The sequence below is a fragment of the Bacillus sp. PPSBB_2 genome, assembly GCF_045291115.1.
GTDB lineage: Bacteria > Bacillota > Bacilli > Bacillales > Bacillaceae_G > Bacillus_A > Bacillus_A cereus.
Map to the genome: position 1 here is coordinate 4,463,944 of NZ_CP147983.1, position 57,274 is coordinate 4,521,217.

Here is a 57,274-nt window from a genome sequence, read left to right on the forward strand (position 1 = left end):
CGATAGCCTTGAAGAAATTCGTGTTCTTGAAATGATGAAAATGAAACAATTTGATGGGATGATTATTTGCTCCCGAACGAGCTCTTGGGAACAAATCGAACCTTTCGCAAAATTTGCCCCTATTATTTCATGTGAAAAAATGAAGCATCCCCTCATTTCATCCATCTACGTAGATCATTATGAAGGTTTCCGTCTTGGTACTGCCTATTTACTAAGTAGAGGCCATGAAAAAATCGGAATTTGTTTAGCAAGAAAAACAAGTGTAAATTCCATGGAGCGCGAAAAAGCGTTCGCCGATACACTTCGTAACGAAGGCAAAACGTTGCATCCTGAATGGATTTTCCACCAATGCTATACAATGCAGGACGGAGCACAAATACTCCATCGTATTTTAAATATGAAAAATCGTCCAACTGCTATTTTCACAGCGAACGATCAAGTTGCAGCTGGTTTATTAACAGAGGCTCGAAAACATGGTATTCGAGTACCTGAAGACCTTGCTATCCTTGGATTTGATAATCATGAAATTTCAAAGGCATTAGAAATTTCCACAATTGAACATCCCGGTCTCGCAATGGGCTCACATGCTTTTTCTTTATTCCATAAGCAGATCCAAAGCGAGCAAATTGTCGGCAGTGCAAAAGAACTTTCATTCCATTTAATTGAGCGAGAGACTGTCTAAAAAGAGCGTTACTTATAACGCTCTTTCTCAGCTCTTCACCTATTGACTTTATATTTCCCATCTCATATAATGAACCTAACGAACGGTAGGTAGGGGATGAAAATGACAGCAAACCGCATTAAAGCTGTAGCACTTTCTCATTTCGCACGCTACGGCTATGAAGGAACTTCATTGGCAAATATTGCTCAAGAAGTTGGGATTAAAAAACCATCGATTTACGCACACTTTAAAGGAAAAGAAGAGCTATATTTCATATGCTTAGAATCTGCTCTTCAAAAAGATTTGCAGAGCTTCACAGGCGATATCGAAAGCTTTTCCAATTCGTCCACTGAAGAATTGCTTTTAAAATTATTAAAAGGGTATGCAAAACGATTTGGTGAAAGTGAAGAATCAATGTTTTGGTTACGAACTTCTTATTTTCCGCCTGATGCATTTCGCGAACAAATTATTAATAAAGCAAATGTACACATTGAAAACGTCGGAAAACTTTTATTCCCTGTATTTAAAAGAGCAAGCGAACAAGATGAGCTGCATAACATTGAAGTAAAAGACGCCTTAGAGGCTTTTCTATGCTTACTCGACGGTCTTATGGTTGAACTACTATACGCAGGTTTAAATCGTTTTGAGACACGTTTAGACGCTTCTTGGAAAGTATTTTGGCGCGGACTTTCAAACTGACGGATTGCTCCTTTGCAATGCGTCGTTTTTAAGCCCTTTACCTAACGACTGGTAGGAAGGAGAAATGACATATGGCATGGATTTATGTAATCATCGCTGGTATTATTGAAATCTTTTGGGTGATTGGACTAAAAAAAGCAGAGGCACCACTTGAATGGGCTGGTGTTGCTCTATTAATTACAATTAGTTTCGTCTTATTATTTAGAGCTTATAAAGATTTACCTGTCGGCACTGTATACGCAGTCTTTACAGGAATTGGAGCTGGTGGAATTGTTCTTACAGAGATTTTCATCTTCGGAGAACCTTTCTCTATCGTAAAAGTTTTATTAATCGGTTTAATCTTCTTCGGAGTAATTGGTTTAAAACGAGTAACAGAAGAAAAAGAAGCGAAGGAGGCCGCATAAAATGGCTTGGGTATTTTTAATTCTAGCTGGTATTTGTGAAATTATTGGTGTACTCTTTATGAAAGTAGCCACTGAAAAGAAAGGCTGGGCACCAAAAGTTATTTTAATCGCTAACTTCGGCGTAAGCTTCTTCTTCTTATCTCTTGCGATGAACACATTACCGATGGGAACTGCTTACGCAATTTGGACTGGAATCGGAACTGCTGGAAGTGCACTTCTAGGCATTCTCATTTTCCGAGAATCAGCGGATTGGCGTCGTCTTGCTTTCTTAAGCTGTATTCTATGCGGCGCTGTTGGCTTAAAACTATTAAGCTAACGTGAGGTGAATGTCATGTGGAAAGAAAAAGGAAAGAAAATATTAGCATGGATCACACTTGGTATCCTCATTCTATTACAAATAAGTTTTCATATAATAGAATCATTGTTTCATAAAGTATTATCCATTCTCACATTCCTTCCTAACATGACACTTGAAATTATATCGATTGTTTGGTCCATTATCGCCTCCATTGCAATCGTCATTATATGGAGTATCGCCAAACTATGGAATAAGTTATTTAAAAAGGACAGTATTTCTGAAAAAGAATAACTGTCCTTTTTTATATTCATTCAGACTTTCTGTAGAAGTTACATGTGATAAGACAAAACAGACCAATTATGGCAATACTTATACCAACCCCTTTATGTAAACTTGGAAATAACAGTGGTATATCCGAGTAAACATTTGCTAATATGAGGCCGATTGAAAATAAAAATATTCCTATTCTATATAACCATTTTCTTTTGTTCATCATTCTCCCCTCCTAACATTTTTCATATACTCCTTTCTTTTGGACATACTACCTAAAAAAGGAGTGGATAATATGCAAAATTCTATACATAAGCAAATTCTATTTTTATTTTTCCTATTTCTTATTCTCGTTATCGTTTTCAGCTTTATATTACATACTCCAAAAGATGTTGTACCGAGTAACCTCTCTGTTTATAAACTTTTACTTTCCTATTGTCGTTATTGAAGAAGGTGCCTTTTATAGGGCACCTTTTAAAATTCTCTCTTCTCATACAATTTCACTGAAACGAAGATAGATATTATAAACATGCATATTGAACTAATGAATAACACGCTGTTATATAGTTGAATTTGTTCTAGGTTGATTCCAAAGAAAATAGAAGAAACGGCCATAGGTGCTATTAGTATAAAAATCGCAATAAAAATAGTTTTTTTATAGGCCAACCAAAACGATATCGGTAAAACAAAGCTTAAATACACTAAAATAAAGCTAATACTAGCAACCATTGTCGTTTCAATAAATTCAAATAGGTTAACCCCATTCTTCATTCCCATCGTAAAACAACCGACCATTACACTTATAAAAAGAATAATAATTGCTACTATATATTTTGCAAATACAATATGTTTTTTCAATATTGGTAAACTATTTACTATAACTTCACTCTCATTTTTACTATCTGCTTCAAATGTTTTTACTGTTGCCCCAACTGTAATAATTACTGACATAATTATGAACAGATTTTCCGTATCTGTTAAGGCCATATAAAAGAAAACAGGATACAGTATGTACCAAATTAAAAATTTCCATTGAATAATGAAATCTTTTAAAATTAGTTGCTTGATCATGTATTACCCCTCCTAATATGAAAATGCTCCTTCTATAACTCTGCCTCCTGAAACATTTTCATTGAGAGAAACATTGATATGACTATACTTACTAACACTCCAATACTAAGAACACCCATTGCTAGTGTAGCCTCTTGAGAGTGAAGTACTTTTAACATAATTGTTTTATCACCAAAAATATTGCACATAAGACCAATCATACCCATTAAAGGAAAAAGCATAATCAAATTCAAGACAGTAATAACTTTATATCCCCCAATGTAATTAGTCGGTATCGTTACTGCACAATAAATCAAAGTTGCTACTATCGCTGAAAACACTGCATATCCAGGCATGACTATATCCCTGTCCAATAAAATATTTCCTAATATTACGACTATAAAAGTTACACTTAAACCAGCCATAATAAATAATGTGCTTGAAATATATTTAGCTATAATTATCTCTTTTCTCGTTATAGGTAAACTCACTAATACTTTTTCCGCTTTACTTTTCTCGTCATAATAAAAAGAAATATATATAATCGTACTACATGTTATAAATATTCCTATTGCAATCCCCATTGGTTCGACGGAATTCTTAAAAATAGATAAAATAGGGATTAAAAAATAGAAAGGAAACATCTTCTTCTGTAAAAAAAACTCCTTCAAAATCAACTGTTGCATATGAATTCTCCTCTCTATAAATCACGCGTTTCATAAATTTTAATTGTAAGAAACATAGAAGCGATATAGGCACTAGCTAATATCATTCCTCCAACCGTAAATACACCAATATGTACTGGATTCATAATCCACTCACTGAATGAAGATGTTGTTTCATTCAGCCCATCACTAATAAATATCCAAAGAAGTACACCAATCCCCATTGCTGCCGCTGATACTATACTTCTCATGCCTTTTGATTTTGTACCATAATAACTAGGAAAAAATGTCGCCACAAATACTACAGAATAAATCACTCCACTTACCACTACATACCATGAAATTTCAATATAAAAATTAGGATGGTATACACCAATATCATCAATAACAGCAATACCTCTTAAAAGGAATACAATTATCATAGTTGAAACCATGGCACCGACAATAAATATTGCACAGGAAATATATCTAGCAATAATGATATCCTTCCGACTTACTGGTAAACTATTTATAATAATGTCACTTTTATTTCTTTCATCCATAAAGGTTAACGTCATAACGGAGGAGAGGGTTATAAATAGACAACTCATCGGAAATAAAAATTCACCACTTGGCTCTAACATAAAAAACAAAAGAGGCATAACAAAATTCACTAACCACATTACCCGAAAAAAGAACAAATCTTTATATACAAGCTGACGCATAAGCACCTCTTCCTTTCGCGGTGTAAACGATAATATCATCTAATGTAGGCTTTTCTAGTACAACCTCATTTCCAAACCAATCTATGATTGCTTGTTTATCATTCGCTAAACCTTCAAAACCAAACTTATTTTTTCGTAATCCAACAAATAGTTCTTTTCCTTCTCAGTCTAATAAATCATTACTTCCTTTTACGATTACGTAGTTCTCCATTAAGTCTTCTTTTTCACCAGTAAATATAATTTCTCCATCATTGATGAACGTAACATAATCTGCAATGCGCTCTAAATCTGTTGTAATGTGCGTTGAGAATAATACGGATACTTCATCTTCCATTACAATTTCTTGCAGCATATCAAGTAATTCACTTCGAACAACTGGATCTAACCCTGCTGTCGGTTCGTCCATAATAATAAACTCTGCGTGGTGCGAAAGTGCGATGGCAATCGCAAATTTCATTTTCATTCCTTTTGATAATTCTTTAATTTTTTTATACTTCGGAACTTGCAATCTATGCATATACGATTGATACTGCTCTTCGTCCCACTTTTTATATAACGGTGCAATAATACGCTTCATTTGTTCACACGTTAAATCTTCGTAATAATGATTTTCATCATATACAAAGCCGATATTTTGTTTTATTTCCTTTTCAGCTTTCTTATTGTCCTTGCCAAAAATTTTTATATCTCCGTTATCTTTTTTAATTAAATTCATAATCATTTTGATTGTCGTACTTTTCCCGGCCCCATTCGGTCCGACAAACCCCATAATATATCCGCGTGGTAACGTAAAACTTATATTTTTCACTGCGAAACCTTCATAACTTTTACAAACATTTTTTAACTCTAACATCTCTCTCATTCCCCCTTATATAAAAACGCAATCATCTGCTGTAAATCTTCAAGTGAAAGCTGCAACGCTTTACTTTCATTCACAATCTCTTCCGCTTTACTTTCCAATAGGCGAAGCCGCTGTTCTTTTAATAGTTCATTATTTTTACGTGAAACATAAGTCCCCTTCCCAGCAACAGTTTCTATATATCCTTCTTTTTCAAGCTCCTCGTATGCACGCTTCGTTGTAATGACACTAATTTGTAATTCCTTCGCTAAGCTACGAATAGACGGTAATTGATCTCCACCCTTTAAACCGCCATTTAAAATAAGCTGGCTTAATTGTTTTCTTATTTGCACATAAATAGGGTCTTGGGAAGAATTCGAAATAATAATATTCATGTTTTCCTCCAGTGTGTGTATATACTGTGTATACCTTATATATACAGTATATACACAACATCCTATTTTTGGCAAGAAAAAAAGACCAACATTTTCCTGTTGGTCTTTCGTATATGTATCACTTTTCAAAGCGATCTAACATCTCGTCTCTCATTCCGAAACTTACTACTGCAATTCCTATATACATAAACAGAAGGAATGCCGGATGAACTGTATTGTACCAGCTGCTGTCAACAATTAAGTAAATCGTTAATGCCACAACAAGAACAAACGCTAAGATAAACATATAAAAGTGTCTTGTACTACCCATGATAAACTCCTCTCTTCTCACTTCACCATTCAACAGTTTATTTTATCGAATAATTCGATATGACTCAAGGTTAACTTTCTGTTATGTAATCAAGTTCTACCTTTACAATGTCCTCACATGCTATTGAAATGATTGTTCCTTGTTTATCAATCGCCGTCACTTCTCTATTATCCATTACACGATTTGCTACTCTTTCTAATACTTTCCCTTGGTCTCGATAGCAAAATTCTTTTACATCTTTAATTGTTTCTCCATTTTCTAAATGGTATACCATTCTATAACATCGATATCCCACACTTTCACCCCCGTCTTGTTCGTTTTTTCACATATACATAAAAATGAGTAATCTTTGCCTCATCACATCTTCTTAATTTCAATAAAATTCTAACAAAAATAAATACTTTTATCAAACCGACTTTTTCAACAAAACTACCTATAAAACTACACCTTTACACCATTAGGAAACAAAAAACATATTTTTTTAACATTTTCTTCACTATTTCTGCATAAAGTGAAACTTTATGCAGTGGGGATTTTTGTTCATCCCCACTGATTATTAGTTGAACCAATCGGGCATTTACGGACAGTTTATCTCCCACCTGGCTTCTTTGCACCAGCTAAGTTTTGAGTTGGGAGTTTACTGTCCGTTAATGCGGGACAAATTATCCATACAAAAAAAGAACCCGCCTCAGCGAGTTCTTCCTTTGTTATTTTAATCAAACTTGTACAGGAGCTGGCTTCGCATAACGTAAAACTGGTTTACGTGCAGCCATCGTTTCGTCTAAACGTTTAATGACTGTCGTATGCGGTGCTTCTTGTACAACTTCTGGATTTTCTTCTACTTCTTTAGCGATTTGAATCATCTTATCAATGAAACCATCTAATGTTTCTTTTGATTCTGTTTCTGTCGGCTCAATCATAATACATTCTTCCACATTTAATGGGAAGTAAATTGTTGGTGGATGGTAACCGAAATCAAGCAGGCGTTTTGCGATATCTAATGTACGTACACCAAGTTTCTTTTGACGACGACCTGATAATACAAATTCATGCTTACAATGTCTATCGAATGGAAGATCGTAGAATGGCGCTAATCTTCTCATCATATAGTTCGCATTTAATACAGCATACTCCGTTACTGCACGCAAGCCATCTGGACCCATAGAGCGAATATACGTGTATGCACGAACGTTAATTCCGAAGTTACCATAGAATGGTTTCACACGACCAATTGCTTCTGGACGGTCGTAGTTGAAGTGATAACCATTTTCCGTTTTCTCTAAAATCGGTTTTGGTAAGTACGGAATTAAATCAGCTTTCACACCTACTGGACCAGAACCTGGGCCACCACCGCCGTGAGGACCTGTAAATGTTTTATGAAGGTTTAAATGCACAACGTCAAATCCCATATCTCCTGGGCGTGCTTGGCTTAATACCGCATTTAAGTTTGCACCATCATAGTATAATTTACCGCCTGCATTATGGACGATTTCTGCCATTTCTAAAATATTTTCTTCGAATAGCCCTAATGTATTAGGATTTGTTAACATAAGTGCTGCTGTTTCTTCGTTTACAACACGTTTTAAGTCTTCTAAGTCAACAAGGCCATTTTCATTTGATTTTACTGTAATTGTTTCAAAACCAGCTACAGTTGCAGATGCTGGGTTCGTTCCGTGAGCAGAGTCAGGCACAATTACTTTCGTACGGTTAAAGTCACCATTCGCTTCATGGTATGCACGAATTAACATTAAACCTGTCCATTCTCCATGTGCACCAGCTGCTGGTTGTAAAGTAACAGTATCCATACCTGTAATTTCAATTAAATGCTCTTGTAAGTCGTACATTAATTCCATTGCACCTTGTACTGTCTTTTCATCTTGCAGTGGATGAATATTTGCAAATCCTGCGAAACGAGCTACACTCTCATTAATTTTCGGATTATATTTCATCGTACAAGATCCAAGTGGATAGAATCCAGAATCAACACCGTGGTTACGGTTTGAAAGTGCTGTATAGTGGCGCATAATATCAAGTTCAGATACTTCTGGTAGCTCTGCATCTTCTACTCGAATATAATCGCTCTCAAACACATCTTCTAGTTTCACTTCTTCTACATCTAATTTGGGTAAGCTATATCCTATGCGTCCTTCTTTACTCACTTCAAAGATAAGTGCTTGGTCTTGGTTCTTCATTGGATAGCCCCCATTTCGTTTACAAGTGTGTCAATTTCCTCTTTTGTACGAAGCTCAGTTACTGCTACAAGCATATGGTTTTCATGCTCTTTATAATCACGGCCTAGATCATAACCACCGATAATATTCTTTTGTAATAATGCATCGTTTACTTCTTTCACTGGACGTTTGCAATCTACAACAAACTCATTGAAGAATGGTCCAGCAAATGTTACTGTGAAGCCTTTCGCTTCAAATTGACGTTTTGCATACTGTGCTTTAGAAATGTTTTGACGTGCCATTTCTTTCACACCTTGTTTGCCAAGTGCCGTCATTGCAACAGAAGCTGCTAATGCATTTAACGCTTGGTTTGAACAAATGTTAGATGTCGCTTTATCACGACGAATATGCTGTTCACGTGCTTGTAACGTTAATACAAATCCACGTTTACCATCTGAATCTACAGTTTGTCCAACAAGACGTCCTGGAATTTTACGCATAAATGCTTTCGTTGTTGCAAAGTAACCACAGTGCGGTCCACCAAACTGCGTTGGAATACCGAATGGTTGTGCATCACCGATTACAATATCAGCACCAAATTTCCCTGGTGGTGTTAATGCGCCTAATGATAATGGATTTGAAGAAACGATAAATAATGATTTTTGTTGATGAACGATTTTTTCAATATCAGCTAATTTTTCAACTTGTCCGAAGAAGTTTGGATATTGAACGATTACACAAGCAACTGTATCATCTACTTCACTTTGTAATACGTCTAAATCTGTTACACCATCTTTATGATTAATTTCAACAACTTCAAGATTTTGACCTTTTGCATACGTTTCAAGTACTGCTCTTGATTCTGGATGAACCGCGCTAGATACAAGAATTTTCTTTTTGCGAGTATGGCCAGCTGCTAACATTGCCGCTTCAGCTAAAGCTGTACCCCCGTCATACATAGAAGAGTTTGCTACATCCATTCCTGTTAATTCACAAATCATTGTTTGGAATTCAAAGATTGCTTGTAATTCCCCTTGTGAAATTTCCGGTTGGTATGGTGTATAAGCTGTATAAAATTCTGAGCGAGAAATAACATGATCTACAATTACTGGAGCATAATGATCGTATACGCCTGCTCCTAAGAAAGAAGCGTATTCTTTTAAGTTAGCATTTTTACTAGCCATTTGAGATAGCTCTTTTAAAAGCTCTGGCTCTGATTTTGCTTCTTTAATTTTTAAATCCCCTTTAAAACGAACACTCTCTGGAATATCAGAGAATAATTCATCGATCGTTTGAACGCCGATCGTTTGTAACATTTCTTTTTTGTCTTCTTCTGTCATTGGAAGATAACGATGCAACATGAAATCTACCCCTCTCCCCGTTACTTTGAACGTTTGTAAAATGGTGTTGGAACAACTACTGCTTTGACGCGTTTATTACGAATTTCAATTTCTACTTCTGTATCAACTGCTGCGTATTTTACATCAATTAGTGCTAAACCAATGCTTTTCTTTAACGTTGGAGATTGTGTACCACTCGTTACTTCCCCAATTTTTTCTTCACCAATAAATACAGGGTAATGCGTACGAGGAATTCCACGTTCGATTACTTCGATGCCGACTAATTTACGAGGCGCACCGTTTTCTTTTTGCTCTTTTAACGTTGCTTTTCCAAAGAAGTCTGCTTCTTTATTTGTTTTTACCGCAAAGCCAATTCCAGCCTCAATCGGTGTAATATCTTTTGATAATTCTTGTCCATAAAGTGGTAATGTTGCTTCGAATCGAAGTGTATCACGAGCACCTAAACCACATGCTTTTAAGCCCTCTTCTGCTCCAACTTCAAGAAGTTTCTCCCAAAGTTTTGCAGCATCTTCACTCTTACAGTAAATTTCGAATCCATCTTCACCTGTGTAACCTGTACGAGATACAAGTGCTGGAATTCCGTCTACAAGAATATCGTTTTTAAATTTAAAGAACTTAATTTCTTTCAAATCTTCTGACACAACTTTTTGTAAAATGCCTTCTGCTTTTGGTCCTTGAATTGCAAGCTGTGCAACTTCACTAGAAACATTGACTACTGTCGTATCGCCAATTACATGACTTGCTAACCATTCGTAATCTTTCTCGATATTTGATGCATTGATTACTAATAAATAGTCTTCTTCACCACGTTTGTAGATTAATAAATCATCTACTGTACCACCATTTTCATAGCACATAGCTGTATATTGTGCGCCCCCTACCTTTAAGGTAGATACGTCATTTGTAACAACACGTTGTAAAAATGCTAAACTATCTACACCTTTTACTTCAACTTCTCCCATATGAGACACATCGAACAAACCTGCAGCTGTACGTACAGCTTCGTGTTCTTCTTTAATGCTTGAAAATTGAACTGGTAATTCCCAACCACCGAAGTCGATTGTTTTCCCACCATACTTCGCGTATACATCAAATAACGGTGTACGTTGTAATGTAATCATGCTCTCTCCCCCTTATGCTTTGACAAATCAATAAAAGTTGCTTCCCTTTTCTAAACATTTTCATTCTGAAAAGATAGGATATACGGAATCTCATTATATTTTTTTATGAAAGCGTAAATAAAAAATCACTTTCTTGGATAAAATACGAAAGATTCCACACATTTCACACCATTATCCTAACATCATTCGCTATATTTCATCAATATTCTAGCATAAAAAATAATTTAGAATTTTTTATGTTAAAACACAATAAATACAGCTTTTGAGATTTAATACTTTATTATTGTCTATCATATAGCCTTTAATAACGATAATTATGCCTTCTTTTAAGGCAAATCATCATACATTAAAAAATAATTACTTTAGTTTATAAAAGGTGGGAGAGTTGTAATGAATGTCGATATTTCCGTAGATCGGACATGGCAAAACAATTTTTTAAATAGAATTGACGAAGATGGTCCTTGGACAAACTGGGATTTATATCACTTAGCTTATGAAACAGAAAAATCGTTACTTGTTCCTACTTTTGATGGACTACAAGCACCGAAACATTTATCCCATTTCACACCGCTTCCGCATCAATTAGAAGTCGCTCAAAATGTGATTGAACAAATGAACGGTAAAGCGATTCTAGCAGATGAAGTAGGCCTTGGAAAAACAATCGAAGCTGGACTTATTTTGAAAGAATACATGGTCCGCGGGCTCGTGAAAAAGGTACTTATACTTGTCCCAGCTTCTCTCGTATCACAATGGGCATACGAACTGAATACAAAGTTTTTCATTCCAGCTGTAGCCCAAAAGAAAAGCTATTCATGGGAACAAGCCGATGTGATTGTCTCCTCAATTGATACTGCAAAACGTTCACCGCATCGTGATATCGTTTTGAACTTAGAATATGACCTTATTATTATCGATGAAGCACATAAACTTAAAAATAATAAAACAAAAAACTATGAATTTGCACAGCGATTAAAAAAGAAATTTTGTTTATTACTAACCGCTACTCCTGTTCAAAATAAGATTGATGAAATTTTTAACCTTGTTTCTTTATTAAAACCAGGACATTTAGGCAATCAATCCAACTTTGAAGAATATTACGCTTCCAAAAATCGCTCAGCCGAATCAGATGAAGACTTAAAAGCTCTCATTAATAAAGTAATGGTGCGAAATAGACGACATAATACCGGTATCGATTGGCCGAAGAGACATGTACGTACAATTTTTGTTGAGTTTAATGAACAAGAACAAGCTCTATATAATGATATCGAAAATTGGCGAGGACAAGACGCCTTCACATCTGCTTTCTCATCGTTAACTTTAAAACGGGAAGCATGTAGTAGTCGTGAGGCTGTTTACTATTCATTGAAAAAGCATGTAGAAAAAAGACAGAAAGAAAACGAACATTATATAAAAGATCCACATATCGATGTGCTAATGGACAAAATTAATCATATTCCTTTCAACTCAAAAGCAAATAAAGCTCTTGAGCTTATAAAAGAAATTGACGATAAAGTCGTTATCTTCACAGAATATCGAGCGTCACAAATGTACTTACAATGGTTTTTACAACAACACGGTATTTCTTCCGTTCCATTCCGCGGCGGGTTTAAACGCGGGAAGAAAGATTGGATGAAGGAGCTTTTCCAAAACCACGCACAAGTATTAATTGCAACTGAAGCTGGTGGTGAAGGGATTAACTTACAGTTTTGTAGCCATATGATCAATTATGATTTGCCATGGAATCCAATGCGTCTTGAACAAAGAATCGGGCGTATTCACCGTCTCGGTCAAAAGAATGATGTTCATATTTATAACTTAGCTACAAAGCATACTGTTGAAGAACATATTCTGAAACTGTTATATGAAAAAATCAACTTATTCGAGCGTGTTATCGGTGAACTCGATGAAATTTTAACGAGAATTAATATGAAAAACATCGACGCGCACATTCAAGAAATTTTCGCGCAATCAAAAAGCGAAGGTGAAATTAGAATTAAGATGGAAAACTTAACATCTATTATCGACTTTGCGAAACGAAATGAAGCTGAGGTGCAGGGCTATGCAGCAACATGAAATTCATAATTACTTATACAATTTCTTTGAGGCGAATAACTGTGAAATTTTAGAACGTTCTCCTCATTTATTAGATGTACAGTTAACAATTGAGATGGATAAATTATTAATGAATCGCCCTTTTTATTGGCACTATCTTGAGAAAACAGGAGGCGTACCGAATCCGATGCGCCTTACTCTTATTACAAATCCAGAAAATGAAGAAAATGATGGTGAGCTTATTCACTACGGTTCACCACGTCTACATCAAATTTTCCAAACGACAAAAGAATTAGGCTCATACATACGTTTATATGAGGATGTAAGGCATAATGGAGCAACACATACACCGCTCCACCCTTGGCTCGGTATTAATATAAAAGTTTCCTATCAATGTGATCGAAAAAAAGACATCCTTCACTCGATTGGTATTCATCTCATTTCTGGAACAATGATGGCAAACTTTCATGAAACATTAACAAACATTAAACTTACACCAAAAATACCTGATTTTTGTTTTACGCTCTCGCCCATCATTAAACCTCAAAGTGGTTTACAACGCATAGAAGACGCTTTAAAAAATATAATTGCAGAAGATGACCATACGTGGGCAAAAGAAGCAAGAGTGCGTTGGAATCATGATTTAGACCTTTTAAACCGTTTTTATGAAGAAAGTGACGAACTTCCTGAGAGCTATGAAATTGAAAAACAAGCTCTGCAAGAACAGTATGAACCACGTATTACAGTGCAAATTATTAACGGTGGACTCTTTTATGTTACCGCGAATCATTTTCTATCAAAATAAAGCTCCTTCTGCTTTAGAAGGAGCTTTATTTCGAGTTACTCTCTATCCTCATTACGCTCTTGTTGTTTTTGCTTTGCCATGCGTTTTTGATACGCACGATCCTTCGCGCTCACATGATTTGCATCAGTTGGAAGATTTTCTTTCGAACGTCCAATTCCATTGCTCATCTTTCCCACTCCTTTTTACGTTTTTCAGAATACATGTTTATTTTCAGCTAGAGTGACAATCCTTATACAAAAAAATAAGAGCAGCCATTGGCCACTCTTACTCGCTCACATATTTTTGAAACATATCATGGATGCCTTTATTTACTAGGTTCGAGATCTGCTCGTCAGATTTATTCGGATAACGATCACGCAATCTGATAGATGCCTTCACCATTAAATTTTCTAATACAGAACGGCCACCTTCTCCATAAATAATTTCAGCATATTTAACAAGCCTTCCATCCTCTACTGTTGCTGGATTATGATTGAAGAAAAATTTACTCATTGTCTCCACCTCTCTCTTTTGATAACGTTTACATTTATATAGATTATTTATGTTATTTATTTCACAATATTGTATGCATGTATATTTAATTAGTTTCATTATAAAGCAACATATCGATAGTAAATATGTGATTTTCCGTCCATTTTGTGAACAAATTAAAAATGAAAGCGTTTCCTTTATTATATACTAAAAAAACTTACTACGCTAGGGGCAATTTTTTTCAATCTACTAACCCCTCGAAAATTGATATATTTTTTCTTTTCCCATTAAACCCTTATACAATTTTCAGAAATTATATTATAAAATATATGTATGACTTAAGGAGGCTTTGTATGAATCAAAATAAAAAAGCTATATTAGATTTTGTCTTTTATCTCGTAATCCCATTCCTCATTTGGAAATTTGCAAAACCTTATATCGATCCTTATTACGCGATGTTACTTTCCTCTGTTCCGGGGATTATTTATACACTGTATACCTTTAAAAAAGAAAAACAGTTTAACGTGACAGGGTTCTTTATTTTAATTACACTCATTTCTAATACAACGGTAGATTTATTATCTGGGTCAGCTGAACGAATGTTGTGGAATGATGCATATTATCACATCGTACTCGGTATTATCGTCATCTGTACAATTTTCATAAAAAAACCACTCATGTTATATTTCGCTGCGGATATTGCAGCGCTGCAAGGGCATGACCGTGATAAAAGTCGTGAACTGTATCGTGATAGTCGTATCTATCCAGCATTGCAATATTTAACGCTCTTTTTTGGTCTACAATTCATATTAAAAAGCTTCTTAAAAATTTATTTCATCTCTGTTTTTGGTGTAGATGGCTATGGTGAAATGAGAGCGATTATGACCGCTGTAGGCTGGGGCATTTCTATTTGTATCGGAATAGGATTTGTATGGGTGAACAATAAAATACATGCCGTTACGGAAGAACAAGAATCCGTGCAGTAAATAAAAATCCCCTAGTGTAATACGACACTAGAGGATTTTTGGTTTGCTAAACATATGACTAAAATTCAACTTGATTTTTTTCTTTTACTTTTTACATTTCGGTAAAACAAAGCAGCACTCAGCGGCATAACACCAAACCACTTATTCATAAATGGCTCTTTTTCAGCACGGCGTTGTTCTTTCTTTTGTTTTCGATCTTCTTTTGGAGCATCCATATACGACACAAACTGTTGCGTCACAAAGCGAACATAATCATTAGTAGACATATTATCATCACCTCTACTTGATTAGTATGTCCACTTTTTTATACATTAATCTTTTCCTTTAATTCATTCATAATTTGCTTTACAGACTTATTCGTCGTATCAATATGTATATGAGCCTCTTCATAATAAGCTCGGCGTGATTCAAATTTCGTTACAAATGCATCTATATCTTTCTTTTGAAATAGTGGACGTGTCGTATCTTCACGAAGCCTTTCTGCAATTACATGCGGATCGCAATATAAATACACGACAGTTCCGTTCTCTTTCATCCACTTGCGATTTTCCGCTCGTTCAATAATTCCCCCACCAGTTGTAATAATGACATTATGGACTGGTAGCGCACGTAACATTTCACTTTCATATTCCCGAAAAGCCATTTCGCCTTCTTCGGCAAAAATATTTCGAATTGCCTTCTCTTGCTTCTCTTCGATTTTTTGATCAGTATCTACAACATCCATTTGAAGTTCTTTACTTAACGCTTTTCCAATTGTTGTTTTCCCTGCTCCCATGTAGCCGGTTATATATATAGATTTCATTTTCTGTCCTCTCAATCGTCATTTATTAATTGTTATTATAACGAAAGATGCTACTTTGTTTAATAAAAAAACGTTTTGTTCTTATACTATGAAGAACAAAACGTAACACTCGCTTTTACTTATAAGTACCTCTTCTCACCCACTGCGTTGCAATCCATTTCTCACCTTTCGTTACAGGTGCTCCTCCGTGTAACGTAAGCTCATTTAGTGATTGATCTTGATAAAAATACTCAAAGTATACTGCCATTCCCTTTCTAGGGTGTACAGAAAGATTTAATTTCGGGAAGTATGTTTCCCCGCCTTCTTCTACATCATTTAAGTACATTACAAGCGTACTAATACGATTATTAGCAGCTGATCTACTATATTCCGCAAAATAATCATAGTGGGCTTTATATTGTTGATCCACTTCATAATTTAAAATGTGTAATCCTTCACCATGCGACGCAGGAACATTCATGATAGATGAAATTCGTTTTTCAATCTTTGAAGTAAGTTCATTGTCTTCCAAAAATGCACCGCTACTTGTTCGAATATCATTTACATCACGTGATGAACCAACTTTAGAACGCTCCATTTTATTTTTAGACATTTCAATCAATTCACCACACTCTTCATCACTTAGTACATTTGCTAATACGACAATAAGAGGTTCTTCGAATTTTGAAATAATGTGTATTTCTCTATCTTCTGTCATAATCGTATTTCCTTTATGATCAAAAATAGTTTGTTCCTTATTTTCACCTATTTGATTGTTGTTTGTCATTTCCCTATTCTCCCTAAAAATAATGATTGGATAGCATGAATATATCATATTCTTTCTACCTTTCTCTTTTTTGAGAAAATTTAAACTTTTAATCATTATATTTATCCATTTCTTCTAAAAAATCAATTCAATTTACAATAGAAAATCCCGGTTTATCTCCATATATTTCACATATTATCCTTCTATCCAATCCACTATTTTTCCATCCTTTTTTCTATACCGAAAACCCACCGTATAGAAAGCTTCCTGTTTGAGTGTGCACTGCAACGTAACGAGAATTAAATCATTTTCAAAGACATAATTTCCACTCGCTTCTCCCTTTTCATACTGAAAGAAAAATGTACCTTCTTTTTCTTTTTGCTGTAAATCTTTTTTTATATCTGTAATAGATCGGTTAAGTAATTCATCCAATAAAAACTTTTGTTCTATTTCTATATAAAAATTTTTATCTGTAAACAACATATTTGTTTCGTATATAAAAAAAGAAGTTAATAAAATAAGAAAGATAATAGTTCCAGGCATTGTAAATCCATTTTGCTTTCTCATACGTTTATTCCTATTTCGCTATATCGCATAACTACACCTTCATATATTTTCCCACTAGTATCTTTTACATTTATAATGAGTACATGAGGTGTTAGTTTGTAAGAAACTGTTCCAATATTTTGTAAAACAACTTCCCTCCCGCGCCTATTTACCTTTCTTATAAGACGACTATTCTCTTTTTCATACGATACTTCACTCCCATTACGCGATCGGAATCGTAAAATACTTTCTCCATTTTCAAATGCTAGCTGTTCTCCAGATGATACTTCACGAAACTCCAATTGCATTTGCCCTAAATACACATCCCACTCCCAATCATTTAATCCTTTTGACTGTTTATTTCCCATTTCAATGAAATGTAGGCGGGGAAGGAGCAAAAAAAATATTGATAATAGAAACAGACATACAATCATTTCTATTAATGAAAAACCAAATTCTAATTTATTTTTTCTCCTACATAAAAGCATTGTTCCATCATTCTGTCTTTCACATCTCTCCACATGGTACAAACTTCATTGCCTCCCCAATATGTGTAATACACAATTCCATTTATATTCTTTTCTATTATTCGCTTTTCTTCATTTCCATACATATATATAGCTGCTTCTTTTTTTAATAATCCAGATGCCTTATAACGAATTTGTATATTTTTTCTTTCTTGCATAACTAATACTGTTTGCGGTAGTAGTAAAGATACAGCCATCATTAAAACACTTAACGATACAATCATTTCAGCCATTATGGATCCTTTTTGACATTTCACGATACGTAAATCTCCCTCTTCCAAGCTGAAATACAATTTCATATTTATAATTTCTATACGAAATTATAATCGTACCACCTCTATTAATATTTCCACTTGGATTATATGTCATCGGATTTGGAAACGTATGCAAATCAATTTGTATATCTTCTTCATACTCTCGCTTGACGATATAATACTTTGTACCTGACTCTTTTATAGCATACATATTTCTATCTTTATGCCAACGTAATGTATAGTGCTTTTGACGGTTTATCGCTAATTGCTGCATATACAAAATATCATTTGAAAACTGCCTCAAAAATTGTTCAACTTTTTGTCGCTCGTATAAGGAATGCACGCTAAAATACGTAACTATACTTAATACAGAAATAGCAAATAAAACGAATAACATTTCTAAAAAAGTAAACCCCTGTTGTTTCACAATGCCCTAATTGATACTGCGCCATCATCTGAAATATGAATAGATTCGCCATTCGGGCACTTATCAGTTGTAATATACTTTTCATCTGTCAGTTCTTTTAACGATGGAATTTTATTATGTTGTAATTGATATACTTGTATTTGCGCTTCTATAGCTTTCACGTAAGCTGCACACCCTTTTCCTTGGACCGATGAGCGCTGTGTAACTACATTCGGAATAATTAATAGTAATAATATAGTTATGACAACCATCACTAATAGCATCTCTAACAGAGTAAATCCTTCCTCATTCTGCATACAAATGCCCCCTAAATAGAATTCATCATTTGAAACATCGGCATAATCATCGCTAAATACATAAGGACAACGATTCCTCCAATACATGTAAATAAAATAGGCTGAATGATAACTAACATATGTTTAATTTTCCGTTCCATCTTTTCCATAATAAGATCGCTATAGTCACCTAATTCAATCCCTAAATTGCCGTTTGCTTGTCCATGCGTAATAACATAAGAAAGTTCTTTCTCGTAATACCCACTTTTAGCAATGATAGATTGTAACTGTTCTCCTCCAATTAATTGTCTTTCAATCCGGCTCGCTTCATATTTAAAGAACGGATGATATCTTTGCTCCATCATTATTGTTAAAGCTTCACATACTGATAGTCCACCATTTAATAAACCACTCAACTGAGTAGCAAAATAATGTGAATGCTTTAAAATAAGAAATGTTTTGATGAGGGGAATACGAAGCATAATTTTTACCTGTCTAATATGTGGAAGTTTCCTAAAATACAACATGTATAAAATACCTCCAATAATAACAGTTAAAATAGCGACTAAAATAATGTAAGGTAGCAGTTTTATTGCACTTAAAATTTTTTCTGTAAGTAGTGGTGTATTAGAACCGAACGAACTATAAACTATTTCAACCTGAGGTAATAAAATGAGTTTAAAAATAAAGAGCATGATTAGTAGAAAAAACATCAAAAACATAGGATACTGCATTATTTTCATCATGTCTCTCCTATACTTATCTTTCTTATAAAGAAGTGCACTTCCTTGTTGCAAAGCAAAAGAAATATCACCATGTTGCTCGGCATAAAATAAATAACTTAACATGTCCTGATGAAACTTTAACTGATGAAAAGAATCGTGTAGACTTTTCCCATCTTTTAACTCCTCAATCATGCGCTGCAATTGTACTTTCTTTTCTACAGGTAATTGAAACTGTAAAAATTCTAGTGCTTGTAAAAGAGAGTAGCCTTTTTCTAATAATTCTCCTAAACGTTTCAACAATACTACTTGATCACTTAAACTCCAAGTTTTCTTAAACATAAACATCTTCTTCTAAAAAACCTAAAGCATATCCTTTTCGTATTGATGATTCTAAAGTCTCATGTTTGTAAGTAACACATTCTCCATCAGCTTCTTTAAGCGCTTGTTTTAACTCATATCCATATAGTAGCTCATAAATGCTAGCCTGCCTTACTTGCCTCATTGATTTACATAAAGTTGAGCACTTTCCTCTGCAAAACGGACACTTCAATTCGACAAGTCGCTGTGCAGCTACAGCCAATAAAGACTGTTCAATCTCTTGCCTCGTTATACCATAATCTATGAAACGAATGATTGCTCCTTTCGCATCATTCGTATGCAGCGTTGTCATTACTAAATGTCCTGTCAAACTTGCTCTTATAGCTATTTTTGCTGTTTCTTCATCACGGATTTCACCGACTAAAATAATATCTGGATCATGACGTAAAATAGCCTTTAATCCTGTTTCATATGTGAGACCCGCTTTTTCATTTATTTGAATTTGTAATACATCGTCACTTCTTTTTTCAACCGGATCTTCAAGTGTAATGATGCGACGTGTTTTCTTTTTTCTAATTACCTCTAATAATGCATACATTGTCGTCGTCTTCCCAGATCCAGTCGGTCCAGTAAACACAAGTAGCCCCTGTGAATAGCGTAAAAACGAGAGTAGTTTTGCTGCCGTACTTGGAAATAACGAAAGATGTGATAAGGGCTGAACAGATGCTTGTAAATGAAGACGAATAACAAGACTTTCTTGATATACTGTTGGAAGTGTGGAAAGGCGTAAATACACTTCTTGTCCATCAATTTGCAAATACAACGAACCATTCTGTGGCTTCCGTTTCTCGCCTATGTCCATAGATGCTAAAAATTTGAAATGTGAGACAAGTTTTTCTCCAAACTCCTTTTCAATACACTGTATCGTCATTAAATCTTTTCCTATACGTAGTTGCACCGCTACATCCTTCTGCCGGGGCACAATATGTAAATCTGACGCTTGTACCCTACACGCTTCTTTTAAAATTGCATTCGCAAAAATTTCAATCCCATTCATCACTTTTCCCTCCTCACTATGTATATAGCATGAAAACATGCGCAATAAAAATTTGGACTTTTGTATTTTCAATAGAGGAAAAAGGAAAAATATGTTTGTGAAATTATGAACAATTTCCGAATTATTGTCTGAAATTACCTATACTCATGTTTATCTGTATTATAATGTTATTATCTTGGATAAAGTGATAAAGGTGGAGATCCTCATGGAACAAGCTTTAAAAATTACAGGTGTATTATCTGACCCAACTCGTTATTACATTTATAAATATATTTCGCAAAAACATAGTTACGTAACGGTACAAGAAATTGCAGATGAGTTTGACATTCATCCAAACGTAGCGCGTTTACATTTATCTAAATTAGAAGATGTTCATATGCTAAAATCGGAAACGAAGAAAACTGGAAAAGGCGGACGACCGAGCAGATTGTATGTCTTATCTGAAGATGTTATCCAATTACAATTTCCATTCCGTGATTATCAATTGTTAGCAAGAATCGCATTTAATTCTTTACTTAGCCTTGGCGCTGCTGGTGAGAAAGCGCTATACGAAACGGGAAAACAATTCGGAGCTGAATTAATGCAACAACATATGCAACGTTTAAATGTGAGTGAAGATGCTTTAACAGTGGAACAAAAAGTTCAAATTGCAAAAGAAGCTTTCTCAACAGCTGGCTTATCACCTGCATTTGAATTAAGTGCAGATGGAACAAAAATTTTCTATGATGTACACAATTGTCCATTTAAAGAAGTTGCTGTTCATCATCCAACTGAAATTTGTAACATGCACGGAGATATGATGAAAGGAATTTTTGAAATCCTATTCCCTAACATGGAATTAACTCGAAATGATAGTCTATTAGATGGATGTAAATCTTGTAATTATAAACTAACAATTTAATTTTTCATATAAAAAGAAGCCAATAATAATTGGCTTCTTTTTATATGAACGAATATTTACAATAGTAAGAAAAATAAACTATAATGAGGTGAGGTTTACTTTTTTTAGAAAAGGAGGGAGATGGCATGGAGCGCATGTTTCGCGTTCTCGGCTTTTGGACTGGAATTTTCTCGGTCATGTTTTATGTAGGGGATATGCAACCGGCCGCACTACTATTTTTAGGACAAACAGGTTTCTTCGTACTTTTAAGCTATTTAAAATTAACAGAGCGTATGTATATATACGTATTTGGGGCATATTTAACTGTTTTCTTCATAGGATTTACATACTACACGACATTCTTACTTGTGCCTGGGGCTGGACATTAAAAGATGGCATTTTGCCATCTTTTTTTTAATTCCGGAATTTCCTAGTTGACTTATAGGTTTTATTACCTTATATTCTATATAACAGATTGGAATTAGGGGGAATCAACATGAATACACTGCTTGTCGGAATTAACGTTGCAGTCATGCTCATCTTAGTTGGCGTATTATATTATATGCAACGTAAGCATGTATCTTTTAATAAACGTGTATTTACCGCTTTAGGAGTCGGAATTTTATTCGGTCTTATATTACAATTTATTTATGAGCCAACTTCTAAAGTAATTATTGAATCAAATACTTGGTTTGGCTTAATCGGTAACGGTTATGTAAAATTACTTCAAATGATCGTTATGCCACTTATTTTAGTATCTATTATTTCAGCATTTACAAAATTACAGTTAACGAAAAACCTTGGTAAAATTAGTGGCCTTATTATCGGTATTTTAATTCTTACTACAGGAATCGCTGCAGCTGTCGGTATCGCTGCAAGTGCAGGATTTGATGTATCTGCAACCGGCCTACAACAAGGTGATGCAGAATCTGCTCGTCTGAAACTAGTTGAAGAAAGATTTACTTCTATTGAAAAGACAACAATTCCAGATAAATTATTAGAGCTATTACCTACAAATCCGTTTCTTGATTTAACAGGCGCTCGTCCAACATCAACAATTTCTGTCGTAATATTTGCAGCCTTTATCGGCATTGCCTTTATAGGTGTAAAACGAAAATATCCAGAACAAGCAGAGCTATTTAAGAAAATGCTTGATGCTGTATATGCAATCGTAATGCGTATGGTAACATTAATTTTACGCCTTACTCCATACGGCGTATTAGCTCTTATGGCAAAAACAGTTGCTGGTAGCGATATAAATGCTATTTTAAAACTTGGTAACTTCGTGTTAGCCTCTTACGTAGCACTTATCGTAATGTTTATCATTCACTTATTATTAATTGCATTGTCTGGTTTAAATCCAATTCAATATTTGAAAAAAGTGTTCCCTGTACTAACTTTTGCATTCACATCTCGCTCTAGTGCTGGTGCGATGCCATTAAATATTGAAGCGCAAAAAGAAAAGCTTGGTATTTCCGAAGGAATTGCAAACTTCGCAGCTTCATTTGGGGTATCTATCGGACAAAACGGTTGCGCAGGTATTTATCCAGCAATGCTTGCAATGATGGTCGCTCCAACTGTTGGAATTGATCCATTACAACCACAATTTATTTTAACTTTAATCGCTGTCGTTGCTATTAGCTCATTCGGTGTTGCTGGAGTTGGTGGCGGTGCAACATTCGCAGCTTTAATCGTACTATCTACAATGAACTTACCAATCGGTATTGTTGCTCTAGTTATCTCGGTTGAGCCATTAATCGATATGGGGCGTACAGCTCTTAACGTAAGTGGTTCTATGACAGCAGGTCTTATTTCAAGTAAATGGCTTGGTGAATTAGATCAAGATACGTACAATCAAGATGATACAAAAACTGGTGAAATTGCTTCATAATGAAAAAAAGACGCTAACATACAATTGTCAGCGTCTTTTTATTCCGTTCCCTCTTTATAGATTTTATCTTGAGAATTATCACTCCAAGTATTCTTCTAGTTGCTCTTTTAACTCTTCCTCAATCTCATAACAAGATTCATCAGCGAGTTCCCCTACTTTCCTACTCCCCAAAATGTTTGATTGAATTGGCATTCCTAAAAAAATTCTTTCACATTTCCAAATTGGAATATTGTGAAATCCAATCATCTCTTTTTCTTCATCTAATATAGCTATAGCAACTGATGAATAATAACCCACCTCAAAGGGATTCTCTTTTTCCCTTGCAAATCCCATATCTAATTCCATGTGGTTTTCTATGTGAGGGTGTTGCAAAACTAAAATAAACATGCAATGTTATGAATCAGAAAAACTAGCTGAACATGCAATAGATAGCGATTTTGACCATACCAACGTGGCTGTTCCAGCCCTTTATCTTTGAGATGACTAAACTGTTGTTCAATTTTTCCACGCTCTTTCATCAACTGTTTGCCAAAGGTAGTTTGTAGAAAATGAGACACTACACGACGATGTGTACTTTTGATTGGTCCGCTATTACGCGGGTTAATTGGATTGATCGCAAAGATATCACATGCTCCGGCAATTTCATGAATGTGCTGACTATCATAAGCGGCATCTGCAACGGAAAATAACACATTTTGGTTTTGTATATCCCGAAGCAATGCAGGAGCTATTTTACTATCATGTACATTTGCGGTTGTAAATGCATACGACAATATAACACCTTCTGGTGTAGAACAGACATGAGTTTTATATCCCTTATACCAACCATAGCGAGTAGATTTTCCCCATTTCGCTTGAGAATCATATAAACTACTCCGTAAGGCTGTACTATCAATTAAAACGCACGGAATTAACCCTAAATTCTTTTCTTGAAGAATTTGTTTATGAAGCAACGGAATTTCTTCGTTGCGAAACCAAGTGCCTACACGTGAAAAAGTAGATATATGAGGAACAAGCGAAAGGCCACAAGATACACGAAATGAAGGATATTGATGTAAAAAACGAGTTAACTTACGTAATGAATTGATCTGGAATACCGTTTTTATAAAAAAACATTTGAGTAAAGCTTTTCTACAGATGGGTGGGCGGCCTGTCATAGGCGGAACGCCTCCAATGGTTAAACTGTCTACGTAGGCAAATAAAATTTGTAAAATGGATTGATTTTGATCAAAATTGGTTATCATACTAGTAAATCCGTCCTTTCTGGAGATAGTTTCGGTTACTATCATTTTTCCAGGAAAACGGATTTTTTTATGCATTCATTTTTGGATATTTATGAGTTTTGCAACACCCTCTATGTATAAACGTGAATACTCTTTATGCAGTTTAAGTGATATTCGCTCTATTCCCTTCTCCATACATTGAATGTTCTCTTTTAACTCCAACGTAAACTCCTGTTCTTTATATTTCATTTTCGCCTCCTTAAACATAGAAAAAGAGAATACAATAACATATCCTCTTTCCTCAAATATATTTCATTATCTCACAGCCCGTCCTTTTCACAAATAACCATTTTGTTCGCACCATTTATGAAATTGTCCTACGTCTACTCCAACTAACACGATATCCTTTAGCTCTACATCAATGACTTGTTCTCCAATTACAATAGCAAACTGCGATGCTAATTTTGTCTCGTTTTTCTTTACAATTCCAATTCGGTTCCGATGCGGTCCATCTTTTATATATGCTTTTTGTCCTACAATATCAAAGTTCAAAATTCTCACCTCTTTTACTGCGCTCAAATTGGAAATACGATCTCCACCTCGGAAAATTTCCTTTCATTGCACTATTTCTCTATATATATGACGAAACAATAAAAGAGTCCTTCCTTCTTTACAATTATTTTTTCTTTGTTTCATTTTTGTGATTGAAACGTAAAGTTTATAATAAAATACACTTGGAAGCGCTTTCTATGTAATTTTTTATGTTATAATATATAAGTAGAACTTCGTAAAGAGGGTTAAAAAATGAATACAAAAATGATTAAAAAAGTAATTGAAGCATTAAAAGTATATGGCTTTCAGGATGTATCATTCTGTGACAAAACGAAGCAATTTTTATTTCATAACGAAACCGATATTATGAGCGGCTATGCAGAAATAACATATAGTAGTCAATTTGAAAAATTCAACGTACAAATTCATCCAATTGAAACGCATCACCAAGCAGAGTTACAAGAGATTGAAAGACATATACAAGCTTGTATAAGAAAAGTGGAATATTTAAACGCACTTCTTACCGGGCAGACAAAACTAGATGATAAAATTATTATTATGTAAAAAAAGAACGTGATCCAATCACGTTCTTTTTTCATTATACGTTCATCTTTTCCTTTAGTTGTAATCCTGTAACAGATTCTAATACATCCATCGATTCTCCAAATGTCATATCAAAAATTGTCTTGTCCTCTATGTATGGAAACTGTCTGAAACGCTTTTCTAACACCTTCACAGCATCTGATGTAAAGTTTGCACTATCAATACCAAATTCTGTTTCAAGAAGAACGATCCAATCTAACACATGAAAACCTAATCCATTGACGAATGAAATCAATTTTTCTTCTGGGTTTGAAGATAAGAATACTTGGCGTTCCATCTCACTAAAAAGTTCTTCTCCTAAGATTTCAGCTAACTCATCATCATGTTCACGTTCAACAAGTTCTTCGTAGCCGTAATCATCCACAAGCTCTTCTACTTCTTCACTATCCTGACAAAGCAATTGACTAAGAAGTGCCTCTTTCTTAAATTCACTATTTTGTACGACTTCTAAAAAGCTCGTTTCCCATCCATTTTCTAATTTCATATTATGTACTCCTTTATATACGTTTCTTATCATCACTGTACCCAAAAGATCACTTTTATAACCTTTTAGGTAGTTACTATTATTTCACATGATTTATAACATAAGATGCAAACTCAGCTACATCTCCTTCAAAAATATTTATTTCTGGCAAGTGATAGAACGTTGTTTGGAGCGGGTTTCCTGCATGATATACATATATCGTTTTCTCTAGTGCAATCGCCATTCCAAACTCTGTATGGCTCCCGTTTCCGCCATCTAATATAAGTAAAAATACATCCGCTTCTTTTACAGCATTTTGTTCTGCCTGACCAATTTCTCTTAATTGTTCTTCATTCGCTGCTCTTTCATTTTTGGTCCAATCATATGTATGGTGCCATCCTGCATGTTTCAGTTCATTTGCTACGGAACGTACAAGATGTTTATTTTGGAAACCTGAGGCGATATAAAAATTCATTTATATACACTCCTTCATTATGTATGGGGAAACTCCTTTTTAGCGTTATTTGTTATAGCTACAATAAAGAACAACTTCAAAAAAAATCCCCATCTTTAAAACTTATTTGCGTTTAAATGATGGGATGCTTCATGGTCTTCTTTTATTTTTTGTTTTTTATAACTTTCATCAGCTAACATTTCTAGTTCAGCTGTTATCTCTGACTTTTCAAGCTCTCTTTCTTGCGAAAATTTCCTTGAAATATAAACAATAACACTACCAACGTACAACACAAAGCATATAATAAGTGCAGTATTTTCATAGAGACTTAGCTCCAACACAGTCACTCCTAATCCATTCGTATTTTCACGCCTCATTAATTGGAATTTCCCTATTAACCCATTTGTTATCCCGCTATTTGAGGGCAGTAAGACTCCCTCCTCAAAATTCAGTAACAGTAAAGAAGTTAGATGTGGGATGCACCCAACTGATTAAAGTTTCACTTTATTGTAACATAAAAATATCAATTCTTGGAATCTTTCACCCTACTAAAAGAGGCATGATTGTTTCATCATGCCTCTGAAATATTTTGAATGATCGTTTTAATTGCTTCTTTTCCATTATATTTTTTTAGTGCTGTTTTATACTTCTCATTATTTTGACTTAATTCTTCGACATACTTTATAAGAGATTTTACATTTACATCTTCTTCATATAATACGGAGGCATATCCTTGTCTTTCAAAGGACTCTGCATTTAATATTTGATCTCCACGGCTTGCAAATTTCGATAATGGAATTAAAACCATCGGCTTTTGTAATGTTAAAAATTCAAAAATTGCGTTGGAGCCCGCGCGTGAAATAACAAAATCTGTTACCGCTAATATATCTGGCAGTTCTCCATGTACATATTCAAATTGTCTATATCCTTCTTTATTTTGTAAACTTTCATCAAGGTTACCTTTTCCGCAAAGGTGAACAATTTGATATTTTTTCAGAAGTTCTGGTAACGCGGATCGAACCGTTTCATTAATTTTTTTTGCGCCCAAACTTCCTCCCATGATTGTAATAACTGGCTTTTTACGTGAAAAGCCTAAAAATGCTAAACCTTTTTCACGATTTCCCTTTAGTACTTCTTCACGTACAGGAGATCCTGTATAAATTACTTTTTCTTTCGGTAAATGTTTCGCAGCTTCTTCAAATGTAACAAATATTTTCGAAGCAAAACGAAGCGCAATTTTGTTTGCTAGTCCTGGCGTCATATCAGATTCATGTAATAAAACTGGTACTCTATTTAGCCATCCGCCAATTACGACTGGTACAGATACGAAACCGCCTTTTGAAAAAATCACATCTGGTTTTAGTTTTCGAATTCTTACATACGCATCCATAACCCCCTTCATTACAAGAAAAGGATCTTTTATATTTTTTAAATCAAAATAACGACGTAGCTTTCCACTCGAAATACTATAGTAGGGAATGCCTTCCTTTTCTATAATCGTTTTCTCAATACCTTGGTGAGAACCAATATAAGAGATATCCCAGTTGTCTTCCTGTAAATATGGGATAATGGCTAAATTAGGTGTTACATGTCCTGCCGAACCGCCACCTGTAAAGACTATTTTCTTCATACGTCTCCCCCTTCTAGACTATAATACACTAAAATATCTTGCCTCAGGGTGAGAAAATACCATAGCCGTTACGGACGCTTCTGGCTCCATCATGAATCCTTCTGTTAATGAAATACCTATTTCCTCTGGATGAATTAAGCGAAATAGCTTTTCTTGATCTGCAAGTTCTGGACACGCCGGATAACCAAATGACACTCGTATTCCTCTATATTTCGTACGGAAACGTTCTTCCATCGTCAGTTCAGGTGAGTCCGGAATGCCCCAGCGGTCACGAATGAGCATATGTGTTTTTTCAGCAAGTCCTTCCGCTAATTCAAGCGCTAACGATTGAATGGCATGACTACGTAGGTAATCACCTTTCGCCTTCAACTCTTCAGCAATATCCCGAACTCCTTCCCCAACCGTAACAGATAAGAAAGCAACATAGTCCATCTCATCTCCTATTGGGCGCAAATAATCACCTAAAGTACGATAGGGAGCCTTTCCTTGTCTAGGGAATGTGAAACGCTCTATAACACGCGTATGATCTTCTGGATCATATATTACAATGTTTTGTCCGTCGCTTTGCGCTGGGAAAAATTGATACACTGCTTTCGGCTTTAACCAAGATTGTCCTTCCTGCAATAATTCATCTATTAAATCATTTAATTCATGTGCTCTCTTATCTCCCTCTTTCAAAAGCTTCTTCACATTTCCTTTTAATCCAAGGTGATGCCCAAGTAGCATTTGTCTATTCAGAAATGGTGCGAGATGAAGGGCGGGAACATCTCGTAATACAATTCGTTTTGTTGAATCAGGCACCATAACCTCTGATTTTGGTAATGGCTCAATTACTGCTGGAATTTCTACTTTCTTCTCCTCTTTTTTTACGATATGAAGATGACGTTCTTTTTTATCCTGCTTCATCTTCTCACGCTCTTCTTCTTTTTGAAGCTTATTAATAATATCGAGCCCCGTCATCGCATCACTCGCATAACAAACGAGTCCTTTATATGATGGTGAAATCCGATTATCTGTAAACTTTCTCGTTAACGCTGCACCACCTACAACAATGGGCACATCAATATTTGCCGCTTTTAAATCTTCAGCAGTCGTTACCATTTGTTGCGCTGATTTTACTAATAAACCTGAAAGGCCTATAATGTCCGGCTTCTTTTCTTGTACTTCTTGAACAATTCGATCCGAACGTACATTAATTCCTAAATTAATAATCTCATATCCGTTATTCGCTAAAATAATTTCAACGAGATTTTTCCCAATATCATGCACGTCACCTTTTACAGTTGCTAACAATACTTTCCCTTTTTTCGCACTATCACTAGATTCCATATGTGGCTCTAAATAGCTTACAGCGGCTTTCATACTTTCGGCACTTTGCAATACTTCAGCAACAATAAGTTCATTATTATTAAATAGTCGTCCTACCTCGTCCATCCCTGTCATAAGCGGACCGTTAATAATATCAAGAGGTTTTCTTCCTTCTTCAAGTGCAAGACTTAAATCCTCGTGTAATCCTTGTTTCGTACCTTCTACAATATAATTTGCTAGTCTTTCATCAAGCGTTAACGTTTCTTGCACAACGACATCTTTCTTTTTAGCAACTCGGTAAAATTTTGTAAATTCTTCTAACGTCTCTTTCGTCGTTTCAAACAGTAATGCATCTGCAAGGCGTTTTTCTTCCTCTGGAATCGACGCATAGCGTTCTAATTTTTCCGTATTCACAATCGCGTAATCTAATCCTGCTTTCGTAGCATGGTATAAAAAAACTGAATTTAATACTTCACGTCCAGCCGGTGGTAAACCAAATGATATGTTACTTACACCTAAAATCGTTAAACACTCTGGTAACGCTTCTTTAATAAGGCGAATTCCTTCTATAGTCGCTGCCGCTGAGCCAATATATTCTTCATCACCTGTCCCTACTGGAAACACAAGTGCATCAAAAATAATATCTGACGGGCGTATCCCATACTTCTTTGTAAGTAATTCATAGCTTCTTTTCGCAATTTCTATCTTTCGTTCCGCACTAACCGCCATACCGTCTTCATCAATTGTTCCTACAACTATAGCGGCACCATACTTCTGAAGAAGCGGTGTCACTTTTTTAAATCGTTCTTCTCCATCTTCTAAATTAATTGAATTAATAACAGCTTTTCCTTGAATATAAGTAAGAGCTCGCTCCATCACATTTTCATCTGTTGAATCAATCATAATCGGTACTTTTAAAACTTTCGTAACTTCTGCTAAGAAGTTTTCCATATCTTCTATTTCATCGCGATCAGGATCTGCCATACAAATGTCAATAATATGAGCATTTTTCTTCACTTGCGCTCTTGCCACTTCAGCAGCCTCTTCAAATTTCCCTTCTGCTACTAAGCGTTTAAATTTACGTGACCCAATAACATTCGTTCTTTCACCTACAAATAACGGTCTCATAGACTCATCATATTGCAGTGCTTCTAATCCACTAATTCCATGTCCTTCTCTCTCATGATGGTCACGAGGCCTAAGAGATGCTAGCGCGGATTTCATTGCTTTTATATGTTCTGGTGTCGTGCCACAACAACCACCAATAATATTAACCCATCCTTCTTCAGCAAATCGCTTCACCTTTTCAGCAAGAGAAGATGGAGATTCATGGTAATGTCCATCTTCATCAGGAAGACCTGCATTTGGATAACAAGAAATGTAACACTCCGATAAATCAGATAGTGAACGAATATGGTCCCTCATAAACTCCGGACCAGTCGCACAGTTTAACCCAACAGATAATGGTTTCATATGTTCTACTGATAAATAAAAAGCTTCAATTGTTTGCCCAGCCAGAGTCGTTCCCATTGGCTCAATCGTTCCTGAAATCATAATAGGAACCGTTTTTTTCAGTTCTTCAAAAGCGGCTTGAATTCCAATATAAGCTGCTTTCACGTTACGCATATCTTGACTCGTCTCAACGAGTAATACATCAACTGCTCCTTTTAATAATCCTCGTGCCTGCCTTGTATAAGCCTCAATCAATTCTTCAAAAGTCACACCACCTGTAACACTAATTGCTTTCGTTGTTGGTCCCATCGCTCCCGCAACATATACTTCCTTCCCGCTTTCTTTAACAGCTTGCTTCGCCAAAAGTGCTGCCTTTTCATTTAGTTCTTCATCTAAATGAGACAGATCATAATCACTTAGTACAATATTCGTTGCCCCAAATGTATTTGTTTCAATAATATCCGCTCCAGCTTCAATATAAGCTTTATGAATCTTTAAAATAACGTCTGGTCTTGTTTCCACTAAATATTCATTACAGCCCTCGTACTCTTCTCCTCCGAAATCTTCAGCAGTTAAATCCTCTTGCTGAATCATTGTCCCCATTGCACCATCTAATATTAAAATGCTATTTTTTAATTTTTCTTCTATACACTTCATCAATTAATACCTTCTTTCACTTCTTGCTTTTCTCTTACATATTTAACAAGATGTTCTGTAATTTCATACTTTAAAAATGGTGTAATAAGATAAATACCATTAAAATATTTCATCGCTGCGTCGACCAATTCTTGTGAAATGCGGATCCCTTCCTCAATTGCTGCCTCTTTCGTTTCATGTCCATCCATTCTCTCTCTTATTTCTTCAGGAAGAGTAATACCCGGCACCTCAAAATGAAGAAAATCTGCATTCCGCTTACTTACTAACGGCATAATTCCAATAAAAATAGGTTGTTCCAAATGCTTTGTCGCTTCATACACTTCTTCAATTAACTTGATATCGTAAATTGGCTGAGTTAAAAAATACTCCGCTCCAGCATCTATTTTTCGTTCCATTCGCTTAACCGCTGCTTTTAAGTGCCTCACGTGAGGATTAAATGCGCCGCCTACAGAAAACCTTGTCGCCGGTCCAATTGATTTCCCTAAAATTGAACGTCCATCGTTCATTTCTTTAATCATTTTAATAAGCTCAATAGAGGATAAATCATATACAGAAGTGGCACCGGGAAAATCACCAACGCGCGCTGGATCACCAGTTAAAGCTAACACTTCTTCCATCCCTAACGCCGATAAACCTAACAAATGAGATTGTAGTCCAATGACGTTATGATCTCTACACGTTAAATGCGTCAATACTGGGATATCATGCTTCGTTAATAACGCACCCATCGCCATATTAGAAACACGAGGCGATGCTAATGAATTATCTGCTAGAGTAATAGCATCTGCTCCCGCTCTTTTTAACGCTCTTGCTCCTTCAAAAAAACGCTGTGTATCTAACGTTTTCGGTGGATCTAATTCCACTACAACTGTCGTTTGTTTTTTCGCTTTCTCTGCTAGAGTGACGTGAGCCTTCGAACGTTTCTCATGCGTATGAACGACTTTCGGCCTTTGAATCGTGTCTTTTTCTATTACAGGGGTAATATTCGCAACAGCGCGCTTCATACTTTGAATATGTTCTGGAGTCGTACCACAACAACCACCCAATAAACGAATACCTTGCTCAATAAATCTCGGTGTCATCGCTTCAAAATAAGCTGGGCTTCCCTCATATACGTAACGTCCATCCACATAATTCGGGAGGCCTGCATTTGGGTATGCTGATAAATAGCCATTTTGAGGAATCGATATCATTTTGAAAGCTTCCGTCATATGAAGCGGCCCTAGTTGACAATTCAATCCAACAACATTTGCACCGTAATCTATAAGTTGCTTTAATATTTCATTGACATCATTTCCATTTTGAGTCGTACCTGCTTCATGTAACGCTAATTGCGCAACAATTGGAATATTCGTTTGCTTACGCAATACTTTAACGGCATGAAGTAATTCAAATTCATCGTAAAAAGTTTCTAATAGTAATCCATCAACCTGTTCTTCTAGTAAAGCCCCTGCCTGTTCAAGTAACATAAACTCTCTTTCCATATCAGTCGTTGTAACAGCTCCGATATGTTTCATACCACCAATTGTTCCTAAAATTGCATTTTTATCTGTCACAGATGCTTTCGCCAGTTTTACTGCCGCTCTATTAATTTCTGTAACTTGATTTTCTAAACCATACATACGTAATTTCGCCTCATTTGCTCCATACGTATTCGTTTGAATTACATCTGCTCCAGCAGCTACATATTGTTTATGAATCGATATAATTAAGTCTGGATCAGATACATTCAATTCTTCAAAGCTACTTTGCAAACCATGTGAATGCAATAACGTCCCAACCGCACCATCACCTATTACAATTCCTTTTGATAATAAATCTAGTAATTTCACGACTCTCCCTCATTTCTATCAATATAAAAACCCCCTCTTCACTTTGAAGAGGGGGACATAATCGTTCCTCCTCTTATTATGCAAAACATTCGTTTTGCAGGTATTAGCACCGTTTCAAACATTTCGTTTGAAGGTTGCCGGGTTTCACAGGGCCTTTCCCTCCACCGCTCTCAATAAGAGTTGTCTTTATTATTTTATTTATGTAGCTAAAAGGAAATGCGTTCCCCTTTTAACAATGTTTGTTAATTTTTTAATAAATTTAGCATGCACAAAAGTAAAAGTCAATGACACTTGCGGAAAAATAAAAATTATTTAAAATAAAGTTGCAATTCAGTTATATTTTATTGTAAAGTTAAAAACATAATAAAAATTTCATACGAACATTCTTATCTAGAGAGGTAGAGGGACTGGCCCTGTGACGCCTCAGCAACCATTAACATTTTGTTAATAAGGTGCTAATTCCAGCAAATTGTGAAAGATTTGACAGATGAGAAGAAGACTCTATTCAAACCGAAAGCCTTCTTCTTAGAAGGCTTTTTTTATTTTATATTCACTTAATGTTTCAATTTAAAAAGGAGGAATTTTCACATGTCAACAATCGAAACAAAACTAGCACAAATCGGAAATCGCAGTGAAACTACAACTGGAACGGTTAATCCACCAGTTTATTTCTCAACCGCTTATCGTCACGAAGGAATTGGTAAATCTACTGGCTTTGACTATTCACGAACTGGCAATCCAACTCGCGGTCTTTTAGAACAGGCGATTGCAGACTTAGAATATGGCGAACAAGGTTATGCCTGTAGTTCAGGGATGGCGGCTGTTCTCCTCGTCCTTTCTCTATTCCGCTCTGGAGACGAACTTATTGTATCTGAAGATTTATACGGGGGAACGTATCGATTATTTTCTGAGCATGAAAAAAAGTGGAATGTTCGATGTAGATACGTAAATACACAGTCTATTAAACAAATTGAGCAAGCTATCACAACTGAAACGAAGGCTATTTTCATAGAAACTCCAACTAATCCATTAATGCAAGTTACTGATATTGCTGCTGTCGCAACTGTAGCGAAAAGGAACGGACTACTTCTTATTGTAGACAACACTTTCTACACACCTTATATACAGCAACCATTAACAGAAGGTGCTGACATTGTACTTCATAGCGCAACGAAATATTTAGGGGGACATAACGATGTACTAAGCGGGCTTGTCGTTGCAAAAGGAAAGGAACTTTGCGAGGAAATCGCTCATTATCATAATGCATCAGGTGCAGTTTTAAGCCCATTTGACTCATGGTTATTAATTCGCGGTATGAAAACGTTAGCGCTTCGCATGAGGCAACATGAAGAAAATGCGAAAGCAGTTGTTGCGTATTTAAATGATGAGGACGGGGTGACAGATGTATTTTATCCAGGAAGAGGTGGCATGATCTCATTCCGCCTTAAAGATGAAGCTTGGATTAATCCATTCTTACAATCTTTATCCTTAATTACATTTGCCGAAAGTCTTGGTGGTGTAGAAAGTTTAATGACTTATCCAGCAACGCAAACACATGCTGATATTCCTGAAGAAATTAGAACAGCAAACGGCGTATGCAATCGTCTTCTTCGATTCTCAGTTGGCATTGAAAATAGTAACGATTTAATTCAAGACTTAAAGCAAGCCATTAAACTCGTAAAAGAAGGTGTAAGAATATGAGCTATTCTATAGATACACTCTTACTACACAACCAATATAAACACGACTCGCAAACAGGCGCTGTGAACGTTCCTATTTATAATACATCAACTTTTCACCAGTTTGATGTAGATACGTTCGGAAAATATGACTATAGCAGGTCAGGAAATCCAACTCGTGAAGCTCTTGAAGATATCATTGCTTTATTAGAAGGCGGAACAAAAGGATTCGCCTTTGCATCAGGCATTGCAGCGATTTCCACTGCATTCCTCCTTCTTTCACAAGGTGATCACGTACTCATTTCAGAAGATGTGTACGGAGGCACTTACCGAGTGATAACTGAGGTACTCTCCCGTTACGGTGTTTCACATACATTTGTTGATATGACCAATTTAGAAGAAATAAAACAAAACATTAAACCAAATACAAAGCTCTTTTATGTAGAAACACCTTCTAACCCACTTTTAAAAGTGACAGATATTCGCGAGGTTTCTAAACTCGCAAAATCTATTGGCGCTCTTACTTTTGTTGATAATACATTTTTGACACCACTATTCCAAAAACCACTTGAACTTGGAGCTGATGTCGTTCTTCATAGTGCTACAAAATTTATTGCTGGTCATAGTGATGTTACTGCCGGATTAGCAGTAGTAAAAGATTCAGAACTCGCTCAAAAGCTTGGATTTTTACAAAATGCATTCGGTGCTATTTTAGGACCTCAAGATTGTTCTCTCGTACTTCGCGGTCTAAAAACATTGCATGTACGCCTCGAACATTCAGCTAAAAATGCCAATAAAATCGCACATTATTTACAAGAGCACTCTAAAGTAAAAAATGTCTATTATCCGGGATTACAAACTCATCTCGGATTTGATATTCAACAATCTCAAGCAACATCAGCTGGAGCGGTCTTATCGTTTACTTTGCAGTCAGAAGATGCACTCCGCAAATTTTTATCAAAAGTAAAATTACCTGTTTTTGCAGTTAGTTTAGGAGCTGTAGAGTCAATTCTTTCTTATCCAGCAAAAATGTCACATGCAGCACTGTCGCAAGAAGCTCGTGATAAAAGAGGAATCTCTAATTCATTACTTCGGTTATCAGTCGGTCTTGAAAATGTTAACGATTTAATATCCGATTTTGAAAATGCCCTTTCTTATGTAGAAGAACCTGTAAATGCATAGAGAAAAAGAAGATATGAGATTAGGTTTTCATATCTTCTTTTTATGCGGTTTAGTTATATTCATTTGAATTTCTTCTTTTCTTATAGTCCATAAAAAATAAAAGTATATCATCTATTTCTAAATAATGGATTAATTGATATATTAAGAAATAAAAAGGGGTGAAAATAATGGATACTTGTGCAGATATTTTAATCGTTATCGATTTACAAAATGGCGTATGTTATAGCGAGGAGCATTTATTTGATTTACAGAACTTACTAACAAAAGTAAATAAAAGAATTTCTTCATATAGAAAATTAAATAAACCAATCCTTTTTGTTCAACATTGTGATGATGATTTAGTACCCGAGAAAGAACTTTGGGCTATTCATACCGATCTAGATGTTCAAGAACAAGATTTTTTTGTAAGAAAAACACATGCAAATTCATTTTATAAAACAAACTTAAAAGAAATTTTAGATCAATTATCTGTAAATCGCATTGAATTTTGTGGCGCCCAAACAGAGTACTGTATGGATGCAACGATTAAGTTTGCCCACGGACTAGGATACGAAAACTTTATGGGACAGAAAACAACCTCTACGTTGAATAATCCTTTTATGTCCGCAAAAGAGACAATTGATTTTTATGAGAACATATGGAATCACAGATTTTTAACGTTGCTAAAAGATGAATTTTAGAATAAATGACTAATGACTTGATCATCCTAAGATTTATCAGCCGTAATCAAATATTTCATTATCACCATAAAGAAGCGAATGACATTCAGCTTCTTTTCTTTTAACCTGTTTTATATTCTATATATATCATTATAATTCCTTTGTCATATTATTTTAAAAATTTCGTATATTCATTTGAAAGAATAAGAAAATCATGATAAAATTGTGTTACAAATATATCTATATCTTTCAATTTTTAAAACGCATCGAAATTTTCACCCAAAAATGTCATTTTACAAAAACATGCTAATTTACCTATTTTATTTACATCCGGGTCTCTTTTCTTACAATTTCTTTACTTTAGGACTTTTTTTCTGCAACAACTATTTTCTTTTCTTTAAATTTTTGGTATGTATAGTATGGTATAATAGCTCACACGGAGGTGGAAAAGAACATGTTAGAAACCTTTCAAAAAGAATTAGAACTATATGAAAGTAATGCAGAATTATTAAAAGTGCTAGCTCATCCTGTTCGTTTATGTATCGTAAAAGGATTAATCGAGCGCGGTCCAAGCAACGTTTCTACAATGTATACTGGCTTAAACATGCCACAATCTACAATTTCACAGCATTTAGCAAAATTAAAAAGCGCTAAAATCGTTTCTAGTGAAAGAAAAGGATTGGAAATTTATTACAAAGTAGAGAATGAAACAATCATTCAACTCGTTCGTGTATTATTAGGTTAGGGACTAATAATCGCAGAAAAAGAACGTATTCTATATTTTTTATCTCATATCTTTAATATAAATATATATCATGAGAGGAAATATATAATACTACATAAGTCGTATTAAAAAACAAGACACAGTATATACTGTGTCTTGTTTTTTATATTGTTACATACTGATCCAAATGTAAATGTTGCATATCTTTTGTATGTATAACAACATCAAACGAACTCCCTACTCCTCCATTTAAAATCATAGAACGAACTGCTCGATTTTGTTTTTGCGTTTCAGAAAAAGGATTCGTATCTTGATGGCTCGTAAGCTGTTCTAATATTCCTGCAGCTAACAAGAACTCAGATTGTTTCTTATGCCATACTGCACTCATTCCTTGCATACTAAACATCTCCTTTAGCTCGTCCCAATGAACATGAGTAGTAAGATCCATTTCACCTGGATGCGCTAGTGGGTTACGCATTAGCTTATGCTGATAATATCCTCGCAAACTTCCTTCGCGGTGTGCTGGATGCATCCATTCTTCTTTTGTGTATCCGTAATCAACTGTAATACATATACCTTTTTGAAACCATTTCGAAATTTCTTTTATATACTCCTCCATAACAATTGGTACTTCAAAACGTTGCCCTTCAGCAATATGAATATTATATTTCAATAAATAGCGACCAATTCTTTTATTTAACGGCCTACATACTTCTGAAAGGTTTCCTTCCTCTGTATATGTAATACGTACTTCATACAATATACCATTTCTTTTCTCAATTACTTCAACAGGAAATGCATCAAACAACTCATTCGAAAAAAGAATTCCCTCGAAAGAATCTCCCATTTCACTATAGGAGGTATAGTACGATACATTAGAAAATGAGCCAAGTTGCTCCTGCTGTAATTTCCTATGAAAAGGGCTCACTTCAATCATTGAATAGTTTAAATTAATAAAGGTGTTTGGAGATAATTGCTTCCATTCTTGTAAAACATCATAGGCAAACTTCCCTGTTCCCCCACCAACCTCACAAATATTCGAAGCAACTTCACCATTTTCAACAAGACGAATAAAAAGTTTAGCAAAAGTTTTTGCAAAAACAGAGGATACATTGCTACTTGTAAAAAAATCCCCTTGTCTTCCAATCTTTTCACGTTCTTTCATATAATATCCATGACCCTCCGTATACAATACAAGGTTCATATACGTACTATATGAAATTGAATAATCCTTTTCTTTCCCCATCCATTCTCTTAAAATGAGCTCCATTCCCATAATGACTCCTTATTGTAAAAACGGATTATTTTCTTTTTCAAAGCCAATGCTTGTTTCTGGACCATGTCCACATAACACCGCTGTTTCATCTGGTAATACAAATAATTTCTCTTCAATACTTCCAATTAATTCAGCAAAACTTCCACCAGGCAAATCTGTTCTTCCAATGCTCATTTGGAACAATACATCTCCTGAAAATACAGCATTCGCTTCTTTAGTATAATAAGAAATACTTCCTGGAGAATGTCCTGGTGTCTCAAAAATTTCAAAATTAAATGATCCAATTGTTAATGTACCTTCTGCATCAATAATATGATCCGCTGGTTTTGCTGTAATACTGCGGTTCATCATAAAAATTTGAGAGCCGTTTACAGTTGCATCTCCTAACCAATCTGCTTCTTCTTTATGTACGTACACAGGAATATGAAAAGCGTCTCTTACGGCATCAACAGCACCGATATGATCAAAGTGAGCATGTGTTAATAAAACAGCCAATGGTTTTAATTGTTTTTCTTGTAAATATGTAACGAGCTTTTCACCTTCATGACCAGGGTCAAAGATAATGCACTCTTTTTGATCGTTCATTAAAATATAAGCATTTGTTTGTAATGGGCCTAACGGCATTTGTATCCATTTCATATGAAAATCTCCTCCAGTTATTAAACTTACTTTTAATGATACAACATTTCTTTCTCTGAGGAAAAGAAAGGATGCTATCTCGACAATCATTTTTAAAACATGTACAATATAAAAGAGTAAATATTCCAAAAACTCATAATAAGAAATGGGTAGACAGAGGAGGATATTGTATGGGCCTTGTTATTATTTTTACACTTGTCACTCTGTTAGCTGTATTTGCTACGCTTAGAACACTTCGTGAAAAAAACTTTTTCGCGAGCGGCTTTGCAATTGCAACTGTACTCGTTTTCGGATGGTTTACGATCATGACTGTTCTATATAACGGGTATCCACCAGCAGCTTAATTCGTTTACACTTTATTCTTCATCGAGATTTTACACAAAAAGAGGAAGGGTTCCCCCTTCCTCTTTTCATATTTCACAACTTATATCATCTTCGCTTCGTATTTGTGCTTTTTTACAAGCCAAGCTCCTCCGATAACACCTGCATCATTACCAAGTGTTGCAATAGCTAACTTCGTGCTCTTTACAGCACGTGAGAAAGCGTATTGCTCGAAATAGCGTTGAATTGGTTCTAATAACGCATCTCCAGCTTTAGACACGCCTCCACCAATAACAATTTTCTCTGGGTTCAATGTACTAGAAAGGTTCGCTACAGCTAATCCTAAATAAGAAGCTACTTTTTCTACTACTTCACCTGCTAATTCATCACCTTGTCCAAGTGCTTCAAAGACATCTTTTGATGTAATACGTCCTTCTTCAGCTAACATAGAACGCAACATGCTCTCTTTATTAGTCTCTTGTATTTTTTGCATAGCAACACGTACAATACCTGTCGCAGATGCTACTGTTTCTAAGCAACCAGACTTCCCGCAATTACATGGGAAAGCATTTTCTGTAACGACTGTAATATGTCCAATCTCACCAGCAGCACCACTCACGCCGTGTACAATCTCACCATTGGCGATTACACCACCACCAACGCCCGTACCAAGTGTCATACAGATTAAATCTTTTGCACCTTCACCAGCACCTTTCCACATTTCACCAAGCGCTGCTAAGTTTGCATCATTATCAATAACAACAGGTAATCCTGTTTCTACTTCTAATAAATCTTTTAGCGGATAGTTTTTCCATCCTAAATTAACCGCTTCATAAATCATTCCAGACGCCACATGTACAGGACCAGGAGCTCCCATACCAATACCAATTAATTTGCTCTTCAATTCGCCTAATTCTTCTAGCTTTTTATCAATTGCTTTCGCAACATCAAGTGTAATATGTTTTCCTTGCTCACCTGTATTCGTAGGGATTTCCCACTTATGTAAAATTTCACCGTATACATTAATAAATGCTAATTTAATCGTTGTACCACCAAGGTCAACACCAACTAACCATTTCTCTTCCATGTTGCTTACCTACCTTTATCTAATTCTTATTTAGCTCTTTTTGAATTTCTTGCTTCAATAAAAATAAAGCTGTTTGATAGTCTTGTGGATCGATTAGCTGTGATTGATTTAATTCACGCAATTCATCTTGCATTAATTGTAAATCTGCAATTCGATCTCCCGTATAAATAATCGTACCAAATTTCTTTAGCAATTGCTGAATATCATAAATAGATACCATTTCATCACCCTCTATGCTCACTTACTATAAAAAATTATAATAAGAAAACGTTCACATATTTTATTATAATCAAGAAGAAAAAGTCTCGTCAATTTTTATTTGTCTATACAAGCTTATTTATAAGCAGTGTTCCTTTTTCTGTAATAATTTTTTCTATATTTTTATCAAATGGCTCTACTGGAATGTGTTTTACCATTTGAAAATCATACGCTAATGACAGCGTTTTCCCTTTATAATGCACGAGATAACGATCATAATAGCCACCGCCGTACCCAATTCGCTCTCCTCGTTCTGTATAAGCTACGCCCGGCACAATTTGAAGATCAATTTCATCCATATTCACTTCTTCCGTAAGCCCAGGAATCGGTTCACGTAAATTCATATACACCGTTTCTAATTGATCAAAATTATTAATTTGCCGGAAGGACATCGTTCTAGTTCCTTTATTACACTTAGGAACTACAACTTTCTTTCCTTCTTCCCAAGCTTTTTCGATAATAGGATATGTATTCACTTCATTTTCCATTGAAAGAGTAATTCCAATTGTTTTAGCTTCAACCCACTCTTTTTGCGCATACAACGAAAATGCAATCTGTTCTGATAAAGTTGTATACTGTTCTTCTGATAAAGAATTCATGTGTTCTATTATTTGTTTACGTAAACGTACTTTCTCTGCTTTCACACATTCTCCCCCTTACAGTGACACTTTACTCTATGCTGATAGTGTATCACTTTTAACATAGGAATCGAATAAAAAAAAGAAACAGTAGGAAAATATTCCTACTGCTTACTTTGTTTCACGGTGTAACGTAGACTTCTTGTCACGCTTGCAATACTTTTTAAGCTCGATACGCTCAGCGTTGTTACGTTTATTTTTCTTTGAGATATAGTTACGATCTCCGCATTCTGTACATGCTAGAGTAATATTCACACGCATTCTTATTTCCCTCCAGTACTAATAACTTAAATCAGACTATACTATAATACCACTTTTAAAATAAAAATTCTACACCTTTTGATATTGTCTAATTTTTTCTATAAGATTTTTCATATTTTCCCTTGCTATTACTGGGTTTCTAGCATGTGAATACACCAAAAATTTTGGTTGTTTTGTGTCAGAAACGATATAAGACCACTCTTTTTCAGTATATTTGAACTGTACTCCTTCAAATATACCTTCTCCCTTCCTTTCTATATCATCCAATAATTTCCTCATAATTTCCCCTTTTTCATTCCATGAACATACCACTTCATCATAAAGTAAATAGAGCGGAGGTGATTGCTCTACTATGCTGAGAAACGTTTTTCCTTGCAATGCTATTAGCTCGAATAATTTTCCAATCCGATATAAAATATCTCGCTTCCACCTTACTTGAAACGACTTTCTTTCATCCTGCGTATAAAATAGAAGATAACATTCTCCTAACTTCAAAGACATTGGGTAAATATTTCCTGTCGATTCGAGTAAGAAATCTGGAATATCTACCTCTTCCAAATCTGTACCTTGGTAAATATTACTATGTTTATCGTATAACTCGAAATGATTTCCTTGCTCAGAAAACATAAGAGCCATATTCGCTTTACTTGATTTCATCAAAGCTTTCACATGATCTTTTTGTTCGCTTGCATAAATCCATGTAACTGTACAACCAAGTCTTTGCAGAAAGAGCATGAGTAAATGTTGCAACGTATCATTTCTCTTATTAATAAGAAGATGAAACTTCTGCATCTGTATTTTCTCGATATCAATATGCTCCAATATAACTTCTATATACTCATTCATAGAAACATGAACGAGCTTATTACGCCCCATTTCTTTCTCATGCACGTAATAAAACAATTCGGACATATATACTTGTTCTATCTCTTTTTGCTGCTTATACGTTAACGGCATGCCAGCTTGACCGTATAACTTTATAACAATCTCATTCTCATTCTCCACTTGAATGAAAACACCACCTGCACATTGCAACTGGTGAACACTATATTGAAAAAGTGACTCGTTCATTTCTTTACATTCCATCGTATGAATCCCTATACCATGAATAGCATGTAAAAATAAATTTTTATAAGAGGTTGTTTCTATATTTTCTTGACTTCCAATTAATATACTTTCTCCTTTTTTAAAAAGAGAACCATACGCCATCGCAATCTTCACGATAAACTGGGGAGTAATTTCAACATTCCCTCTTCCTACAATGCGGCTTTTTTGTAACCACCCTGCACTCATTTCACTCTCTTGAATACCAGCCGCTCCTACTATCGAATGACTATCAATCGCCTTATAAGGCCATAGTTTTCCTTTTTGCTTAATTACCGTACTTCTTCCGATATGACAGTGATCCGCTACAACACTTTTTTGAAACAGTGTAACATCATCTTCAACTATTGTACGCTCTCCTATTGTCGTTTCTAATAGTTCACAATACTTCCCAATGTGGGCATTTGCAAAAACAATACTTTTTTGCAGATGAGAATAATTTGAAACGATACTATTTTTCCCAATAATAGAATATGGCTCAATTACAGCTCCTGTACCAATCTTTGCTCCTTCTCCAATAAAAGAGGGGCCATGAATTTTCGTCCCTTTACCAATCGTCACCCCTTCTCCCATCCATACCATCGGTAATACTTCTGTATAAGGAATAGGTACTTGTAACTTTTTCGTTAACAAATCAAATTGTGCTTGTCGATATTGATTAAATGTGCCGATATCTAACCAATAACCTTCTGACAAATATGCGAATAACACATTTTTGTTTGCCAATAACGGAAACACATCATGACTGAAATCAAAAAATTGCCTAGGCGGTATGTAAGAAAAGATTTCTGGCTCCATAATATATATGCCTGTATTCACAACATTAGATACTACCTCATTCCAGCCCGGCTTTTCTATATATCGTGTAACCTCCTGGTCTTTATTCATTACAACCAATCCAAATGAGAGTGGATTTTCTACTTCTTTCACAAACATTGTTACCATTCTTTTCTTTTGTTCATGAAACCTAATTCCTTCTGATAATTGAAAGTCAGTTAATGCATCCCCGCTTATCACAACAAATGTTTCATCTAAAAATTGTTCTGCTTGTTTAATACTCCCTGCTGTGCCAAGCGGAGGAGAGTCTTCAAAATAATACAAGTTAACTCCCCATTTACTACCGTCACCAAAATATTGCTTAATAGTCGTACTCATATATTGAACAGTAATTGCAATTTCACGAATACCATGCTGGCGTAATAACTCAATATTATATTCTAAAACTGGTTTTTCTAATAATGGTAACATCGGCTTTGGAGTATTACATGTTAATGGTCTAAGGCGCCTTCCTTTTCCTCCAGCTAAAATAACCCCCTTCATATACTTCAGCCTCCACTTATATAATGTTCAGTAACTCCATATACCATATGTATATTCCCTATCCCACATGAACTAGCAGCATAAACTTGATTAGTTAAACACATCCTCATTTAGAAGACTATATAATTAAATTTCTAACCTATAAAAACGTACATTTCAAACAACAAGAAAGCGCTTACTATAAATTGGTAAATAATACTTATTAACGACAAACATATATACTAATTTTTCCATTACATTATGATACATCTTATCATCATAAACTAAAGGAAACAACGAGCTTTTTTTCCTACTCATTCAATAAATAATGCTTTCCTTTTACTAAATAAAAGACATTTTCAGCAATATTTGTAATATGATCTGCTACACGCTCAATATATCTCGCGACAAATGATAATTGTGTAATTTGCGTAATTGCTTCTGGTTGTTCCGGAACTGAAGATATAAACTCACGAATTGCTTTTCCATATATTTCATCAACGGAATCATCCATTTCAGCAATTTGTTTCGCAAAAGTTAAATTTTCTTGTTCATATGCTTCTAACGCTAAATGCAACATCTCATTTGCAACCGCAAACATTTCATCTAGGTTGTGCAAACTAACAGCCACTTCTTTTTCCCCAAGACGAATTGTAGCCTTTGCAATATTAACAGCATGATCTGCAATGCGCTCTAAATCTGTCGCTGTTTTAATTGAAATAAAAATCCTTCTTAAGTCACTTGCTACAGGTTGCTGCTTCGTAATGAGCATAAGCGCAAGATCGTTTATTTCCTCTTCTAAATTATCCATGCGGTAATCACCATCAATGACCTCTAACGCTTTCTCTACATCCCTTGTATGCAGACCTTCCATAGCAATCAATAAAGCCGCATTTGCTAATTCTCCAAGCTCAATCACCTTTTGCTGTAACGCTTTTAAATCACCTTGAAACTGTTCTCTTACCATTTTTCTTCCCCCTCAATATTATGTGCCATTATATAAAAGTGAAACTTTAATCAACCCTCATCAATCGGGATTTGATAGGCAGCAAGATCCCCTCCCTAACTTCTTTGCTTTCGCTAAATTTTAAGGTGGGGGTCTTACTGCCCGCAAATAGCGGGGTAAATCTCCTACATAGCCTCTTACGCTTGTAATAAACCTTAAGATAAGGAGAAGTATTACTTCTTTATTAACAGTAAGATAAAATAAGAAATGCCCTCTGTTAAGAGGGCATTTGCTCTTAGCTTTGAAACGATATCAACCAAAGCGACCTGTAATATAATCTTCTGTACGCTTATCTGAAGGAGTCGTAAATAATTTGTTTGTATCTGTATACTCCACAACTTCCCCGCTTAAGAAGAAAGCTGTTTTGTCTGAAATACGCGCTGCTTGTTGCATATTATGCGTTACGATAACAATACTAAAATCTTTCTTTAGCTCTTGAATCAATTCTTCTACTTTTAATGTTGAAATTGGGTCTAATGCCGATGTTGGCTCATCCATTAAAATAACGTCTGGCTCAATAGCTAAGCAGCGTGCGATGCATAGACGCTGTTGCTGTCCACCAGATAAACCGTATGCATTATCGTGCAAACGATCTTTTAACTCATCCCAAATCGCTGCTCCACGTAAACTTTTTTCAACAATTTCATCTAATGTCTTTTTGTCACGAATACCATGGATTTTTGGACCGTATGTTACATTCTCATAAATAGATTTTGGAAATGGATTTGGCTTTTGGAACACCATTCCTACATGCGTTCTTAATTCTTCAACTGGATATGATTTATCAAATATATTGCGTTCTCTATACTCAATTACACCTGTAGTTCGAACGATCGGTACTAACTCTACCATGCGATTTAATGTTTTTAAGTAAGTTGATTTACCACAGCCACTTGGACCGATAATGGCTGTAACTTCATTCTCATGAATACTTAAATTAATATCTTTTAAAGCATGGTCTTCCCCGTACCATAAATTTAAGTTTTTCGTATCAAATACTACCTTCTTTGGCGCAGTCTCGATTTTCTCTTCGTTTTTCACCTGTACATTTACTACTGTTGCTACCATTTGAATTCCCCTTTCATCCACTTCCAACTTATTTTCGATTTCGTAACCATAAAACAAATATATTGATAAATAGCAACAAACCTAACAAAACAATCATCCCAGCTGCTGCTACATACTGAAATTCTTCTTGTGGCCTACTCATCCAATTAAAAATTTGAATTGGTAGAACTGTAAATCTATCAAACATACTAAATGGAACATAATTTGCAAACGCAAGTGCCCCAATAACTAATAGTGGTGCAGCCTCTCCAATTGCTCTTGATATCGCTAACGTACAGCCCGTTATAATCCCTGGGAAAGCATATGGCAATACAATTTGATACATCGTTTGCCACTTCGTAGCACCTAATCCGTAAGAACCCTCTAATAAAACACTTGGTACTGATCGAATTGCTTCTTGACTCGCCACAACAACTGTTGGTAAAACGAGTAGACTCATCGTCAATGCTGCTGCAACTATACTCTCTCCTAAATGAAGAGCATATACAAAAATAGTTAAACCAAGCAATCCAAATACAACAGATGGTACTCCTGCTAACGTTTGATTATTAATCTCTATTATTTTTTTAAATAGAGATTCCTTCGCATATTGCTCTAAATAAAGTGCTGTTCCAACTCCAAATATAAAAGAAACAGGTATAACAATACTCATAAATAATATTGTCCCTGACAAAGCTGCAGCAATACCAGCTTCTTTCGGATTACGTGAAGCGAAATTTGTAAAGAAATCTATTGAAAGATAACTTATACCTTTTTCAACAATTTGAAACAGTAACAAAAACAAAATTACGATTGAAAATAAAATTGCTATATAAAATAACAATTTGTAAATTCGATCTTTTAAAAAGCGTGATGCCATATTTTTTTGTATTTTTTTATGATTCAACATTCGCATATTATGTCATCCTCCTAAAACGGCGCATAATTGACTGCGAAATGATGTTCATAATAAAGGTAAACAAAAATAACGTTGCGCCTACAGCATACATGCTGTAATACGTAATCGTTCCATGCGGAGCATCACCTAAACTTACTTGCACAATATAGGCTGTTAACGTTTGAATAGAATGTGTCGGATCAAGCGATACATTTGGTGTGGATCCTGCTGCAATTACAACAATCATCGTTTCACCAATCGCACGAGAAGCTGCTAATATAATTGCTGCCATAATCCCTGTAAAAGCGGACGGAAACACCACTTGTTTTACCATTTCAAACCGCGTCGCTCCGAGTGCTAATGAAGCTTCTTTCGTCCCTTTCGCCACAGCTCTCATCGCATCTTCAGATAGAGATGCAATTGTAGGCATCATCATAAATCCGATAACGATTCCTGGACTAATCGCATTAAAAAACTGTAAATCTGGTATAATCCTTTGTAAAAGCGGTGTAACAACTGTTAATGCAAAAAAACCATATACAATTGTCGGGATACCTGCTAATAGCTCTAACATCGGCTTTAATATTTTCCGTGCACTATTTGAAGCATATTCGCTTAAAAATACGGCACACGCTAAACCGATAGGAATTGCTACAAACATAGCAATTGCTGTTACAAGGAACGTTCCACATATAAGTGGTAATATACCGAATTTAGGGTCTTCAAAAAATGGTAACCATTCTTTCTCCGTCAAAAAGGAGTATAATGATATTTTTTGAAAAAACATGATTGTTTCATTAGAGAGCGTAAAAACAATGCCAAGTGTCGTCACAATAGAAACACTAGCAATTATTTTTAGTAATAAAGGTACTATTCGATTGATTCGCTGCGTTTTTTTTCTTTGTTTTGTATTTCTTTCAATCAAATGTTGTACAGAAAATGTAATTTGACTTTTGTCATTATGAGCCAAAGATGAAAACCCCTTTCCACCCTGACATTACCTTTTTATTTCTGTTAACATACGCAGCTGTTCATTGTATTTTTCTTTTTTTAATTTTACATACCCGACCTCTTCAGCGAGGTTACCGACATGCTGAATCATAAACTCAACATAGTTTGCTACATTCATTTTATTTCGGATAGATGCATTATTCACATAAGTAAGTAGCGGCCTAGATAACGGCTTATACTTACCTGATTGAATGGTCTCTTTCGTCGGAAATACACCATTTACTTTTATTGCTTTCACCTTATCTCGATTAGCCATATAATAAGCATATCCTACAAAAGCAATGGCATGTTTATCATTCATTACCCCTTGCATAATAACTTGATCATCTTCAGACAAAGAGACTTTTTTTACAATGCGATGATTTTGTAAGATGACATTTTGAAAATAATCATACGTACCAGAGTCTACGCCTGGTGCATAAAACTTCACTTGTTCACGTGGCCATGTTGAATGAATTTGTGACCATCGCTTCTCTCTTCCATCTTCACTCCAAAGTAGTCGTAACTCGTCTACTGACATATCGTCTACCCATGTATTATGGCGATTCACAACAATCGTAAGACCGTCGTTAGCAACCTCAAAAGGTGTGAACTGAATAGAGTTTTTCTTCATTTCATTTTTCTCGACTTGTTTCATTACTCTCGAAGCATTATTTATATCTACTTCTCCTTTACTGAAACGATTAAATCCTCCCCCAGTTCCAGAAATACTGATGGAAATTTTCACGTCTGGATGCACCTTTGTATATTCCTCCGCTACTGCTTCTATAATAGGAAAAACCGTTGAGGATCCATCAACTCTCACTTCTCCCGTATCATTTAAAGCAAATGCAGTAGACATTTCAAAACAGAGGAACCATATTGATAATACGAAAACTTTAATCGGTGTACGCATCCATTTCACGTGTTCTTCCTCCTAGAAGTAACCGGAAATAACAGGATTACAGATATAAGAATACTGCTAAACTATTAATTCGGTTTTAATTGTTTGTAAAAGTTTTGTAAAGTTCCACATAAATCAACATATGGTACAATTTTAATTCAGTAGTAGCTATTCATTTCCTCTGACGATTTCCCTATAAAATATTTATCCCCTATCCCACCATATACAAGTATCATTTATACGGCCGCGTTTTTTTCAATGTTGTATACTTGTCCACATTTATTACACGATATGCATAAACCATAAAAAAAAGCACACTATCTTTTCAGATAGTGTGCTTTTTTACAACTTTTTTATTCATCATCTTGCTCTTTATTTTTATTGTCTTTATCATCTTTTGGAGCTTCACCATTTACTTCTTTGTTTTTCAAATCAAAGTAAGCGTCCATAATTTCACGACCAATATATCCATTAATACCAGTCTTATCATCATGTACCCACGGAACGACAACAGAGAATGCTACTTCTGGATCTTCAAGTGGCGCATAGCCTACTAATGTTAAGTTATATGTTTCCACACGTTCACCGTTTGCCTTTCTACCAATCTCTTTATCTCCGCCATACACAGTTTGCGCGGTACCTGTCTTCCCTGCCGCTTTATATTTTGCACCTGTAAAGTATTTTGTAGCTGTACCACCTGAATCATTATAAACTTGTCTAAATCCTTCTTGAACACGTTTAATTTGCGATTCTGGCATATCAACACGATTTAATACTTTCGGTTCCATAGATTGAACAACTTTCCCAACTTCATCCGGTTTCACTGCCGGTTGACGAATTTCTTTTACAACTTGTGGTTGCATACGATATCCGCCATTGGCAATCGTCGAAATATATTGCGCTAATTGAAGCGGTGTATACGTATCATACTGTCCAATTGATAAATCTAGTAAGAAACCTGGTTGACTACTTCTACCCATCTGACCAGCAGATTCATTCGGTAAATCAATTCCTGTTTTTACACCAAGTCCAAACTGTCCGAAATAATAACGCATCGTATCAAATGCTTTTTGAGGTATATCTAACGTACCACCTCTCACATACTGAACACCGGCGATATTCATCGCTGTTTTAAACATATAAACGTTAGAAGACATTTTTAAAGCTGTAAGGTCATTAATGTATCCCATCGTTTTCCAAGACGACTTCGTAGGTGTACCTTTTAATTTAATTGGTTCATCCAATTGCACCGATCCTGGTTGAATCGCACCAGTTTGATATCCAGTAAGTACTGTTGCACCTTTTACAGTTGATCCCATCGGATAAGAACTTGTCATGGTACCTAATGCAAAGTCATTTACTTTCGTTTGACCATCTTCGTTAACTAATTGTTTCCCCGCCATAGATAAAACTTCGCCATTTTTTGGGTTCATCATTACAACGAATGCGCGATCTAAAAGAGGTTCGCTTCCTTTAAACCTCATTAAATTCTTCGCAAGAATATCTTCCACGCGCTTTTGTAATTCCATATCAATTGTTAAGTTCAGGTCATTACCACTTTGTCCTTTTGATACATTAATCGTTTCTAAAATATTACCGTTTTTATCTGTAACATTTCTAACTTCTGCTTTCGTACCGTGTAGGCTATCTTCATACTGTTGCTCAAGATAACTTTTTCCTACTCGGTCATTTCGATTATAATCACGAACAAGATAGTAATCTAGTCTTTCTCTAGGTAAACCTTCATCAGATGTCGACACCCCACCAAGTACACTTCGGAATAAATCATCGTACGTATATTTTCGATCCCAATCAACATTCGTATCTACACCTGGTAATGCTGCTAAGTTTTCACTAATAATCGAATATTCCTTTTCTGTAGCATCCTTTTTAATAACTTGAGGTGTCATTGCATATCCGCCATCCATCTTACTCTTAATCGCTAGTATTTCTAGATCTTTTGCGGATAATTGATTAACCTCTTCTTCTGTTACACGACTTCGCTGGCGCTCGTCTAATTCTTTATCATCAATTTTTTTATCTTTAAACTCTTGACGATCTTTATTCGTAATTTTTTCTTTAGCTTCCTCTTTATGCATAGCAAGCCAATAATCCTTTTTATCGCGATCCGTTAATTTATCTGTCGGTACTTCAATCAAATCTGCTAGCTTTTTCGCTGTTTCTAAGCGATCTTCTGCAGTTGATCCTTTCATTTTTGTAAATGTAATAGTACGAATGGCTACATTATCTACTACAGCTCGCCCATAACGGTCAAATATTTTCCCACGCGGTACAGGATTACTTATCGTTGAGTTTTCTTTCTTCTCCACTTCATTCTTATATTCTTCACCACGAACAATTTGTACATATCCGAGCCTTACAATAACCGCGGAGAACATTAAAAACACGCAGAAAAACAGCACGTTTAACCGAAAAGGAACGTGGGTCTTTTTCTTATTTTGCTTCTGTTTCTTGCTCATACAAACCCCCTCTACCAACAGCTATGTAATGTGAAAGGGACACCTTCATACAGGTGTCCTCACTGCTGTCTTACATCTTTTTCTATTCTAGCATAAAACAAACGAGAAGTTAACCTTCTGGTTCAGTTTGGTTTTGCGCGTTCCCTTGCGTTACAACACTTGCTTTACTCGCATTTCTCTCATCATATTTGACATTTTTAACTGCAAAATAAATAAGAAAATGTCCAGCACCTAAAATACATAATAAGTAAGGTAAACTTTTTTCAGGTGGAAAGAATAGTACAGCACATAAAAAACTTAAAATGGAACAGATTCTTCCGGCGTTTAACCACAGCTCCCGAACAACGACATATTCCACACGCCATTCTCTCGCATTTTTCGCTCTACCAATTACGTCATATGTCATTGATCCGTACGGAACAAGTAAAATAGGATATGCAATTGCAATACATGCCGCATAAATAAGTAATTTCGTGTATGTAACATTGAAAATAACTAAAAAGACGACAGCATATAAAATAATGCCTCCAAGTAAAATTGCTTTTTTTCGCCACTCCTTCTTTAACATACGAGCAACTAAGTAATAACATACAAAGGATACAGCAGAGTTCACTAAACTGTATTTCCCTAATGCAAACTCACTATTAGTTGCTAAATAAACATATACTGAAATGACAAAAATAAACGTTCCTTCTCTCAATCCTTGGAAAAAATGAGCTCGTGTAATCTTTCCCCAATTTTTATCAATCCGTCGTTCTTTCAATACTTGCACGATTTCATAACGCCCTTCACATTCTCTTTTAGATAAAAAGAAGCTTAAGACGACAGCAATTGCAAATAGAACTAATGAAAGAAAGAATATAACAGTATAGCCACTCCATTTCTCCATACGTGAAATTGTGTATCCTGCTGCTATCGGTCCAATCATTCCAGAGAAGGATGTAAGAAGTCCAAGAAACCCATTAAAGAAATCTCTTGTTTCTGGTTCTGTAATTTCAAATGTCAATAAGTTAAAAGCCAACCAGTAAAAACCGTATCCTACTCCTAAAAGAGCCCCCATTAATAAAATATACTGAGAAGCACTTTTCCCTGCTACTAAGACAACAATAAAAAAAATTGCGAGCGTCCCTACTCCTATTCGTAATAAAATCGAACGATCGATACGTTTCGCTAATTTTCCCCCTACAAGAAATGTGAGAGGCTGTAATACCACGCTGGCTAAATTATACAAGCCAAGATTCACATAATTTTGTGTTTGTTTCCATAAATAAATATTTACAAACGTATTCGATAAAGAAATTGCGAGCGTGTATAAACCTCCTATAAGGAGCAATAACACTAAATCCCGATTCACTTCAACGTCACCAATTATATGTTTCCATTTCATACACAACTCTCCTTTACTTCATGTTCTAGTCTTCCAAAGACAAGCCCAATTATGTAAAAGGAAAGCATAGAAAAAAGCTAGGAGCTCTCCCCTAGCTTTTTCTATATTATTACGATTATTTTGCTTCTTGGTAACGTTTTTCAGCAGCGTTCCAATCTACAACGTTCCAGAATGCGCCGATGTAGTCTGGACGACGGTTTTGGTAGTTTAAGTAGTAAGCATGCTCCCAAACATCTAAACCGATAACTGGAGTTTTACCTTCAGTTAAAGGAGAATCTTGGTTTGGAGTGCTTGTTACTTCTAACTCACCATTGTTTACTACTAACCAAGCCCAACCAGAACCGAAGCGAGTTGCGCCAGCTTTTGCGAATTCTTCTTTGAATGCATCGAAGCTACCGAATTTTGCTTCAATTGCAGTTGCAAGTTCACCTACAGGTTGTCCTCCGCCGTTTGGAGATAGGATTGTCCAGAAGAATGTATGGTTAGCATGTCCGCCACCATTGTTACGTACTGCTGTACGGATTGCTTCTGGTACTTCGTTTAAGTTTGCAACTAATTCTTCTACGCTTTTGTCAGCTAATTCTGCATGACCTTCTAAAGCAGCGTTTAAGTTTGTAATGTACGTGTTGTGATGTTTTGTATGATGGATGTTCATTGTTTCTTTGTCAAAGTGAGGCTCTAAAGCATCATACGCATAAGGTAAATTTGGTAATTCGTGTTTTGCCATTGTTATATTCCTCCCAGTTTATGTATTGCCACTTAAGTGACATACAACTTCATTCTACCCTAATTGCCATAGGGTGCAAACAAATAAATCACATTGTCTTGCTATCATTAAAGTAGCAAAATTCCCACTTCTTTTCAATTAAAATGCTCATATATTCCGTAAAAAAAGCTTCCTTCTACAAGGAAGCTTCCTGCTAACATAATAAACATGCGAAATGGATATGGACCCTGTAGGACTCGAACCTACGACCGGACGGTTATGAGCCGTCTGCTCTAACCAGCTGAGCTAAGGGTCCACAATTATGTATGTAACAACATATCAAATAAAGGAATTCCTATCGGATATGCTCTTTAAGAAATGTAAGATAAATTTACCATATAGAAAAGAAAAGTGTCAATTGTATTTTTCTTATTTAAAAGAAGAAAGTTAATAAAAGAAATTTAGTTATCTCTACTATATGTAAATATAATATATCTTGAGATTCTCTAGATTCCTACGTTACAATGATTTTATACATACATAAAGGAAGTGAATCTATGTCCATATTTACCCAATTCGTAAAAAGCATATACTCGCCTAAAGATATGGCGCTATTCCGTTTTCAAAAAATCGGTAAAACCATTTTGTATATTATGCTACTTTGCTTAATTACTACTATTCCAAGAACTTTTTTGTACGGTAGTTTTATCCAGGATGGTGTTGGCATGGTAAATCAAGTCATCGATAAAGATTTACCTGATTTTAAAATCGAAAATGGCGAACTAAAAGCTGATATTGATCAACCTATTGAAAAAGAAGAAGGAAATACACTTTTCGTATTTGATCCAAATTCAACAGACCTAGAAAAATATCAAAATAAAACAGGTTTATTTGTTTTAAAAGATAAAGTAGTCTCTATGGGAAATGGTCAAACACAAACGTATTCTTATAACGATTTGTTAGGTGCATCTCTTGAGAAAAAAGATCTACAAGAATTTATTTCTTTATTCGATAATATTTATCCAATTTTATTATTTGTTATTGGATTCTTAGTGTACCTATTCCAATTATTCATAACTTTTGTAGGCGTGACTTTACTTGCGTTCATCGGTTCTGCTATGAGCGGTCAACGTAAACTATCCTATAAACAAGTTTGGACACTAACTGCATACAGCTACACAATTCCAACAATCTTCTTTATGATTATGGATGCATGCAAGATTGTCGTACCTGGATCAACATTCATCTATATCGCAGTTGTTTTAATTGTTCTGTACTTAACAATTAAAGAAGTTCCAAAACCGAAAGAAAAATAAGAACGAAAAAAAATGCCTAAATAGGCATTTTTTTTTTGGACAAGCATATATTCCTAGCAAAGGAGTGAAGAATATGAAGAGATTAGGTATATTCCTATTCGTGCTTGTTCTCGGTTATATATTTTATTACGATATAAAAATCGGTACTTTACCGATGTTAAGTTCATATAAAAAAACAACTGCTGCTCAAACAATTAAAAAAGAAAACACAGACAGTCAACAAAATAAAGCGAACAAAACAGAAAAAGAAACGGATGTATCTTATAAAACAATTGAAGTAAAAACTGGTGAGACAGTTCTTTCTATTACAGAACAAATTAACAAGAAAAAAATTCCTTCCATAGAAAAAGTCATTGACGACTTTAAACAATTAAACAAAAGTACATCTGCTACAAAAATACAAATTGGAAAGTCTTATAAATTCCCGTTATATCAATAAGCTATCACTTAATCCTTGTCAATTACATAAAGGCGCTGATACAATAGTAAAAGTGAAACCGAGTACTTCGGTTTCTATAGCCCTATATCACGTATACTATCATTGATATGAGGGACTAAATAAGAAACTTCTTTTATAAGGAGAGCGATCTATTCGTGAATGAAATGACTCATCGTACAAAAACACGTCCAGTTAAAGTCGGTAATTTAACAATCGGCGGTAATAATGAATTAATTATACAAAGTATGACAACAACAAAAACACATGATGTTGAAGCAACAGTTGCTGAAATCAAGCGTTTAGAAGAAGCCGGCTGTCAAGTCGTCCGCGTTGCCGTTCCAGATGAACGCGCAGCAGATGCTATTGCTGATATAAAAAAACAAATCAACATTCCACTTGTTGCTGATATTCATTTTGATTATCGCCTTGCTTTAAAAGCAATTGAAGGTGGCATCGATAAAGTACGTATCAATCCAGGTAATATTGGTCGTCGCCATAAAGTAGAAGCTGTTGTAAATGCAGCAAAAGAGCGCGGTATTCCAATCCGTATCGGTGTAAACGCTGGTTCATTAGAGCGACACATTTTAGAAAAGTACGGGTACCCAACTGCAGATGGTATGGTTGAGAGCGCGCTACATCATATTAAAATTTTAGAGGACTTAGATTTCCACGATATTATCGTATCTATGAAAGCCTCTGATGTTAACTTAGCAATCGAAGCATACGAGAAAGCTGCTCGTGCTTTTGATTATCCATTACATTTAGGTATTACAGAATCTGGAACATTGTTTGCCGGAACTGTAAAAAGTGCTGCTGGTCTTGGAGCAATCTTAAATAAAGGCATCGGAAATACACTACGTATTTCATTAAGTGCTGATCCAGTTGAAGAAGTAAAAGTTGCTCGCGAATTATTAAAATCATTCGGTCTTGCGTCTAATGCAGCAACACTTATCTCTTGTCCAACTTGTGGTCGTATTGAAATCGATTTAATTAGCATTGCTAACGAAGTGGAAGAATACATCTCTACACTTCAAGTACCAATTAAAGTTGCAGTACTTGGTTGCGCTGTAAATGGCCCTGGTGAAGCTCGTG

The 57,274-nt window shown here is 35.3% G+C and carries 67 protein-coding genes, 1 tRNA gene, 2 pseudogenes and 2 riboswitches (2 of these 72 running past the window's edge); of the genes and pseudogenes, 21 read left to right on the forward strand and 49 right to left on the reverse strand.

Features of this window, described 5'->3' with window-relative positions:
• The 5 genes from V6946_RS22445 to V6946_RS22465 all read left to right on the forward strand — a co-directional run.
• Positions 1-682, forward strand: partial view of a LacI family DNA-binding transcriptional regulator gene (locus V6946_RS22445; protein ID WP_006921543.1) — the 3' portion only. 296 nt of this gene lie to the left of the window's left edge; only the last 682 of its 978 coding nucleotides appear in the window; its start codon lies off the left edge, out of view; its stop codon occupies positions 680-682.
• A gap of 96 nt (positions 683-778) precedes the next feature.
• Complete coding sequence (locus V6946_RS22450) at positions 779-1,360, forward strand: TetR/AcrR family transcriptional regulator (RefSeq protein WP_002005730.1); 582 nt, start codon at positions 779-781, stop codon at positions 1,358-1,360.
• Positions 1,361-1,431: 71 nt separating this feature from the next.
• Positions 1,432-1,764, forward strand: coding sequence for a multidrug efflux SMR transporter (locus V6946_RS22455; RefSeq protein ID WP_000312339.1), 333 nt, complete (start codon positions 1,432-1,434; stop codon positions 1,762-1,764).
• Position 1,765: 1 nt separating this feature from the next.
• A complete protein-coding gene (locus V6946_RS22460; RefSeq protein WP_000312623.1) occupies positions 1,766-2,080 on the forward strand; it encodes a multidrug efflux SMR transporter in 315 nt (104 codons plus the stop codon).
• Positions 2,081-2,095: 15 nt separating this feature from the next.
• Entirely contained in the window at positions 2,096-2,353 is a 258-nt protein-coding gene (locus tag V6946_RS22465; protein ID WP_000265368.1) for a DUF3975 family protein, read from the forward strand.
• Between the two features lie 16 nt (positions 2,354-2,369).
• Here the strand turns inward: V6946_RS22465 and V6946_RS22470 are convergent, their stop codons facing one another.
• The 11 genes and pseudogenes from V6946_RS22470 to gcvT form a co-directional block, all read right to left on the reverse strand.
• On the reverse strand, positions 2,370-2,558 hold the full coding sequence (locus V6946_RS22470; protein WP_016123326.1) for a hypothetical protein: 189 nt from the start codon (positions 2,556-2,558) through the stop codon (positions 2,370-2,372).
• 248 nt (positions 2,559-2,806) lie between these two features.
• Complete coding sequence (locus V6946_RS22475) at positions 2,807-3,403, reverse strand: ABC-2 transporter permease (protein WP_006921547.1); 597 nt, start codon at positions 3,401-3,403, stop codon at positions 2,807-2,809.
• Between the two features lie 32 nt (positions 3,404-3,435).
• On the reverse strand, positions 3,436-4,068 hold the full coding sequence (locus V6946_RS22480) for an ABC-2 transporter permease (RefSeq protein WP_006921548.1): 633 nt from the start codon (positions 4,066-4,068) through the stop codon (positions 3,436-3,438).
• Positions 4,069-4,082: 14 nt separating this feature from the next.
• Positions 4,083-4,751 (reverse strand): ABC-2 transporter permease, encoded by a 669-nt coding sequence (locus tag V6946_RS22485; protein ID WP_006921549.1) that lies wholly within the window; start codon positions 4,749-4,751, stop codon positions 4,083-4,085.
• Positions 4,732-5,604: pseudogene (locus tag V6946_RS22490) on the reverse strand (ABC transporter ATP-binding protein). The gene V6946_RS22485 and the pseudogene V6946_RS22490 overlap by 20 nt, the downstream one beginning before the upstream one ends.
• Positions 5,605-5,609: 5 nt before the next feature.
• Positions 5,610-5,984: a GntR family transcriptional regulator gene (locus V6946_RS22495; protein ID WP_006921550.1), complete on the reverse strand. Its 375-nt coding sequence runs from the start codon at positions 5,982-5,984 to the stop codon at positions 5,610-5,612.
• A gap of 118 nt (positions 5,985-6,102) precedes the next feature.
• Complete coding sequence (locus tag V6946_RS22500) at positions 6,103-6,294, reverse strand: hypothetical protein (RefSeq protein ID WP_000535933.1); 192 nt, start codon at positions 6,292-6,294, stop codon at positions 6,103-6,105.
• A gap of 70 nt (positions 6,295-6,364) precedes the next feature.
• On the reverse strand, positions 6,365-6,568 hold the full coding sequence (locus V6946_RS22505; RefSeq protein WP_000262496.1) for a DUF3929 family protein: 204 nt from the start codon (positions 6,566-6,568) through the stop codon (positions 6,365-6,367).
• Between the two features lie 442 nt (positions 6,569-7,010).
• Positions 7,011-8,486, reverse strand: a complete 1,476-nt coding sequence (gene gcvPB / locus V6946_RS22510) for an aminomethyl-transferring glycine dehydrogenase subunit 2 (protein WP_000795702.1) — start codon at positions 8,484-8,486, stop codon at positions 7,011-7,013.
• On the reverse strand, positions 8,483-9,826 hold the full coding sequence (gcvPA, locus tag V6946_RS22515) for an aminomethyl-transferring glycine dehydrogenase subunit 1 (RefSeq protein WP_000903240.1): 1,344 nt from the start codon (positions 9,824-9,826) through the stop codon (positions 8,483-8,485). The genes gcvPB and gcvPA overlap by 4 nt, the downstream gene beginning before the upstream one ends.
• A 20-nt stretch (positions 9,827-9,846) precedes the next feature.
• On the reverse strand, positions 9,847-10,947 hold the full coding sequence (gene gcvT, locus V6946_RS22520; protein ID WP_000631777.1) for a glycine cleavage system aminomethyltransferase GcvT: 1,101 nt from the start codon (positions 10,945-10,947) through the stop codon (positions 9,847-9,849).
• 390 nt (positions 10,948-11,337) lie between these two features.
• On the opposite strand from gcvT, the gene V6946_RS22525 reads away from it, so the two are divergent.
• On the forward strand, positions 11,338-13,020 hold the full coding sequence (locus V6946_RS22525) for a DEAD/DEAH box helicase (RefSeq protein ID WP_001100037.1): 1,683 nt from the start codon (positions 11,338-11,340) through the stop codon (positions 13,018-13,020).
• On the forward strand, positions 13,007-13,804 hold the full coding sequence (locus tag V6946_RS22530; protein WP_001183964.1) for a YqhG family protein: 798 nt from the start codon (positions 13,007-13,009) through the stop codon (positions 13,802-13,804). Before V6946_RS22525 ends, V6946_RS22530 begins: the two co-directional genes overlap by 14 nt.
• Positions 13,805-13,839: 35 nt before the next feature.
• On the opposite strand, the gene V6946_RS22535 is transcribed toward V6946_RS22530, so the two are convergent.
• Together V6946_RS22535 and V6946_RS22540 are read right to left on the reverse strand one after the other, a co-directional pair.
• Positions 13,840-13,971, reverse strand: a complete 132-nt coding sequence (locus V6946_RS22535) for a hypothetical protein (protein WP_000064668.1) — start codon at positions 13,969-13,971, stop codon at positions 13,840-13,842.
• Positions 13,972-14,068: 97 nt separating this feature from the next.
• A complete protein-coding gene (locus V6946_RS22540; protein ID WP_000032702.1) occupies positions 14,069-14,296 on the reverse strand; it encodes a hypothetical protein in 228 nt (75 codons plus the stop codon).
• Between the two features lie 73 nt (positions 14,297-14,369).
• On the opposite strand from V6946_RS22540, the gene V6946_RS22545 reads away from it, so the two are divergent.
• Both V6946_RS22545 and V6946_RS22550 read left to right on the forward strand, forming a co-directional pair.
• The gene (locus V6946_RS22545) at positions 14,370-14,486 is read left to right on the forward strand and encodes a hypothetical protein (protein ID WP_001987222.1); all 117 of its coding nucleotides are present in this window, start codon (positions 14,370-14,372) and stop codon (positions 14,484-14,486) included.
• A 142-nt stretch (positions 14,487-14,628) separates the two neighbouring features.
• Entirely contained in the window at positions 14,629-15,261 is a 633-nt protein-coding gene (locus V6946_RS22550; RefSeq protein WP_044795909.1) for a VC0807 family protein, read from the forward strand.
• Between the two features lie 65 nt (positions 15,262-15,326).
• Here the strand turns inward: V6946_RS22550 and V6946_RS22555 are convergent, their stop codons facing one another.
• The 10 genes from V6946_RS22555 to comGA all read right to left on the reverse strand — a co-directional run bounded on the left by V6946_RS22555 (position 15,327) and on the right by comGA (position 20,937).
• On the reverse strand, positions 15,327-15,527 hold the full coding sequence (locus V6946_RS22555; protein WP_000106083.1) for a YqzE family protein: 201 nt from the start codon (positions 15,525-15,527) through the stop codon (positions 15,327-15,329).
• Between the two features lie 38 nt (positions 15,528-15,565).
• Positions 15,566-16,063 (reverse strand): shikimate kinase AroK, encoded by a 498-nt coding sequence (aroK, locus tag V6946_RS22560; protein ID WP_000836653.1) that lies wholly within the window; start codon positions 16,061-16,063, stop codon positions 15,566-15,568.
• Positions 16,064-16,178: 115 nt separating this feature from the next.
• Positions 16,179-16,829: a 2OG-Fe(II) oxygenase gene (locus V6946_RS22565; RefSeq protein WP_366981592.1), complete on the reverse strand. Its 651-nt coding sequence runs from the start codon at positions 16,827-16,829 to the stop codon at positions 16,179-16,181.
• A 174-nt stretch (positions 16,830-17,003) separates the two neighbouring features.
• Positions 17,004-17,375, reverse strand: a complete 372-nt coding sequence (gene comGG, locus V6946_RS22570; RefSeq protein WP_001231317.1) for a competence type IV pilus minor pilin ComGG — start codon at positions 17,373-17,375, stop codon at positions 17,004-17,006.
• On the reverse strand, positions 17,372-17,842 hold the full coding sequence (gene comGF / locus V6946_RS22575) for a competence type IV pilus minor pilin ComGF (protein WP_033692316.1): 471 nt from the start codon (positions 17,840-17,842) through the stop codon (positions 17,372-17,374). The genes comGG and comGF overlap by 4 nt, the downstream gene beginning before the upstream one ends.
• Positions 17,812-18,114, reverse strand: a complete 303-nt coding sequence (locus V6946_RS22580; RefSeq protein WP_000829464.1) for a hypothetical protein — start codon at positions 18,112-18,114, stop codon at positions 17,812-17,814. Before V6946_RS22580 ends, comGF begins: the two co-directional genes overlap by 31 nt.
• On the reverse strand, positions 18,107-18,562 hold the full coding sequence (comGD, locus tag V6946_RS22585) for a competence type IV pilus minor pilin ComGD (RefSeq protein ID WP_406622124.1): 456 nt from the start codon (positions 18,560-18,562) through the stop codon (positions 18,107-18,109). Before comGD ends, V6946_RS22580 begins: the two co-directional genes overlap by 8 nt.
• Complete coding sequence (gene comGC / locus V6946_RS22590) at positions 18,559-18,858, reverse strand: competence type IV pilus major pilin ComGC (protein ID WP_001178684.1); 300 nt, start codon at positions 18,856-18,858, stop codon at positions 18,559-18,561. Before comGC ends, comGD begins: the two co-directional genes overlap by 4 nt.
• A gap of 11 nt (positions 18,859-18,869) precedes the next feature.
• The gene (gene comGB / locus V6946_RS22595; RefSeq protein ID WP_016123380.1) at positions 18,870-19,907 is read right to left on the reverse strand and encodes a competence type IV pilus assembly protein ComGB; all 1,038 of its coding nucleotides are present in this window, start codon (positions 19,905-19,907) and stop codon (positions 18,870-18,872) included.
• The gene (gene comGA, locus V6946_RS22600) at positions 19,894-20,937 is read right to left on the reverse strand and encodes a competence type IV pilus ATPase ComGA (protein ID WP_001013167.1); all 1,044 of its coding nucleotides are present in this window, start codon (positions 20,935-20,937) and stop codon (positions 19,894-19,896) included. The genes comGB and comGA overlap by 14 nt, the downstream gene beginning before the upstream one ends.
• 205 nt (positions 20,938-21,142) lie before the next feature.
• On the opposite strand from comGA, the gene V6946_RS22605 reads away from it, so the two are divergent.
• The 3 genes from V6946_RS22605 (at position 21,143) to V6946_RS22615 (ending at position 23,708) form a co-directional block, all read left to right on the forward strand.
• Positions 21,143-21,838, forward strand: a complete 696-nt coding sequence (locus tag V6946_RS22605) for a metalloregulator ArsR/SmtB family transcription factor (protein ID WP_000434125.1) — start codon at positions 21,143-21,145, stop codon at positions 21,836-21,838.
• A 125-nt stretch (positions 21,839-21,963) separates the two neighbouring features.
• A complete protein-coding gene (locus tag V6946_RS22610) occupies positions 21,964-22,206 on the forward strand; it encodes a DUF2626 domain-containing protein (RefSeq protein WP_000440716.1) in 243 nt (80 codons plus the stop codon).
• Between the two features lie 107 nt (positions 22,207-22,313).
• Positions 22,314-23,708 (forward strand): L-cystine transporter, encoded by a 1,395-nt coding sequence (locus V6946_RS22615; RefSeq protein WP_001094344.1) that lies wholly within the window; start codon positions 22,314-22,316, stop codon positions 23,706-23,708.
• Positions 23,709-23,786: 78 nt separating this feature from the next.
• Here V6946_RS22615 and V6946_RS22620 read toward each other — a convergent pair.
• From V6946_RS22620 to V6946_RS22635, 4 genes and pseudogenes are all read right to left on the reverse strand, one after another.
• Positions 23,787-24,074 (reverse strand): annotated as a pseudogene (locus tag V6946_RS22620) (hypothetical protein); the annotation flags it as partial.
• Positions 24,075-24,082: 8 nt separating this feature from the next.
• Positions 24,083-24,952 (reverse strand): transposase, encoded by an 870-nt coding sequence (locus V6946_RS22625; RefSeq protein WP_406622125.1) that lies wholly within the window; start codon positions 24,950-24,952, stop codon positions 24,083-24,085.
• Between the two features lie 75 nt (positions 24,953-25,027).
• Entirely contained in the window at positions 25,028-25,180 is a 153-nt protein-coding gene (locus V6946_RS22630; protein ID WP_366981694.1) for a hypothetical protein, read from the reverse strand.
• 87 nt (positions 25,181-25,267) lie between these two features.
• Entirely contained in the window at positions 25,268-25,483 is a 216-nt protein-coding gene (locus V6946_RS22635; protein ID WP_001008327.1) for a DUF3912 family protein, read from the reverse strand.
• Positions 25,484-25,735: 252 nt separating this feature from the next.
• Between V6946_RS22635 and V6946_RS22640 the strand changes: the two genes are divergently transcribed.
• Entirely contained in the window at positions 25,736-26,047 is a 312-nt protein-coding gene (locus V6946_RS22640; protein ID WP_001093237.1) for a hypothetical protein, read from the forward strand.
• A 34-nt stretch (positions 26,048-26,081) separates the two neighbouring features.
• Here V6946_RS22640 and V6946_RS22645 read toward each other — a convergent pair whose 3' ends face one another.
• The 6 genes from V6946_RS22645 to V6946_RS22670 form a co-directional block, all read right to left on the reverse strand.
• Complete coding sequence (locus V6946_RS22645) at positions 26,082-26,570, reverse strand: hypothetical protein (RefSeq protein ID WP_000764267.1); 489 nt, start codon at positions 26,568-26,570, stop codon at positions 26,082-26,084.
• A 79-nt stretch (positions 26,571-26,649) separates the two neighbouring features.
• Complete coding sequence (locus V6946_RS22650; protein WP_001012344.1) at positions 26,650-27,024, reverse strand: nucleoside 2-deoxyribosyltransferase; 375 nt, start codon at positions 27,022-27,024, stop codon at positions 26,650-26,652.
• Positions 27,025-27,119: 95 nt separating this feature from the next.
• Entirely contained in the window at positions 27,120-27,380 is a 261-nt protein-coding gene (locus V6946_RS22655) for a DUF3966 domain-containing protein (protein WP_001250699.1), read from the reverse strand.
• Between the two features lie 194 nt (positions 27,381-27,574).
• Positions 27,575-28,633 (reverse strand): undecaprenyldiphospho-muramoylpentapeptide beta-N-acetylglucosaminyltransferase, encoded by a 1,059-nt coding sequence (gene murG, locus V6946_RS22660; RefSeq protein WP_000724779.1) that lies wholly within the window; start codon positions 28,631-28,633, stop codon positions 27,575-27,577.
• Between the two features lie 18 nt (positions 28,634-28,651).
• The gene (gene metH / locus V6946_RS22665; protein WP_006918333.1) at positions 28,652-32,050 is read right to left on the reverse strand and encodes a methionine synthase; all 3,399 of its coding nucleotides are present in this window, start codon (positions 32,048-32,050) and stop codon (positions 28,652-28,654) included.
• A complete protein-coding gene (locus V6946_RS22670; RefSeq protein WP_000770352.1) occupies positions 32,050-33,882 on the reverse strand; it encodes a bifunctional homocysteine S-methyltransferase/methylenetetrahydrofolate reductase in 1,833 nt (610 codons plus the stop codon). The genes metH and V6946_RS22670 overlap by 1 nt, the downstream gene beginning before the upstream one ends.
• 70 nt (positions 33,883-33,952) lie before the next feature.
• Positions 33,953-34,062: riboswitch (SAM riboswitch) on the reverse strand.
• Positions 34,063-34,265: 203 nt separating this feature from the next.
• Positions 34,266-34,376, forward strand: a riboswitch (SAM riboswitch).
• 94 nt (positions 34,377-34,470) lie between these two features.
• On the opposite strand from V6946_RS22670, the gene metI reads away from it, so the two are divergent.
• From metI to V6946_RS22690, 4 genes are all read left to right on the forward strand, one after another.
• A complete protein-coding gene (metI, locus tag V6946_RS22675) occupies positions 34,471-35,583 on the forward strand; it encodes a cystathionine gamma-synthase/O-acetylhomoserine thiolyase (RefSeq protein ID WP_000103897.1) in 1,113 nt (370 codons plus the stop codon).
• Positions 35,580-36,743, forward strand: coding sequence for a cystathionine beta-lyase (gene metC / locus V6946_RS22680; RefSeq protein WP_000122299.1), 1,164 nt, complete (start codon positions 35,580-35,582; stop codon positions 36,741-36,743). The genes metI and metC overlap by 4 nt, the downstream gene beginning before the upstream one ends.
• A gap of 167 nt (positions 36,744-36,910) precedes the next feature.
• Positions 36,911-37,423: a cysteine hydrolase family protein gene (locus V6946_RS22685; protein ID WP_000379157.1), complete on the forward strand. Its 513-nt coding sequence runs from the start codon at positions 36,911-36,913 to the stop codon at positions 37,421-37,423.
• A 433-nt stretch (positions 37,424-37,856) separates the two neighbouring features.
• Positions 37,857-38,147 carry a metalloregulator ArsR/SmtB family transcription factor gene (locus V6946_RS22690; protein WP_000894377.1) on the forward strand — a complete coding sequence of 97 codons (291 nt, stop codon included), beginning with the start codon at positions 37,857-37,859 and terminating at the stop codon, positions 38,145-38,147.
• A gap of 142 nt (positions 38,148-38,289) precedes the next feature.
• Here the strand turns inward: V6946_RS22690 and V6946_RS22695 are convergent, their stop codons facing one another.
• On the reverse strand, positions 38,290-39,402 hold the full coding sequence (locus V6946_RS22695; RefSeq protein ID WP_000525152.1) for a class I SAM-dependent methyltransferase: 1,113 nt from the start codon (positions 39,400-39,402) through the stop codon (positions 38,290-38,292).
• Between the two features lie 9 nt (positions 39,403-39,411).
• Positions 39,412-40,041 carry an MBL fold metallo-hydrolase gene (locus V6946_RS22700; protein WP_000871236.1) on the reverse strand — a complete coding sequence of 210 codons (630 nt, stop codon included), beginning with the start codon at positions 40,039-40,041 and terminating at the stop codon, positions 39,412-39,414.
• Positions 40,042-40,211: 170 nt separating this feature from the next.
• Here V6946_RS22700 and V6946_RS22705 point away from each other — a divergent pair, with 170 nt between their 5' ends.
• Entirely contained in the window at positions 40,212-40,385 is a 174-nt protein-coding gene (locus V6946_RS22705; protein WP_000524852.1) for a DUF2759 domain-containing protein, read from the forward strand.
• Between the two features lie 80 nt (positions 40,386-40,465).
• On the opposite strand, the gene glcK is transcribed toward V6946_RS22705, so the two are convergent.
• The 14 genes from glcK to V6946_RS22775 all read right to left on the reverse strand — a co-directional run bounded on the left by glcK (position 40,466) and on the right by V6946_RS22775 (position 54,743).
• Complete coding sequence (gene glcK, locus V6946_RS22710; protein ID WP_000391701.1) at positions 40,466-41,449, reverse strand: glucokinase; 984 nt, start codon at positions 41,447-41,449, stop codon at positions 40,466-40,468.
• Positions 41,450-41,468: 19 nt separating this feature from the next.
• Positions 41,469-41,669, reverse strand: coding sequence for a YqgQ family protein (locus tag V6946_RS22715; RefSeq protein WP_000253699.1), 201 nt, complete (start codon positions 41,667-41,669; stop codon positions 41,469-41,471).
• A 103-nt stretch (positions 41,670-41,772) separates the two neighbouring features.
• Positions 41,773-42,351, reverse strand: coding sequence for a 5-formyltetrahydrofolate cyclo-ligase (locus tag V6946_RS22720; RefSeq protein ID WP_000642750.1), 579 nt, complete (start codon positions 42,349-42,351; stop codon positions 41,773-41,775).
• Positions 42,352-42,456: 105 nt separating this feature from the next.
• Positions 42,457-42,606 (reverse strand): 50S ribosomal protein L33, encoded by a 150-nt coding sequence (gene rpmG, locus V6946_RS22725; RefSeq protein WP_001265616.1) that lies wholly within the window; start codon positions 42,604-42,606, stop codon positions 42,457-42,459.
• A 69-nt stretch (positions 42,607-42,675) separates the two neighbouring features.
• Positions 42,676-45,030: a sugar phosphate nucleotidyltransferase gene (locus V6946_RS22730; protein ID WP_000679336.1), complete on the reverse strand. Its 2,355-nt coding sequence runs from the start codon at positions 45,028-45,030 to the stop codon at positions 42,676-42,678.
• A gap of 289 nt (positions 45,031-45,319) precedes the next feature.
• Positions 45,320-45,976, reverse strand: coding sequence for a phosphate signaling complex protein PhoU (gene phoU / locus V6946_RS22735; RefSeq protein ID WP_000251240.1), 657 nt, complete (start codon positions 45,974-45,976; stop codon positions 45,320-45,322).
• 291 nt (positions 45,977-46,267) lie between these two features.
• Complete coding sequence (gene pstB, locus V6946_RS22740; RefSeq protein ID WP_000226686.1) at positions 46,268-47,083, reverse strand: phosphate ABC transporter ATP-binding protein; 816 nt, start codon at positions 47,081-47,083, stop codon at positions 46,268-46,270.
• 28 nt (positions 47,084-47,111) lie between these two features.
• Positions 47,112-47,978, reverse strand: a complete 867-nt coding sequence (gene pstA, locus V6946_RS22745; RefSeq protein WP_001242557.1) for a phosphate ABC transporter permease PstA — start codon at positions 47,976-47,978, stop codon at positions 47,112-47,114.
• Position 47,979: 1 nt separating this feature from the next.
• Positions 47,980-48,930, reverse strand: coding sequence for a phosphate ABC transporter permease subunit PstC (gene pstC / locus V6946_RS22750; RefSeq protein WP_000940918.1), 951 nt, complete (start codon positions 48,928-48,930; stop codon positions 47,980-47,982).
• A 27-nt stretch (positions 48,931-48,957) separates the two neighbouring features.
• A complete protein-coding gene (locus V6946_RS22755) occupies positions 48,958-49,875 on the reverse strand; it encodes a PstS family phosphate ABC transporter substrate-binding protein (protein WP_006927031.1) in 918 nt (305 codons plus the stop codon).
• Positions 49,876-50,207: 332 nt separating this feature from the next.
• Positions 50,208-52,334: a penicillin-binding protein 2 gene (locus tag V6946_RS22760; RefSeq protein WP_000038977.1), complete on the reverse strand. Its 2,127-nt coding sequence runs from the start codon at positions 52,332-52,334 to the stop codon at positions 50,208-50,210.
• A 109-nt stretch (positions 52,335-52,443) separates the two neighbouring features.
• Entirely contained in the window at positions 52,444-53,721 is a 1,278-nt protein-coding gene (locus V6946_RS22765; RefSeq protein WP_006927033.1) for an MFS transporter, read from the reverse strand.
• 115 nt (positions 53,722-53,836) lie between these two features.
• Entirely contained in the window at positions 53,837-54,448 is a 612-nt protein-coding gene (gene sodA / locus V6946_RS22770) for a superoxide dismutase [Mn] (RefSeq protein ID WP_001052031.1), read from the reverse strand.
• 221 nt (positions 54,449-54,669) lie between these two features.
• Positions 54,670-54,743: transfer RNA gene (locus V6946_RS22775), tRNA-Ile, on the reverse strand.
• A 241-nt stretch (positions 54,744-54,984) separates the two neighbouring features.
• On the opposite strand from V6946_RS22775, the gene yqgB reads away from it, so the two are divergent.
• The 3 genes from yqgB to ispG all read left to right on the forward strand — a co-directional run.
• On the forward strand, positions 54,985-55,743 hold the full coding sequence (gene yqgB, locus V6946_RS22780; protein WP_000021897.1) for a protein YqgB: 759 nt from the start codon (positions 54,985-54,987) through the stop codon (positions 55,741-55,743).
• A 73-nt stretch (positions 55,744-55,816) separates the two neighbouring features.
• The gene (yqfZ, locus tag V6946_RS22785; protein ID WP_000825414.1) at positions 55,817-56,182 is read left to right on the forward strand and encodes a protein YqfZ; all 366 of its coding nucleotides are present in this window, start codon (positions 55,817-55,819) and stop codon (positions 56,180-56,182) included.
• A 164-nt stretch (positions 56,183-56,346) separates the two neighbouring features.
• Positions 56,347-57,274, forward strand: partial view of a flavodoxin-dependent (E)-4-hydroxy-3-methylbut-2-enyl-diphosphate synthase gene (gene ispG / locus V6946_RS22790; RefSeq protein ID WP_153577907.1) — the 5' portion only. 176 nt of this gene lie beyond the right edge of the window; the window shows 928 of its 1,104 coding nt (coding positions 1-928); its start codon is at positions 56,347-56,349; the stop codon falls past the right edge of the window.

Coding starts and splice junctions, on each gene's coding strand:
- pstA (WP_001242557.1), bottom strand. CDS start 47,978: ATGCGAATGTTGAATCATAAAAAAATACAAAAAAATATGGCATCACGC.
- phoU (WP_000251240.1), bottom strand. CDS start 45,976: ATGGTAAGAGAACAGTTTCAAGGTGATTTAAAAGCGTTACAGCAAAAG.
- V6946_RS22700 (WP_000871236.1), bottom strand. CDS start 40,041: ATGAAATGGATACAAATGCCGTTAGGCCCATTACAAACAAATGCTTAT.
- V6946_RS22500 (WP_000535933.1), bottom strand. CDS start 6,294: ATGGGTAGTACAAGACACTTTTATATGTTTATCTTAGCGTTTGTTCTT.
- V6946_RS22530 (WP_001183964.1), top strand. CDS start 13,007: ATGCAGCAACATGAAATTCATAATTACTTATACAATTTCTTTGAGGCG.
- metI (WP_000103897.1), top strand. CDS start 34,471: ATGTCAACAATCGAAACAAAACTAGCACAAATCGGAAATCGCAGTGAA.
- V6946_RS22505 (WP_000262496.1), bottom strand. CDS start 6,568: ATGGTATACCATTTAGAAAATGGAGAAACAATTAAAGATGTAAAAGAA.
- V6946_RS22685 (WP_000379157.1), top strand. CDS start 36,911: ATGGATACTTGTGCAGATATTTTAATCGTTATCGATTTACAAAATGGC.
- V6946_RS22465 (WP_000265368.1), top strand. CDS start 2,096: ATGTGGAAAGAAAAAGGAAAGAAAATATTAGCATGGATCACACTTGGT.
- comGB (WP_016123380.1), bottom strand. CDS start 19,907: ATGTTTATGTTTAAGAAAACTTGGAGTTTAAGTGATCAAGTAGTATTG.
- V6946_RS22480 (WP_006921548.1), bottom strand. CDS start 4,068: ATGCAACAGTTGATTTTGAAGGAGTTTTTTTTACAGAAGAAGATGTTT.
- V6946_RS22625 (WP_406622125.1), bottom strand. CDS start 24,952: ATGATAACCAATTTTGATCAAAATCAATCCATTTTACAAATTTTATTT.
- V6946_RS22645 (WP_000764267.1), bottom strand. CDS start 26,570: ATGAAATTAGAAAATGGATGGGAAACGAGCTTTTTAGAAGTCGTACAA.
- yqgB (WP_000021897.1), top strand. CDS start 54,985: ATGTCCATATTTACCCAATTCGTAAAAAGCATATACTCGCCTAAAGAT.
- V6946_RS22760 (WP_000038977.1), bottom strand. CDS start 52,334: ATGAGCAAGAAACAGAAGCAAAATAAGAAAAAGACCCACGTTCCTTTT.
- metH (WP_006918333.1), bottom strand. CDS start 32,050: ATGAAGTGTATAGAAGAAAAATTAAAAAATAGCATTTTAATATTAGAT.
- comGC (WP_001178684.1), bottom strand. CDS start 18,858: ATGCAGAATGAGGAAGGATTTACTCTGTTAGAGATGCTATTAGTGATG.
- gcvT (WP_000631777.1), bottom strand. CDS start 10,947: ATGATTACATTACAACGTACACCGTTATTTGATGTATACGCGAAGTAT.
- pstB (WP_000226686.1), bottom strand. CDS start 47,083: ATGGTAGCAACAGTAGTAAATGTACAGGTGAAAAACGAAGAGAAAATC.
- V6946_RS22730 (WP_000679336.1), bottom strand. CDS start 45,030: ATGAAGGGGGTTATTTTAGCTGGAGGAAAAGGAAGGCGCCTTAGACCA.
- V6946_RS22525 (WP_001100037.1), top strand. CDS start 11,338: ATGAATGTCGATATTTCCGTAGATCGGACATGGCAAAACAATTTTTTA.
- gcvPA (WP_000903240.1), bottom strand. CDS start 9,826: ATGTTGCATCGTTATCTTCCAATGACAGAAGAAGACAAAAAAGAAATG.
- V6946_RS22580 (WP_000829464.1), bottom strand. CDS start 18,114: ATGGCTGAAATGATTGTATCGTTAAGTGTTTTAATGATGGCTGTATCT.
- gcvPB (WP_000795702.1), bottom strand. CDS start 8,486: ATGAAGAACCAAGACCAAGCACTTATCTTTGAAGTGAGTAAAGAAGGA.
- V6946_RS22470 (WP_016123326.1), bottom strand. CDS start 2,558: ATGATGAACAAAAGAAAATGGTTATATAGAATAGGAATATTTTTATTT.
- V6946_RS22765 (WP_006927033.1), bottom strand. CDS start 53,721: ATGAAATGGAAACATATAATTGGTGACGTTGAAGTGAATCGGGATTTA.
- comGG (WP_001231317.1), bottom strand. CDS start 17,375: ATGAGAAAGCAAAATGGATTTACAATGCCTGGAACTATTATCTTTCTT.
- V6946_RS22610 (WP_000440716.1), top strand. CDS start 21,964: ATGGAGCGCATGTTTCGCGTTCTCGGCTTTTGGACTGGAATTTTCTCG.
- metC (WP_000122299.1), top strand. CDS start 35,580: ATGAGCTATTCTATAGATACACTCTTACTACACAACCAATATAAACAC.
- V6946_RS22450 (WP_002005730.1), top strand. CDS start 779: ATGAAAATGACAGCAAACCGCATTAAAGCTGTAGCACTTTCTCATTTC.
- V6946_RS22475 (WP_006921547.1), bottom strand. CDS start 3,403: ATGATCAAGCAACTAATTTTAAAAGATTTCATTATTCAATGGAAATTT.
- V6946_RS22555 (WP_000106083.1), bottom strand. CDS start 15,527: ATGTCTACTAATGATTATGTTCGCTTTGTGACGCAACAGTTTGTGTCG.
- V6946_RS22630 (WP_366981694.1), bottom strand. CDS start 25,180: ATGAAATATAAAGAACAGGAGTTTACGTTGGAGTTAAAAGAGAACATT.
- V6946_RS22550 (WP_044795909.1), top strand. CDS start 14,629: ATGAATCAAAATAAAAAAGCTATATTAGATTTTGTCTTTTATCTCGTA.
- V6946_RS22535 (WP_000064668.1), bottom strand. CDS start 13,971: ATGAGCAATGGAATTGGACGTTCGAAAGAAAATCTTCCAACTGATGCA.
- comGA (WP_001013167.1), bottom strand. CDS start 20,937: ATGAATGGGATTGAAATTTTTGCGAATGCAATTTTAAAAGAAGCGTGT.
- V6946_RS22655 (WP_001250699.1), bottom strand. CDS start 27,380: ATGAGGCGTGAAAATACGAATGGATTAGGAGTGACTGTGTTGGAGCTA.
- V6946_RS22650 (WP_001012344.1), bottom strand. CDS start 27,024: ATGAATTTTTATATCGCCTCAGGTTTCCAAAATAAACATCTTGTACGT.
- V6946_RS22485 (WP_006921549.1), bottom strand. CDS start 4,751: ATGCGTCAGCTTGTATATAAAGATTTGTTCTTTTTTCGGGTAATGTGG.
- V6946_RS22615 (WP_001094344.1), top strand. CDS start 22,314: ATGAATACACTGCTTGTCGGAATTAACGTTGCAGTCATGCTCATCTTA.
- V6946_RS22545 (WP_001987222.1), top strand. CDS start 14,370: ATGCATGTATATTTAATTAGTTTCATTATAAAGCAACATATCGATAGT.
- V6946_RS22565 (WP_366981592.1), bottom strand. CDS start 16,829: ATGACAAACAACAATCAAATAGGTGAAAATAAGGAACAAACTATTTTT.
- V6946_RS22605 (WP_000434125.1), top strand. CDS start 21,143: ATGGAACAAGCTTTAAAAATTACAGGTGTATTATCTGACCCAACTCGT.
- sodA (WP_001052031.1), bottom strand. CDS start 54,448: ATGGCAAAACACGAATTACCAAATTTACCTTATGCGTATGATGCTTTA.
- V6946_RS22640 (WP_001093237.1), top strand. CDS start 25,736: ATGAATACAAAAATGATTAAAAAAGTAATTGAAGCATTAAAAGTATAT.
- V6946_RS22460 (WP_000312623.1), top strand. CDS start 1,766: ATGGCTTGGGTATTTTTAATTCTAGCTGGTATTTGTGAAATTATTGGT.
- V6946_RS22715 (WP_000253699.1), bottom strand. CDS start 41,669: ATGGTATCTATTTATGATATTCAGCAATTGCTAAAGAAATTTGGTACG.
- V6946_RS22695 (WP_000525152.1), bottom strand. CDS start 39,402: ATGGGAATGGAGCTCATTTTAAGAGAATGGATGGGGAAAGAAAAGGAT.
- comGF (WP_033692316.1), bottom strand. CDS start 17,842: ATGCTTTTATGTAGGAGAAAAAATAAATTAGAATTTGGTTTTTCATTA.
- V6946_RS22690 (WP_000894377.1), top strand. CDS start 37,857: ATGTTAGAAACCTTTCAAAAAGAATTAGAACTATATGAAAGTAATGCA.
- rpmG (WP_001265616.1), bottom strand. CDS start 42,606: ATGCGTGTGAATATTACTCTAGCATGTACAGAATGCGGAGATCGTAAC.
- V6946_RS22705 (WP_000524852.1), top strand. CDS start 40,212: ATGGGCCTTGTTATTATTTTTACACTTGTCACTCTGTTAGCTGTATTT.
- yqfZ (WP_000825414.1), top strand. CDS start 55,817: ATGAAGAGATTAGGTATATTCCTATTCGTGCTTGTTCTCGGTTATATA.
- aroK (WP_000836653.1), bottom strand. CDS start 16,063: ATGAAATCTATATATATAACCGGCTACATGGGAGCAGGGAAAACAACA.
- V6946_RS22540 (WP_000032702.1), bottom strand. CDS start 14,296: ATGAGTAAATTTTTCTTCAATCATAATCCAGCAACAGTAGAGGATGGA.
- murG (WP_000724779.1), bottom strand. CDS start 28,633: ATGAAGAAAATAGTCTTTACAGGTGGCGGTTCGGCAGGACATGTAACA.
- glcK (WP_000391701.1), bottom strand. CDS start 41,449: ATGGAAGAGAAATGGTTAGTTGGTGTTGACCTTGGTGGTACAACGATT.
- V6946_RS22455 (WP_000312339.1), top strand. CDS start 1,432: ATGGCATGGATTTATGTAATCATCGCTGGTATTATTGAAATCTTTTGG.
- V6946_RS22495 (WP_006921550.1), bottom strand. CDS start 5,984: ATGAATATTATTATTTCGAATTCTTCCCAAGACCCTATTTATGTGCAA.